Annotated in this window: 55 protein-coding genes, 2 tRNA genes, 2 pseudogenes and 1 riboswitch (2 of these 60 only partly in view); of the genes and pseudogenes, 31 read left to right on the top strand and 28 right to left on the bottom strand. The window is 40.3% G+C overall.

Features of this window, described 5'->3' with window-relative positions; genetic code table 11:
* The 4 genes from MMP72_RS03280 to truA all read left to right on the top strand — a co-directional run.
* Window positions 1–780, top strand: partial view of a FimV domain-containing protein gene (locus MMP72_RS03280; protein ID WP_241314475.1) — the 3' portion only. Its footprint begins 657 nt before the window's first position; the window shows 780 of its 1,437 coding nt (coding positions 658–1,437); its start codon lies off the left edge, out of view; it ends in the stop codon at window positions 778–780.
* A gap of 63 nt (window positions 781–843) precedes the next feature.
* A complete protein-coding gene (locus MMP72_RS03275) occupies window positions 844–2,061 on the top strand; it encodes a FimV domain-containing protein (RefSeq protein WP_241314473.1) in 1,218 nt (405 codons plus the stop codon).
* A 63-nt stretch (window positions 2,062–2,124) separates the two neighbouring features.
* The gene (locus MMP72_RS03270; protein ID WP_241314471.1) at window positions 2,125–3,090 is read left to right on the top strand and encodes an asparaginase domain-containing protein; all 966 of its coding nucleotides are present in this window, start codon (window positions 2,125–2,127) and stop codon (window positions 3,088–3,090) included.
* Window positions 3,091–3,105: 15 nt separating this feature from the next.
* Complete coding sequence (gene truA, locus MMP72_RS03265; protein ID WP_241314468.1) at window positions 3,106–3,903, top strand: tRNA pseudouridine(38-40) synthase TruA; 798 nt, start codon at window positions 3,106–3,108, stop codon at window positions 3,901–3,903.
* A 49-nt stretch (window positions 3,904–3,952) separates the two neighbouring features.
* Here truA and MMP72_RS03260 read toward each other — a convergent pair whose 3' ends face one another.
* Window positions 3,953–4,963 carry an AraC family transcriptional regulator gene (locus tag MMP72_RS03260; protein ID WP_241314466.1) on the bottom strand — a complete coding sequence of 337 codons (1,011 nt, stop codon included), beginning with the start codon at window positions 4,961–4,963 and terminating at the stop codon, window positions 3,953–3,955.
* Between the two features lie 227 nt (window positions 4,964–5,190).
* On the opposite strand from MMP72_RS03260, the gene infA reads away from it, so the two are divergent.
* Window positions 5,191–5,412, top strand: a complete 222-nt coding sequence (infA, locus tag MMP72_RS03255) for a translation initiation factor IF-1 (RefSeq protein WP_001284370.1) — start codon at window positions 5,191–5,193, stop codon at window positions 5,410–5,412.
* Between the two features lie 227 nt (window positions 5,413–5,639).
* On the top strand, window positions 5,640–6,047 hold the full coding sequence (locus MMP72_RS03250; RefSeq protein WP_241314464.1) for a hypothetical protein: 408 nt from the start codon (window positions 5,640–5,642) through the stop codon (window positions 6,045–6,047).
* Between the two features lie 57 nt (window positions 6,048–6,104).
* On the opposite strand, the gene leuB is transcribed toward MMP72_RS03250, so the two are convergent.
* The 4 genes from leuB to leuC form a co-directional block, all read right to left on the bottom strand.
* Window positions 6,105–7,184, bottom strand: a complete 1,080-nt coding sequence (leuB, locus tag MMP72_RS03245; protein WP_241314462.1) for a 3-isopropylmalate dehydrogenase — start codon at window positions 7,182–7,184, stop codon at window positions 6,105–6,107.
* A 43-nt stretch (window positions 7,185–7,227) separates the two neighbouring features.
* Window positions 7,228–7,803: a hypothetical protein gene (locus MMP72_RS03240; protein ID WP_241314460.1), complete on the bottom strand. Its 576-nt coding sequence runs from the start codon at window positions 7,801–7,803 to the stop codon at window positions 7,228–7,230.
* A 115-nt stretch (window positions 7,804–7,918) separates the two neighbouring features.
* On the bottom strand, window positions 7,919–8,566 hold the full coding sequence (gene leuD / locus MMP72_RS03235; RefSeq protein WP_241314458.1) for a 3-isopropylmalate dehydratase small subunit: 648 nt from the start codon (window positions 8,564–8,566) through the stop codon (window positions 7,919–7,921).
* A gap of 12 nt (window positions 8,567–8,578) precedes the next feature.
* Window positions 8,579–9,997, bottom strand: coding sequence for a 3-isopropylmalate dehydratase large subunit (gene leuC, locus MMP72_RS03230; protein ID WP_241314456.1), 1,419 nt, complete (start codon window positions 9,995–9,997; stop codon window positions 8,579–8,581).
* 344 nt (window positions 9,998–10,341) lie between these two features.
* Between leuC and MMP72_RS03225 the strand changes: the two genes are divergently transcribed.
* Window positions 10,342–10,560, top strand: coding sequence for a DUF2061 domain-containing protein (locus MMP72_RS03225; protein ID WP_241314454.1), 219 nt, complete (start codon window positions 10,342–10,344; stop codon window positions 10,558–10,560).
* Window positions 10,561–10,688: 128 nt separating this feature from the next.
* Window positions 10,689–11,558, top strand: coding sequence for a LysR family transcriptional regulator (locus MMP72_RS03220; protein ID WP_241314452.1), 870 nt, complete (start codon window positions 10,689–10,691; stop codon window positions 11,556–11,558).
* Window positions 11,559–11,693: 135 nt separating this feature from the next.
* Here the strand turns inward: MMP72_RS03220 and MMP72_RS03215 are convergent, their stop codons facing one another.
* Complete coding sequence (locus tag MMP72_RS03215; RefSeq protein WP_241314450.1) at window positions 11,694–11,936, bottom strand: DUF2789 domain-containing protein; 243 nt, start codon at window positions 11,934–11,936, stop codon at window positions 11,694–11,696.
* Between the two features lie 81 nt (window positions 11,937–12,017).
* Entirely contained in the window at window positions 12,018–12,668 is a 651-nt protein-coding gene (locus MMP72_RS03210; protein WP_241314448.1) for an HAD family hydrolase, read from the bottom strand.
* Window positions 12,669–12,852: 184 nt separating this feature from the next.
* On the opposite strand from MMP72_RS03210, the gene MMP72_RS03205 reads away from it, so the two are divergent.
* Together MMP72_RS03205 and ptsP are read left to right on the top strand one after the other, a co-directional pair.
* Window positions 12,853–13,329: an RNA pyrophosphohydrolase gene (locus MMP72_RS03205; RefSeq protein ID WP_241314446.1), complete on the top strand. Its 477-nt coding sequence runs from the start codon at window positions 12,853–12,855 to the stop codon at window positions 13,327–13,329.
* A 92-nt stretch (window positions 13,330–13,421) separates the two neighbouring features.
* Window positions 13,422–15,716, top strand: a complete 2,295-nt coding sequence (ptsP, locus tag MMP72_RS03200; protein ID WP_241314444.1) for a phosphoenolpyruvate--protein phosphotransferase — start codon at window positions 13,422–13,424, stop codon at window positions 15,714–15,716.
* A gap of 76 nt (window positions 15,717–15,792) precedes the next feature.
* Here ptsP and MMP72_RS03195 read toward each other — a convergent pair whose 3' ends face one another.
* Window positions 15,793–16,245 carry a hypothetical protein gene (locus tag MMP72_RS03195; protein WP_241314442.1) on the bottom strand — a complete coding sequence of 151 codons (453 nt, stop codon included), beginning with the start codon at window positions 16,243–16,245 and terminating at the stop codon, window positions 15,793–15,795.
* Window positions 16,246–16,785: 540 nt separating this feature from the next.
* On the opposite strand from MMP72_RS03195, the gene MMP72_RS03190 reads away from it, so the two are divergent.
* From MMP72_RS03190 to MMP72_RS03180, 3 genes are all read left to right on the top strand, one after another.
* Window positions 16,786–18,306 (top strand): catalase, encoded by a 1,521-nt coding sequence (locus tag MMP72_RS03190; RefSeq protein WP_241314440.1) that lies wholly within the window; start codon window positions 16,786–16,788, stop codon window positions 18,304–18,306.
* A gap of 92 nt (window positions 18,307–18,398) precedes the next feature.
* On the top strand, window positions 18,399–18,839 hold the full coding sequence (locus tag MMP72_RS03185) for a DCC1-like thiol-disulfide oxidoreductase family protein (protein WP_241314438.1): 441 nt from the start codon (window positions 18,399–18,401) through the stop codon (window positions 18,837–18,839).
* Window positions 18,836–19,252: a DoxX-like family protein gene (locus MMP72_RS03180; protein ID WP_241314436.1), complete on the top strand. Its 417-nt coding sequence runs from the start codon at window positions 18,836–18,838 to the stop codon at window positions 19,250–19,252. Before MMP72_RS03185 ends, MMP72_RS03180 begins: the two co-directional genes overlap by 4 nt.
* A 12-nt stretch (window positions 19,253–19,264) precedes the next feature.
* Here the strand turns inward: MMP72_RS03180 and MMP72_RS03175 are convergent, their stop codons facing one another.
* The 6 genes from MMP72_RS03175 to MMP72_RS03150 all read right to left on the bottom strand — a co-directional run bounded on the left by MMP72_RS03175 (window position 19,265) and on the right by MMP72_RS03150 (window position 24,186).
* The gene (locus tag MMP72_RS03175) at window positions 19,265–19,696 is read right to left on the bottom strand and encodes a GNAT family N-acetyltransferase (RefSeq protein WP_241314434.1); all 432 of its coding nucleotides are present in this window, start codon (window positions 19,694–19,696) and stop codon (window positions 19,265–19,267) included.
* A gap of 46 nt (window positions 19,697–19,742) precedes the next feature.
* The gene (locus MMP72_RS03170; RefSeq protein ID WP_241314432.1) at window positions 19,743–20,795 is read right to left on the bottom strand and encodes an MBL fold metallo-hydrolase; all 1,053 of its coding nucleotides are present in this window, start codon (window positions 20,793–20,795) and stop codon (window positions 19,743–19,745) included.
* A 327-nt stretch (window positions 20,796–21,122) separates the two neighbouring features.
* The gene (locus tag MMP72_RS03165; protein ID WP_241314430.1) at window positions 21,123–21,731 is read right to left on the bottom strand and encodes a glutathione S-transferase family protein; all 609 of its coding nucleotides are present in this window, start codon (window positions 21,729–21,731) and stop codon (window positions 21,123–21,125) included.
* A 51-nt stretch (window positions 21,732–21,782) separates the two neighbouring features.
* On the bottom strand, window positions 21,783–22,481 hold the full coding sequence (locus tag MMP72_RS03160; protein WP_241314428.1) for a YafY family protein: 699 nt from the start codon (window positions 22,479–22,481) through the stop codon (window positions 21,783–21,785).
* 74 nt (window positions 22,482–22,555) lie between these two features.
* Entirely contained in the window at window positions 22,556–23,233 is a 678-nt protein-coding gene (locus MMP72_RS03155) for an HAD-IA family hydrolase (protein WP_241314426.1), read from the bottom strand.
* A 20-nt stretch (window positions 23,234–23,253) separates the two neighbouring features.
* Window positions 23,254–24,186: an RluA family pseudouridine synthase gene (locus tag MMP72_RS03150; protein ID WP_241314424.1), complete on the bottom strand. Its 933-nt coding sequence runs from the start codon at window positions 24,184–24,186 to the stop codon at window positions 23,254–23,256.
* A gap of 474 nt (window positions 24,187–24,660) precedes the next feature.
* Here MMP72_RS03150 and MMP72_RS03145 point away from each other — a divergent pair, with 474 nt between their 5' ends.
* The 5 genes from MMP72_RS03145 (at window position 24,661) to MMP72_RS03125 (ending at window position 30,894) form a co-directional block, all read left to right on the top strand.
* Window positions 24,661–24,882, top strand: a complete 222-nt coding sequence (locus tag MMP72_RS03145; RefSeq protein ID WP_241314422.1) for a hypothetical protein — start codon at window positions 24,661–24,663, stop codon at window positions 24,880–24,882.
* Window positions 24,883–24,974: 92 nt separating this feature from the next.
* Window positions 24,975–28,361, top strand: coding sequence for an Rne/Rng family ribonuclease (locus tag MMP72_RS03140; protein ID WP_241314420.1), 3,387 nt, complete (start codon window positions 24,975–24,977; stop codon window positions 28,359–28,361).
* A 189-nt stretch (window positions 28,362–28,550) separates the two neighbouring features.
* A complete protein-coding gene (locus MMP72_RS03135; protein WP_241314418.1) occupies window positions 28,551–30,392 on the top strand; it encodes a long-chain-acyl-CoA synthetase in 1,842 nt (613 codons plus the stop codon).
* 231 nt (window positions 30,393–30,623) lie between these two features.
* Window positions 30,624–30,699, top strand: a tRNA-Lys gene (locus MMP72_RS03130).
* A gap of 119 nt (window positions 30,700–30,818) precedes the next feature.
* Window positions 30,819–30,894 (top strand) — tRNA-Lys (locus MMP72_RS03125).
* A 132-nt stretch (window positions 30,895–31,026) separates the two neighbouring features.
* Here the strand turns inward: MMP72_RS03125 and hemW are convergent.
* The gene (gene hemW / locus MMP72_RS03120; RefSeq protein WP_241314416.1) at window positions 31,027–32,181 is read right to left on the bottom strand and encodes a radical SAM family heme chaperone HemW; all 1,155 of its coding nucleotides are present in this window, start codon (window positions 32,179–32,181) and stop codon (window positions 31,027–31,029) included.
* A gap of 244 nt (window positions 32,182–32,425) precedes the next feature.
* Between hemW and MMP72_RS03115 the strand changes: the two are divergent.
* From MMP72_RS03115 to MMP72_RS03080, 8 genes and pseudogenes are all read left to right on the top strand, one after another.
* Window positions 32,426–33,029, top strand: a pseudogene (locus tag MMP72_RS03115) (IS1595 family transposase).
* A 615-nt stretch (window positions 33,030–33,644) separates the two neighbouring features.
* A complete protein-coding gene (locus tag MMP72_RS03110) occupies window positions 33,645–36,785 on the top strand; it encodes a hypothetical protein (protein ID WP_241314414.1) in 3,141 nt (1,046 codons plus the stop codon).
* 127 nt (window positions 36,786–36,912) lie between these two features.
* Window positions 36,913–37,413 carry a hypothetical protein gene (locus MMP72_RS03105; RefSeq protein ID WP_241314412.1) on the top strand — a complete coding sequence of 167 codons (501 nt, stop codon included), beginning with the start codon at window positions 36,913–36,915 and terminating at the stop codon, window positions 37,411–37,413.
* A gap of 114 nt (window positions 37,414–37,527) precedes the next feature.
* Window positions 37,528–37,989 (top strand): DMT family transporter, encoded by a 462-nt coding sequence (locus MMP72_RS03100; protein WP_241314410.1) that lies wholly within the window; start codon window positions 37,528–37,530, stop codon window positions 37,987–37,989.
* Window positions 37,990–38,008: 19 nt separating this feature from the next.
* On the top strand, window positions 38,009–39,355 hold the full coding sequence (locus tag MMP72_RS03095; protein WP_241314408.1) for an MATE family efflux transporter: 1,347 nt from the start codon (window positions 38,009–38,011) through the stop codon (window positions 39,353–39,355).
* Window positions 39,356–39,495: 140 nt separating this feature from the next.
* Window positions 39,496–39,648 (top strand): hypothetical protein, encoded by a 153-nt coding sequence (locus tag MMP72_RS03090; RefSeq protein ID WP_241314406.1) that lies wholly within the window; start codon window positions 39,496–39,498, stop codon window positions 39,646–39,648.
* 163 nt (window positions 39,649–39,811) lie between these two features.
* Complete coding sequence (locus tag MMP72_RS03085) at window positions 39,812–41,107, top strand: AarF/ABC1/UbiB kinase family protein (RefSeq protein WP_241314404.1); 1,296 nt, start codon at window positions 39,812–39,814, stop codon at window positions 41,105–41,107.
* Window positions 41,108–41,249: 142 nt separating this feature from the next.
* A complete protein-coding gene (locus MMP72_RS03080; RefSeq protein ID WP_241314402.1) occupies window positions 41,250–41,504 on the top strand; it encodes a type B 50S ribosomal protein L31 in 255 nt (84 codons plus the stop codon).
* A 190-nt stretch (window positions 41,505–41,694) separates the two neighbouring features.
* Here MMP72_RS03080 and crcB read toward each other — a convergent pair whose 3' ends face one another.
* On the bottom strand, window positions 41,695–42,075 hold the full coding sequence (gene crcB, locus MMP72_RS03075) for a fluoride efflux transporter CrcB (protein ID WP_241314400.1): 381 nt from the start codon (window positions 42,073–42,075) through the stop codon (window positions 41,695–41,697).
* Between the two features lie 131 nt (window positions 42,076–42,206).
* A riboswitch (Fluoride riboswitch) is annotated at window positions 42,207–42,273 on the bottom strand.
* Window positions 42,274–42,406: 133 nt separating this feature from the next.
* Here crcB and MMP72_RS03070 point away from each other — a divergent pair.
* The gene (locus MMP72_RS03070; protein WP_241314398.1) at window positions 42,407–42,739 is read left to right on the top strand and encodes a HopJ type III effector protein; all 333 of its coding nucleotides are present in this window, start codon (window positions 42,407–42,409) and stop codon (window positions 42,737–42,739) included.
* 45 nt (window positions 42,740–42,784) lie between these two features.
* On the opposite strand, the gene MMP72_RS03065 is transcribed toward MMP72_RS03070, so the two are convergent.
* Window positions 42,785–43,450 (bottom strand): hypothetical protein, encoded by a 666-nt coding sequence (locus MMP72_RS03065; protein WP_241314396.1) that lies wholly within the window; start codon window positions 43,448–43,450, stop codon window positions 42,785–42,787.
* A gap of 290 nt (window positions 43,451–43,740) precedes the next feature.
* On the opposite strand from MMP72_RS03065, the gene MMP72_RS03060 reads away from it, so the two are divergent.
* Window positions 43,741–44,955, top strand: coding sequence for a crosslink repair DNA glycosylase YcaQ family protein (locus MMP72_RS03060; RefSeq protein ID WP_241314394.1), 1,215 nt, complete (start codon window positions 43,741–43,743; stop codon window positions 44,953–44,955).
* 73 nt (window positions 44,956–45,028) lie between these two features.
* Here the strand turns inward: MMP72_RS03060 and MMP72_RS03055 are convergent, their stop codons facing one another.
* From MMP72_RS03055 to MMP72_RS03035, 5 genes are all read right to left on the bottom strand, one after another.
* A complete protein-coding gene (locus tag MMP72_RS03055; protein WP_241314392.1) occupies window positions 45,029–45,631 on the bottom strand; it encodes a flavin reductase family protein in 603 nt (200 codons plus the stop codon).
* Window positions 45,632–45,645: 14 nt separating this feature from the next.
* The gene (locus tag MMP72_RS03050; protein WP_241314390.1) at window positions 45,646–46,059 is read right to left on the bottom strand and encodes a GFA family protein; all 414 of its coding nucleotides are present in this window, start codon (window positions 46,057–46,059) and stop codon (window positions 45,646–45,648) included.
* An 85-nt stretch (window positions 46,060–46,144) separates the two neighbouring features.
* Complete coding sequence (dctA, locus tag MMP72_RS03045) at window positions 46,145–47,407, bottom strand: C4-dicarboxylate transporter DctA (RefSeq protein WP_241314388.1); 1,263 nt, start codon at window positions 47,405–47,407, stop codon at window positions 46,145–46,147.
* A 119-nt stretch (window positions 47,408–47,526) separates the two neighbouring features.
* A complete protein-coding gene (locus MMP72_RS03040; protein ID WP_241314386.1) occupies window positions 47,527–48,729 on the bottom strand; it encodes a TIGR03862 family flavoprotein in 1,203 nt (400 codons plus the stop codon).
* Complete coding sequence (locus tag MMP72_RS03035; RefSeq protein ID WP_241314384.1) at window positions 48,722–49,366, bottom strand: tRNA (guanine-N(7)-)-methyltransferase; 645 nt, start codon at window positions 49,364–49,366, stop codon at window positions 48,722–48,724. Before MMP72_RS03035 ends, MMP72_RS03040 begins: the two co-directional genes overlap by 8 nt.
* Window positions 49,367–49,742: 376 nt before the next feature.
* Here MMP72_RS03035 and MMP72_RS03030 point away from each other — a divergent pair, with 376 nt between their 5' ends.
* Entirely contained in the window at window positions 49,743–49,934 is a 192-nt protein-coding gene (locus MMP72_RS03030) for a DNA gyrase inhibitor YacG (RefSeq protein WP_241314584.1), read from the top strand.
* A gap of 12 nt (window positions 49,935–49,946) precedes the next feature.
* Here the strand turns inward: MMP72_RS03030 and MMP72_RS03025 are convergent.
* Window positions 49,947–50,083: pseudogene (locus MMP72_RS03025) on the bottom strand (peptidase); the annotation flags it as partial.
* Window positions 50,084–50,421: 338 nt separating this feature from the next.
* Between MMP72_RS03025 and MMP72_RS03020 the strand changes: the two are divergent.
* Window positions 50,422–52,158: a hypothetical protein gene (locus tag MMP72_RS03020; RefSeq protein ID WP_241314382.1), complete on the top strand. Its 1,737-nt coding sequence runs from the start codon at window positions 50,422–50,424 to the stop codon at window positions 52,156–52,158.
* Window positions 52,159–52,231: 73 nt separating this feature from the next.
* Here MMP72_RS03020 and MMP72_RS03015 read toward each other — a convergent pair whose 3' ends face one another.
* The 5 genes from MMP72_RS03015 to MMP72_RS02995 all read right to left on the bottom strand — a co-directional run bounded on the left by MMP72_RS03015 (window position 52,232) and on the right by MMP72_RS02995 (window position 56,617).
* A complete protein-coding gene (locus MMP72_RS03015; RefSeq protein WP_241314380.1) occupies window positions 52,232–52,876 on the bottom strand; it encodes an MBL fold metallo-hydrolase in 645 nt (214 codons plus the stop codon).
* Window positions 52,877–52,905: 29 nt separating this feature from the next.
* Complete coding sequence (hemH, locus tag MMP72_RS03010; RefSeq protein WP_241314582.1) at window positions 52,906–53,922, bottom strand: ferrochelatase; 1,017 nt, start codon at window positions 53,920–53,922, stop codon at window positions 52,906–52,908.
* Between the two features lie 70 nt (window positions 53,923–53,992).
* Window positions 53,993–55,021, bottom strand: coding sequence for a DUF4062 domain-containing protein (locus MMP72_RS03005; protein ID WP_241314378.1), 1,029 nt, complete (start codon window positions 55,019–55,021; stop codon window positions 53,993–53,995).
* 103 nt (window positions 55,022–55,124) lie between these two features.
* A complete protein-coding gene (murI, locus tag MMP72_RS03000) occupies window positions 55,125–56,003 on the bottom strand; it encodes a glutamate racemase (protein ID WP_241314376.1) in 879 nt (292 codons plus the stop codon).
* Window positions 56,004–56,047: 44 nt separating this feature from the next.
* Window positions 56,048–56,617, bottom strand: coding sequence for a DUF1285 domain-containing protein (locus tag MMP72_RS02995; RefSeq protein ID WP_241314374.1), 570 nt, complete (start codon window positions 56,615–56,617; stop codon window positions 56,048–56,050).
* A 242-nt stretch (window positions 56,618–56,859) separates the two neighbouring features.
* On the opposite strand from MMP72_RS02995, the gene MMP72_RS02990 reads away from it, so the two are divergent.
* Window positions 56,860–57,671: the 5' end (the start) of an electron transfer flavoprotein-ubiquinone oxidoreductase gene (locus MMP72_RS02990; protein WP_241314372.1), read on the top strand. Its footprint extends 901 nt past the window's final position; 812 of the gene's 1,713 nt are visible here — the first part of the coding sequence; it begins with the start codon at window positions 56,860–56,862; its stop codon lies off the right edge, out of view.

The raw sequence follows: 57,671 nt of genomic DNA, 5'->3' as shown, positions 1-57,671 counted from the left end.
CATGTTCAAGATCAGAAAACAACCGTCACGAACAATGAAGCGGACAACATCGCGTTATCATCAGAGAACCAAACAACAGGTGCTCTAACGCAAATAAACAATACAACAGTTGAAAGTGAGTCGAAGAACACTGAGATTGAAACTGCGGAACAAAATACCCAGACTCAACATCAAGCAAAAAACACGACTCCGCCAGCAAAGAAAAAAACAGCAGAAAATCATTCAACGCCTACAAATAGCAAACAACATACTGTTCAACGCAATGAGTCATTGTGGAGTATTGCGCAGCGGATTTCGGCTGAAACCCAACAGCCCCTTCCACAGGTGATGAAGCAGATTAAAGTGCAAAATGAACACGCATTTATCGGAGGAAATGCCAGCCGACTGAGACAAGGCTCACATTTAAACTTCGATCTCAATTCAATCCCTGTTCGTAAGAACCAAAATGCCAATCAAATTGCAGCAAAACCGTTAGCTACACCTACCGAAAAAGCAAAATATCGCTTACAACAAGCAGAAATGTCTTTGGTCGCTGAAAGCAATCAAGATTCAAGTACTGGAAGTGCCAAAAAAGACACACTACAACAGAAAACCAGTGCTGACTTATCATTAAAAGTTATGACAGCACGGGAAAAAACCGTTACATTACAAAGAAACGTAACGCAGTTAGAATTGACCTTACGCCAGAAGGATCAACGGATTCAGCTTTTAAATGCTCGACTTGCTGAGCTGCAAGAGCAACTGAAAGCGCAGCAGGAAACTAAAAAACCAACACGCTGAGTGATGACAAAAGATTCTCATAGCTTTGGATAAAACGGTTCTATTTTTTAAGGGGTATAGATCATGTCAACTATAATAATTGTATTGCTCGTCATCGTATTAGTCGTTGCGATCGTTTTAAAGAAACGTGAGAACACTCAAAATCATGCGGCATCAAAGAAAAGTGCAAGTAAAGCAGCAAAAAAAACCGCTACTCGCACAGCACTCGCACGTGAAGAGCTAGCGTCTGCCCCTCCCGCAACCACAGCAATCTCAGAAAACTTGCGTCAAAAACTTACGCAACAAATTCAAAGCGGGAATTATCAATCTGCTGAAGCACAAATCAATCAGGCTTTAAAACAAGATAACTCGCAACATGAGCTTTATCTATTTTTACTCGATATTCATTTAGCACAAAAAGATGACTTTGCAATTGATCAATTGATCAAGCATGTACACGCATTAAAGTTAGAAGATATTGCACAGGCTGCTGAAGCAAAAAACCAAGAACGTATCAAAAACAATCAATCATTTGATAGTATTGACTTCAACTCACATCCAACACCATCGCATGTTGAAGAGGTAGAAGCACAAAATAAAACTGCCGACTTTGACGCATTAGTGCAAGCATCGGCTAAACCTACTTTTGATGATATACAATCTGAATATACCGCTCCTGTTGAGCAAGAAAAACCCGTTGAAGCAGCAGCAAAAGTTCAACCTTTAGATTTCGACTTTTCGTTTGAGCAGAAAGATACTGTCAAACCTACATCTGATGCGCAAGAGCAACCCGCTTTAGAGTTTTCATCTAACTTAGCATCAGCACCTACGGCTGAAGTAATACCAAGCAATGATGTAAAACCCGAATTAGATTTTAATATCTCTAATTTAGAAGCACTCTCTAGCCAAAACAAAATAAATGACGACCTTGTCACTGAGGCGCCTAGCTTAGATTTCAAGATTGAGCAGCCGCAGCATCATACTGAACAGCAAACAACGATCGAGAAAGCCGAGTTTTCTTTTGAGATTACAGAACCTACCACAGCGATAGAGCCAAACCTAGAGTTAGCTGATGATCAAGCCCCACAAACTCCAAGTGTGGAACTTAACGATCCTTTGGCCCAATCATTTCCTGACTTGCAACAGTTAGATGAAGCTCAGCTTAACTTAGAGCTGGCTGAACAATATATTGAGTTAGGGGCTTATGCATCTGCCCGTGAACTATTACAAAATCATCAGTTTCAGCTAAACCAAGAACAACAACAACGTTCAGAAAAATTACTCAATAAAATAGCGTCTTGAAACAGATCGGTCTAATATAAGCAGTCTCTATGACTGCTTTTTTATGATGAAAAACTTTTTATTATGCAAAAGATTGCCTTAATTTATATGGGTGGAACCTTTGGCTGTATTGGTGAACCACTTATGCCGATGCCAGAACAAACTTTTTTACCTACACTCAAAAAAGTGATTCCCCCTCACTTAGATGTAGAGTGTTTTGCTGCACCGAGTATTCAAGATAGTAGCGCATGTACTGCGACGGATTGGTTGCAGTTAATTCAACAAATTCAACAATTACAACTCAAGAATTATCAACATTTCGTAATTATCCACGGCACGGATACCTTAAGCTATGCAGCAGCAACCCTCGCACGTTTTTTGGGACATTCTTGTCATGCGATTATTACAGGTAGCCAATATCCCCTACTCAACATTGAAGGCGATGAGACGAGAGAGTTTACCGATGCATTAAGTAATTTATCTCTTGCACTTGAGCAAGTGTTACAACAGCCTGCTGGGGTCTATCTTGCATTCCATCAGCACGTATTCCACGCACAAACCACCTTAAAGGTACACACCACAGAACTTGATGCTTTTGCAGGTAAAGATGCAAATCAAGTGTGCGAAACAACGGCTGATTATTTTATTATTCAAAATGAACATATTGAGCAAGCAGCACAACTCAGTATGCTCAATCTCATGCTACAACCCATTAGCAAAGAACAACTGCTATTACAGTTAAATAATATCTTAGCTGCACCACCTCATTTTCTAGTCTTACAGGGCTTCGGTACTGGCAATATCGCAGTGAATGATGAAATTTTGGCGTTATTTGACGCGCTTTATCACAAGCAATGCCTTCCAATTATAAGTACCCAAGTAACCTTTGGACAACTTGATCAGCGTTATGCAGTGAGCGCTTGGATTGATTCAGCTAAAATTTTGATCAATGACTGTCACAGCCATGCTGATTTATATGCAAAAGTACTGCAAATGTATTTAAAATACCCGACCCATGATCAATGGTTTGAGCATTGGCAGCAACACTAATCTTGAGGTTAAGACATGCAACGTTATGCAATCGGTATTGAATTTTGCGGTACTCAATACCGTGGTTGGCAAACCCAACAAGCGGGCATTGCAAGTGTTCAGGATACAATTGAAAAAGTACTCAGCAAAGTTGCCAATGAAACCATCATTTTACATGGCGCTGGACGTACCGATGCCGGTGTACATGCGACCAACATGGTGGCACACTTTGATACAGCAGCCATTCGCCCTGAACGTGGCTGGATCATGGGCGCAAATAGTCAACTTCCTAAAGATATTTCGATTCAATGGATCAAATGTATGGATGAAAGCTTCCATGCACGGTTCAAAGCAATTGCGCGACGCTATCGCTATGTGGTTTACAATGCACCAATGCGGCCTGCGCTATTACACAAACAAGTCACCCATCTCTATCAAAATTTAGATGTGAAGAAAATGATCACTGCCGCAGCAAAATTTGAAGGCACGCATAATTTTGAATCTTTCCGCGCAGCAGCATGTCAGTCCAATCAACCTGTACGGCATGTGAAACACTGTCGTCTGTTTGAACATGGTCGCTACCTCGTGCTTGATATTCAAGCCGATGGCTTTTTACATCATATGGTTCGAAATATCATGGGGTGTTTGCTTGAAATCGGACAAGGACTATATGACATTGAACATATTGACACCATGTTTGCCGCTGAAGATCGCAAAGCTGCGGGCATCACTGCACCTGCTGACGGGCTTTATTTTATTCAGGCCTATTATCCAGAACATTTTGATTTACCACAGCCGCCACTGGGACCACAGTGGTTAAATTTAGCTGAATAAAAAAAGCCTTATCTTTCGAGATAAGGCTTCTTCCATGGATCAGTTGAAATCACTGACGCTGTTTGCGTTTACGATATTCTACTGGGGTTTCATTGGTCCAACGTTTAAATGCACGATAGAAAGTACTTGGTTCAGAGAACCCCGTTAAATACACAATACGCTCGACACTTTCAGTAGTATTTGCGAGTAGTTTCTTGGCTAGACGACAACGATAATCTGAAAGAATTTGCTGAAAACTGGTATTTGCTTCACTGAGCTGTGTTCTTAAACGACGCGGTGTAATATTGAGTTGTGCAGCAACAGTTTCCAAGGTGGTCTCACCACTTTCCAAGGTCGAACCAATCGCACGACGAACCTCACCAACCAAATCATAGCGTGCAAGTTCTTGTAATTTTTCAATTGCAAGCTGTTCATGCAGTTGCAGCAACTCTGGCTCAGCTTGCCATAATGGATAATCCAGAACCGATGCATCGAAATAAATGCGGGTCTCTCTTTGACCTAAGCTAACTGGACAGTCATACACTCTAAAATATTCATCATCCTCAGCCCCCTCATTGAAGTTAAAATCAATATAAATCGGCTGAAATTGACCTTCAGTAATAAACTTAAAGAAACGTAAAATACCGGACATCGCACATTCAGAAAAATGACGATTCACGAATTGGTCAGGCCATAGTTGTTCACCATTACTTAAATAACAGCGACCATCTTCAACAATAAGTTTCGCATCAAAAGCATCACTAATCAGACGTTGATACGCCAAGGCACGCTTTAAGCCTTCACCAAAGGTTTCACTACTGATAAATAAATGCTCAATCACTTGACCACGATAGAGTGGTAAATATTCCCCTAAATGCAGCCCAATATCTTGATCATTACTCACATCCCGTGCAGCAATCCAAAAAGCATGCTGTGCACTTAACGGCGTTCTTGCATTGGTATCAACTTGATTGAGTGCAACCCCTGCCTTTGTTAAAATCTCTTCGGTTGGTAATCCTGCTTTACGAATTGCCTGATAACCAAAGCGCAATACAACCGATGCATCTGTTAGCTGACCCACGCAGTGCCCTTCCCTGTTGATACGTTATTGTGACAATGAACAATAATTTTAGATTAACGTTGATTGACCAAACTGACAACACTATTCTGCTTCTTTTGTAAAAAAAATTATAAATTGTCTGACAGTTCTTTTGATTAATAACTGACAGCCTTGCTTAGCTTATATCTTGTAAATTTTAAATAAATTGACTATAATTTGCGCCTTTCCAATTTGATCTCAGGTAGGCTATGGCCAATAAAGAGGAACTCATTGAGTTCGAAGGCGTTGTCACCGAAACGCTTCCTAATACGATGTTCCGTGTACGTTTAGAAAACGGTCACGAAGTTATTGCTCACATTTCTGGTAAAATGCGTAAACACTATATCCGTATTTTGACAGGTGACAGTGTAAAAGTTGAAATGACACCTTATGATTTGACAAAGGGTCGTATCACTTATCGTGCGCGCTAAGAATTAGTGAATGCAAAAAAGCCACATCTCGTGGCTTTTTTTATAAGATATATGTACCTATATCTAATCCCCTGACATTCACTAAATACTTAAGTCATCAGCGGTGATACGCGAGTATTGCCCTCACATAGTCTTGTCTCAAAAACGGATAGATTTATATATTTCTCTCATGTTCATCAATCAAATATATAATAATTATTGATTCCAAATATACGGAAATAGCCACAATGCATTATAAAATTTTTATTACGCTTTTCGCATTATTATTACAAGGCTGTGCAACACCTGGGTGGCAATCGATTCAACTGCAAGATTACCTACAGCCTTATATTGGGCAGTCAGCTAATGACATTCAGCACAAGCTCGACTTGAAGGACTTAGGCTTTCAAACCCTAAAAAAACCTCAAAAAACGGATCATTCTTTGATTTTCACAGTACTCCGCCCCATCAATATTCCAGTGCCAATGCCACAATCATTTGGTGAATCGGGTTCAGGTATGGGAAGTTCTGCACGTATAGGTATGGCCCAGACAGGTCAACAATCCTACGATGTTAATTTTTATTGTCATATTATTTTTGAGTTAGATCAGCAACAGATCGCGCGCTCAATTCGCTATGAAGGCAAAGCTTGCTAAAGCTATATACCAAATAAAAAAACGCAGCCTTTGCTGCGTTTTTTTCAATATAGAGATCTAGCTTAGCGCTGTAACAACCGCGTCACCCATCGCATCTGTACCCACTTTACGCATCCCTTCAGACATAATATCTGCGGTACGTAAACCTTGATCTAATACTTGGCCTACAGCATCTTCAATCGCTTTAGCAGCAGCCTCTTCACGGAAGGTATAGCGCAACATCATCGCAACAGAAAGCACCGTGGCAAGTGGATTTGCGACGTTTTGACCAGCAATATCTGGCGCAGAACCATGACATGGTTCGTACATGCCTTTGCCATTTTCATCTAATGAAGCAGAAGGCAACATACCAATTGAACCAGTGAGCATTGCCGCTTCGTCCGACAAAATATCACCGAATAAGTTACCTGTCACAATGACATCAAACTGTTTCGGTGCACGAACCAATTGCATCGCAGCGTTATCGACATACATATGCGACAACTGAATATTTGAATATTGCGCTTGCTGTAGATCCGTAACGGTTTGCTTCCACAACTCTGTTACTTCAAGTACATTGGCTTTATCGACTGAACACACTTTGCCACCACGTAATCCAGCCAGCTCAAACGCAACCTTAGCAATACGTTTAATTTCGCTTTCTGAATAAACGTCAGTGTTATAGCCTTGTTTTTCACCATTTTCCAGCTCACGAATACCACGAGGCTGACCAAAATAAATACCGCCTGTGAGTTCGCGGACAATCAAAATATCTAAACCTGCAACAATTTCAGGCTTTAAACTAGAAGCATCTGCCAATTGTGGATACAAAATCGCTGGACGTAGATTTGCGAATAAATTCAATTCACTACGGATTTTGAGTAAACCACGTTCTGGACGAATCGAACGCTCAATGCTATCCCATTTTGGACCACCAACGGCACCCAATAAAATCGCATCTGCTTTTTTTGCTTGTTCACTGGTGATTGCTGGATAGGGTTCGCCATGTGCATCAATTGCAGAACCACCGAGCAAACCATGCTCCCATGTCAAATCTAGATTAAATTGATCATTGACCTTGGTTAAAACTTTTTCAGCAGCAGCCACAATTTCAGGGCCAATACCATCACCCGCTAAAATTAAAATATGTTTAGACATCTATTTTTCCACTTTGATAGAAGCAGTTTATACTGCAAGCCGATTAAATCTTTTTCTCAATAAACTCGCCTAAGCCTTTTCGTACATCATAAGACCGGCAAAAACGGCGAATGGTGCGTTGCTCTTGCAGTAAATCAACACATAACGGCTCAGGTGCAGATACATTCAACAAACTCCCTGAACCTTTTGGCCTATTTCTATACATTTTAAAGGTATAGTTTAAATAAGGTTTGAATTCATGAATGACATGGAAAATCTCTGCACGATCTAAGGAGATCGGGTAAAAGCGAATCACAATTTCATATTGTTTAGCAGGAACACTCAAATAAACTTGTTGCTTTCGACTAAAAACCGAACCTTGAAGTCTCACAATACCTCGTTCCATCGCTTCTCTACTAATGCGATGCGAGGTTGCATTAATTACCTCAATATCATCGATTCGCGCAAATTCACAATTTTCCACGCCTGAACAATATAGCGTTGCGTTATTGGCTTTCTGCTCTAAAATGTTTTGAGCAATACGAACCTGATCAACCACATGACGTGTATTTTGACAGGCAGTTAAAGTCGTACCAACACATAAACACAGCAAAATATTGCGTGCTAATAAGCTTCTCATTGTTCAGGCCCAGTCCTCATGTTATATCAGCATGCAAGCAAAAATAATCTCTGTTCGCATGTTAGCAAGAGTTGTATCGCTACGCCATGACTATGTTCAAATTGTATTCAAACAACTAAGCTTTGATTTCATCAAACACCCAAGGACGCACTTGTTTGGCTTTTGCCTCAAAAGCACGAATCTCATCTGCAACTTGTAAGGTTAGACCAATGTCATCTAAACCATTAAGCAAACAATGTTTACGAAATGGGTCAATCTCAAAATTAAAGGACTCGCCTGTTGGTGTCCGCACTTGTTGGGCTTCCAAATCAATAGTCAATTGATAACCTTCTTCAGCACACTCTTTAAATAACTGATCGACGATTTCTTCAGACAAGATCACCGGCAACATGCCATTTTTAAAACAGTTATTAAAGAAAATATCTGCAAAGCTTGGCGCAATCACCGTACGGAAACCATATTCATTTAACGCCCATGGTGCATGCTCACGACTCGAGCCACAGCCAAAATTGGTACGTGCCAACAAAATCGTCGAACCTTGATAGCGAGGCTGGTTTAAAACAAAGTCAGGATTTTGAGGGCGCTTGCTAATATCTTGACCTAAATAACCTTCATCTAAATAACGTAATTCATCAAATAAATTATCACCGAATCCAGTACGTTTAATCGATTTCAAAAATTGCTTTGGAATGATCAAATCGGTATCTACATTGGCACGATCTAAAGGTGCAACAATACCTTGTTCTACAGTGTATTTTTCCATGATTTTGCTCCCTTAGAATGAACGAACATCAACGAAATGACCTGCAATCGCAGCCGCAGCCGCCATCGCTGGGCTGACTAAATGGGTACGCCCACCATTGCCCTGACGACCTTCAAAGTTACGATTCGAGGTAGATGCACAATGTTCACCCGGTTGTAACTTGTCAGCATTCATCGCCAAACACATTGAGCATCCCGGTTCACGCCATTCAAAACCAGCTGCCAAGAAAATTTGATCTAAACCTTCTTTTTCAGCTTGTTGTTTCACTAACCCTGAACCCGGAACAATCATCGCCTGTTTGATGCTTGAAGCAACCTTACGACCTTTCACGACTTCTGCAGCGGCACGAATATCTTCAATACGAGAGTTGGTACATGAACCAATAAAAACGCGGTCTAATTGAATATCCGCCAATGCCTGACCTGCATTCAACCCCATATATTGATAAGCACGGGACCAGTCATTACGTTGCACATCATCTTTGGCTTGTTCTAAAGTTGGCACTGCTTGCGTGACTGGAATGACCATTTCTGGAGAAGTTCCCCAAGATACTTGTGGTTCAATCTCTGCACCATTCAAGACCACGACAGCATCAAATGCCGCATCTTCATCAGAGTGTAATGTATTCCAATACGCAACTGCTTGATCCCACTGTTCACCTTTAGGTGCATAGTTACGGTCTTTCACGTAGGCAATGGTTTTGTCATCAACAGCAACCATACCAACACGAGCACCTGCTTCGATCGCCATATTGCACACGGTCATACGACCTTCAATCGACATATCACGGAACACTTGTCCGCCAAATTCAATCGCGTAGCCTGTACCACCCGCTGTGCCAATTTTACCGATGATCGCCAATACCACATCTTTCGATGTCACGCCCTTGCCTAATACACCATCCACACGCACTAACATGTTCTTCGATTTTTTCTGTACTAAACACTGTGTTGCTAATACATGTTCAACTTCTGATGTGCCAATTCCATGCGCCAAGCACCCAAAGGCACCATGTGTGGCGGTATGTGAGTCACCACAAACCACAGTCATCCCAGGCAAAGTCAAACCCTGCTCTGGTCCAACCACATGTGCAATCCCTTGACGGATATCATTAATTCCGAATTCAACAATATTAAAGGTTTTACAGTTATCATCTAAAGTTTGCACTTGGATACGAGAGGTTTCATCTTCAATCCCTGCAATCCCTTGTTCACGCTCTTTTTTAGACGTTGGAACGTTATGGTCAGGTGTTGCGACATTGGCACTTAAACGCCATGGTTGACGGCCTGCAAGCTGTAAACCTTCAAAAGCTTGGGGGCTGGTCACTTCATGCAATAAATGACGATCGATATAAATTAAGCACGATCCATCATCACGTTGGGTAACTAAATGGTCATCCCATAATTTGTCATACAATGTTTTGCCTGCCATGTCGTCGCTCTCCATCGTGCTTGTCATAGGACTGGGTAATTTTAATCTTAGACTGATTATAACCATCGTTTCACATAAATCTAATTTATCATTTTTATAAATTAACAAACTTTTTGGAATGATAAATTCCAGCTTTAAAACCTTAGCCTTCATATCTGATTAAAAATATTTTAAATCAATCGACTATCTTTTGTTGAGCTTTAAACATTGTTTGCAAATTACACTTTTATACATGAATGAGGCGATTTATAAATCCAATCGTCATTAATCAAAAATTCTTTTTTACTTTACAACTGATAATGATTATTATTTATATAAATCGAAATTCATCATTAGGTATCAACATGGCAAATATCCAGCAGTTCGTGATTAAAAATCAACGGACCTTAAAAAAAACCTTAAGTTATTACTTCATGCATATCACAGTAGCGATGCTTGTTGCTTATATGGTGACGGGAAATCTCATCATGGCTGTCACCTTAAGCTTGCTTGAACCGACCGTACAAGCTTTTGCATACTTCTTTCATGAAAAAATTTGGAATAAAACAGAACAAAAAGCTTAACTTTTAATTATACCTATATCGGTTAAGCTATGTTTGCTCACCTCTTTTCTCTAAAATAAAATGCGATGTAGATTGGGTTATAGCATCACCACACATATATAAATCTAAATGATTTTCGAGTCTAAATTATGAATCTTGCCGCTTTTGAAGCCTTCGTGAAAGTAATGGAAACGGGTTCAATTTCTATCGCAGCAGAACAACTGTTTATTACTCAACCTGCCGTGACCAAACGAATTCATAGTTTAGAAGATTATTTTGATGTCAAACTGTTCGAATCTGCGGGTCGAGGTATTCAGCCAACGCATGCCGCACATTCGCTATTACCCCAAGTAAGAAATTGGCTCAATGCGCTTGGGGTCATTCACCATACCTTGAGTCATGAACAAACACAGGTGCAAGGTCGTTTAAAAATCGGAACCAGTCATCACATTGGATTACATCATCTGGCAGAACCACTCAAAAACTTTGTACAACATTTTCCACAAGTCACCTTAGATGTCCATTTTGTCGACTCTGAACAAGCGCATGAGCATGTTCTCGCTGGAGAGTTAGAGCTTGCATTCTTGACCTTGCCACCCGTGGGAGATGATCGCCTTCGCTATGTGACGATTTGGAATGATCCTTTGGTTTTTGTTGCATCACCCTTTCATCCACTCGTGCAACAAACACAACTAAAGTTAGAAGATTTAATTGCCTATCCAAGCCTACTTCCAGCAGCACATACCTATACCAGTCAAATCACACTTGCTGAATTTGAGAAAAAGGGCTTAAAACCCAAGGTTAGCATGAGCAATAACCCATTAGAATCGATCAGAATGCTGGTATCTATTGGCTTAGGCTGGTCTGTATTACCAAAGACATTGCTCAATCAAGACTTAAAACAGTTAGATTTGAATCTAGATATGAATCGACAATTAGGTATGGTATGGCACCCTGCCCGCATTCAATCTAAGGCTGCGGAAGAGTTGATTCAGATGATGCAACTTGGTCAAAGTTAATCCTCTAGCGACGACTGCAACATTGATTTTTCTTTTTATAATTTCATCTTAAAAGACGAAAAAACGTCAGTCACATAATAAAAAATCTCATGATAAAAGCCTTCCTGTCATTCAGGAAAGGCTCTTTGATCATGATTACTTCACTGAATCTTCATGCAAAGATTCATTTAATTGGTCAACAACAATCGCCCATTCACCATCGGACTTTATTTTTTCTGCTAAAAATTGTCGCTGACCATCCGTCCAATAACTCGCATCAACAATACTAATATCAGCATCAAGTTGGTGACTATCAATAAATTGTGCAATTGCCGTTTCGCTTGAATCCAAGCCAAGTTGTTCAAATAAATTGGTCATTCTTGGTCTAACATTATTCATGACTTATTTTTCCTATTCTTTCATCTTATTGAAAGATCAACATAGCATGTTTGTCGAAAAATTAAAGTCATCAGAAGCAACTCAAATCGACCAATCTTGGATTTCCCACGCTAGTTGTTGTGCAAGCACTTCCAAGCGATTATCAGGGTTCACCGCAATCGCATGCGTTGCGTATTCCAATAAGAAACGGTCATTAATCGAATCGGAATAAGCCCAAGATTCATTGACCTCACGGCCTGCTAACCATTGATCCAAACGCACCAGCTTGCCTTTTTGATAGCATGGTACCCCTGTCACCTTACCCGTATATTTGCCATCAATCACTTCAGCATTGGTGGCAATAATTTCGGTAATGCCAAATTCACGGAAGATCGGCGCAGTAATAAAATCACTGGTTGCGGTAATCCCAACAATCGTGTGACCTAAATCCTGATGTCGCTTAATCGCATCAAAACCTTGAGGACGCATTTGTGGACGAATCACCTTTTGCATAAACAACTGGTGTAACTCTGTTAAATAGTCATTGTCGTGTTGAGTTAAAAATTCAAACACAAATTCATTATAGGCAATTGGGTCAAGTTGCCCTGCTTTATAGTCTGCGTAAAACTTGTCATTCATTTGACGATGATGAACTGGATCGACCAAAGCTTCATTGACCAAAAATTCACCCCAAGAATGGTCAGAATCGGTATTTAACAGGGTGTGATCTAAATCAAACAAAGCCAATTTCATATAAATGCTCATTTAAATGCAAATTAAAGAAAAAAAACGTAAATCTATTTCCGTAAGTCACTAAAAATTCGTTAAGATCATAGCAATTTTAAACATTTTACTTTGATCTTTTTCGTGTTGGACGTGCAAGCGTGACTGTCCCCGATATCAAAGTCAACGATATAGACAAAATTTAGGTAGCCAAATGATCGACTCAGAAGGTTTCCGACCCAACGTCGGGATCATTTTGGCAAACGATGACGGACACGTCTTATGGGCAAAACGCATTGGTCACAATGCTTGGCAATTTCCACAAGGAGGTATCCAGTTTGGAGAAACCCCTGAGCAGGCACTTTATCGTGAACTGAGAGAGGAAGTCGGTTTATTGCCCGAACACGTCCAAATTATAGCGCAAACTAAAGGTTGGCTGCGTTATCGTTTGCCACATCGGTACATTCGGTCAGATTCAGATCCGGTATGTATTGGACAAAAGCAAAAGTGGTTTTTACTGAAGTTAACGGCCTCGCCTCATCATATTCAGTTAAACCTATCAGACCCACCCGAGTTCGATGAATGGCAATGGGTGAGTTACTGGTATCCATTAGGTCAAGTGGTCAACTTCAAGCGTGATGTTTACCGTAAAGCCATGATGGAGTTGTGCATACAATTACCTCAGCGTTAATTGTTATGAAATCATCATTTTAAGCAATGATTTTTGGCAATAAGGCTGTTATATATAGGCATATAACGATTTATAAATTGGAGTAAACATCCATGTCAAACATGCAACTCGACACACTCAGACGCATTGTGCAAGAAATTAATGCGTCCGTCAGTTTGCATGATTCTTTGGACATAATGGTCAATCATGTGGCTGAAGCGATGCATGTGGATGTATGCTCTATTTATCTCTTAGATGAGCGGAATCGTCGCTATGTACTGATGGCCTCAAAAGGTCTAAATCCTGAATCCGTTGGACACGTTTCTTTAAGTGTAGGTACAGGACTCGTCGGTTTAGTGGGCCAACGTGAAGAAATTGTCAACTTAGACAATGCGCCAAAACACGAACGTTTTGCCTATTTGCCTGAAACAGGTGAAGAACTATTTAACTCATTCCTTGGCGTGCCTGTCATGTATCGCCGTAAGGTCATGGGTGTTTTAGTGGTTCAAAATAAAGAATCACAAGACTTTAGTGAAGCGGCTGAATCATTTCTAGTGACGCTATGTGCACAACTGTCTGGTGTTATCGCGCATGCGCATGCCGTAGGTAACATTGACGTTTTCCGCAAACCCAACAGCAGCTCTACGTATAAGACCTTTCAAGGCGTGTCTGGCGCTGGTGGTATCGCCTTAGGCCGTGCGATTGTACTTTACCCCCCTGCTGATTTAGCCGTGATTCCTGATCGTGAAGCAGAAGATATTAGCGATGAGTTAGAGTTACTCGATCAGGCGATTGCCGCAGTCCGTGTCGAAATTCAGTCCTTAGATGAGAAAATGAAAGACTCTCTGATGTCGGAAGAACGTGCTTTATTTAGCGTGTTCTTACGGATGTTGGATGAAAATGCATTACCGAGTGAAATTAAAGACCATATTCGCTCAGGAAGCTGGGCACAAGGTGCTGTCCGTAAAGTCATTGATAAACATGTGGCACTTTTTGCACAAATGGAAGATGACTATCTACGAGAGCGGGTTTCCGACCTTAAAGACTTAGGTCGTCGAATTTTAGCTTGCTTACAAGAAAATGATACCAGTCACCGTGAGCTTAGCCCCGATAGTATCCTCATCGGTGAAGAAATTAGTACCGCTGCGCTGGTTGAACTTCCTGTTGATAATATTGCAGCGATTGTAACCTCTGAAGGTGCTGCCAATTCACATATGGTGATTGTTGCTCGTGCGCTTGGTATTCCAACTGTCGTTGGTGTAACAGAATTGCCAATCACTACGCTTGATGACATTGAGATGATTGTCGATGCTTATCAAGGGCGTATCTTTGTTAACCCACCACGTCGCTTACGTCAACGCTATAAAGAAGTTCAGAAAGAAGAAGAACAAATTGCTAAAGACTTAAAGCAATATGAGACCAAAGATGCGATTACGCCTGATGGTGTTGCGATCCCGTTATTCGTCAATACGGGCTTAATGATTGATGTGGTGCGTGGTGTGCAACGCGGTGCCAAAGGTGTGGGATTATACCGTAGTGAAATTCCATTTATGCTCCGTGAACGCTTCCCCGGTGAAGAAGAACAACGTGCGATTTACCGTCAACAACTCAGTCATTTTGCCAATAAACCTGTGATTATGCGAACACTGGATATTGGTGCGGATAAAGATCTACCCTATTTCAGTATCGAAGAAGAAAATTCAGCTTTGGGATGGCGTGGATTACGCTTTACGCTGGATCATCCTGAGATTTTTTCTGCGCAAATCCGTGCGATGCTAAAAGCCAGTATTGGTTTAAACAATCTTCATATCTTACTGCCCATGGTGACCAGTGTCAGTGAAGTTGAAGAAGTGCTGTATTTATTTGAACGAGATTGGATTGCGGTTCAAGAAGAAGAACAAGTCAAAATTACCAAGCCCAAACTTGGGATTATGGTTGAAGTACCAAGCGTGCTGTTTCAAATTGATGAGTTTTCAGAGCTGGTTGATTTCTTTTCTGTTGGTTCAAATGATTTAACGCAATATTTACTGGCTGTCGATCGGAATAATCCGCATGTTGCCAATGTCTATTCACATCTTCACCCTTCAGTTTTACGAGCACTACGACAACTGGTACAAGACTGCCATAAATATCAAAAACCGATTAGTATTTGTGGTGAGATGGCAGGAGATCCATTGTCTGCAATTCTCTTGATGGCGATGGGCTTCGATACGCTGTCGATGAGCTCAAGTAATATTTTAAGGGTCCGTAAGGCGATTTGTCATATTCCAATGAGTGATGCAAAACGGTTATTAGACGAAGTCCTGCGTATGAATAATCCACTGCTGATTAAGAGCTGGCTAGAGCATTATTTTAGAACACATGGTTTAGCGGATATGGTCAAATCAAATCGCTTAGTGAACGCCTAGATCTGTTTAATCAGTATCAAATAAAAAAGGATGATCCTCTTATGAGCGTCACCCTTTGTTGTGATATCTGTTTATCTTATTGTCGTAAATAAATCTGTTGCTTGCCACTTCCCAAAGTGACACGCGGGAATTTACGGTCATAGTCAATCACAATTGCATCTTTGCCTGTTAAATGCTGAGTATTCGACTGCCATGTCACATAATAAGTGATGTTAGCATCATCTCGTACCTGAGGTTGAATGCTTTTTTTATGGTCAGCCGCTACTGTAAAATTGACTGTAAACGGTATCTGAGAAACCTGAACTTGCTTTTGTTGGATCAAAGTCGCTGGTACATCGGCCATGCTTGTTTCCACAGCATACAAACTGACTACCCCCTGCTGTGGTGCTACGCTATAAGTTGTATTTCCAACAAACTCGACCGTTACGGAGTTTGAGTGATTGGTTTTCATATCACCCGTATGAGGAACTGAGCTACAACCAGCCAGCAAAGTCAGTGATACCCCAAAGCTATATGTTAGTTTTCTCATTTTTTTAATCTCTAGTAAAACTAAACTCAAAAATAGCATAAAACAAAATCAATGCATTTTTACTTACATATTTCTAGCATTTAACCGTAGAAATCCCATAACGATTGAAGCTGCACAATCAGCTTATTTACACAACATCAACATGCATCTGCGATAGGCCATTTAAATACATTCACTTTTCCTACATGCAAGCAACTTCCCATTTTGATCGCTGGCATCCAAGAAAAATGCAAAATAAACATCTATTTTTCAAATATTTTTTAAACTTCTTAACAATTTATATATCAACAACAGCCAAGTTAGAGTTTAAGATTTAAACAGCTTCAATCGAATAAAGCATTTAAGACATCAACTTTAATCCATTGGAAAAAAGAGTTTTATCCACCTAAAGTAAAAATACAAAGGCTGAATCCAATCATTGTAAATATTTAGGCATCTATCACGATACCCAATTGGCCAATGATGAGGTTGTAACGGTCCTACTTTCATAACGGAATAGTCAGGCTGATTTCATGCAGATCATCCTGACGGAGAAGAAACATGAGCCAAGATGACAAAAAATGTCCTTATAGCCAACTGACAACAGACTTTGGTGCGCCCGTCGTTGACAACCAAAATAGTTTAACTGCCGGTGCACGAGGACCACTCCTTGCCCAAGACTTATGGCTAAATGAAAAGCTTGCCAATTTTGTTCGTGAAGTGATTCCTGAGCGTCGTATGCATGCCAAAGGTTCAGGTGCATTTGGTACATTTACGGTCACTCACGATATTACTCAATACACTCGCGCTAAAATTTTTAGTGAGATTGGCAAAAAAACTGAAATGTTCGCCCGTTTTACCACTGTTGCTGGTGAGCGCGGTGCGGCCGATGCTGAACGTGATATTCGAGGCTTTGCCCTCAAGTTTTATACCGAAGAAGGTAACTGGGATATGGTCGGGAATAACACGCCAGTGTTCTTCTTACGTGACCCACGAAAATTCCCTGATTTAAACAAAGCAGTTAAACGTGATCCTAAGACCAACCTGCGTAGTGCCACCAACAACTGGGATTTTTGGACATTACTGCCAGAAGCCTTACACCAAGTGACCATTGTCATGTCAGATCGAGGCATTCCTGCCAGCTATCGTCATATGCATGGTTTCAGTAGTCATACTTATAGTTTTATTAATGCAGCGAATGAGCGCTACTGGGTGAAATTCCACTTTAGAACCCAACAAGGGATTAAAAACCTCACTGATGCAGAAGCAGGTGAATTGGTGGGTGAAGATCGTGAAAGCCATCAACGTGATTTATTCGATGCCATAGAACGTGGCGACTATCCGAAATGGACTTTATGTGTACAAATCATGCCTGAGCAAGATGCAGAAAAAGTACCGTACCATCCATTTGACTTAACCAAAGTTTGGCCTCACGGCGACTATCCATTGATTGAAGTCGGTGAGTTTGAACTAAATCGTAATTCTGAAAACTTTTTCTTGGATGTTGAACAGTCGGCTTTTGCACCAAGCAATCTCGTCCCCGGCATTAGTGTTTCACCAGACAAAATGTTACAAGCACGCTTGTTTAACTATGCCGATGCGCAACGCTATCGTTTAGGGGTGAACTACCAACAAATCCCAGTCAATGCAGCACGCTGCCCTGTTCACAGTAATCACCGTGATGGTCAAGGTCGTACTGATGCCAATTATGGAGGCTTGCCACACTATGAACCTAACAGTTTTGGTCAATGGCAAGAGCAGCCACAGTTCAAAGAACCACCATTAAAAATCAATGGTGATGCTGATTTCTGGAATTATCGTGAAGATGATAATGACTACTTCAGTCAACCTCGTGCACTGTTTGAACTTATGGCACCAGAACAACAACAAGCATTATTTGACAATACGGCAGGTGCAATGGGCGATGCACTAGACTTCATCAAATATCGCCATATTCGTAACTGTTATGCGTGTCACCCTGCATATGGTGAAGGTGTTGCGCAAGCATTAGGCTTAACAGTTGCAGATGCTCAAGCTGCACGTGCAACTGATCCAGCGCGTCATTTACCAAGCTTTCTGTAAGCTTTGAAATGCTAAAATAAAAGCCATCTTCGGGTGGCTTTTTTAATGCAGTTAGGTAACAATTTATTCAATATTCAATTAGAAAAATAACCATGCCAAAATCATTAAAGCAGCTGATTCAAACCAATAACATCATCTTGTTTGATGCAGAGTGTGTGCTGTGCTCAGCATGGGCTGATTTTATGATCAAGCATGATGTTGAGTATCTGTTCAAACTGGTCTCTGTCCAATCCAATATCGGACAGCAACTCCTCGCCTATTGCCATCTTCCTACTGATCATTTTGAAACGATGGTATTACTGGAAAATGGTCAATGCTATACCGAATCGACCGCCTTTCTTCGCATCATTCAACGTCTAGACTCCCCTTATGCCAGTTTAAAATATACGAGTGTTATCCCTAAAGTAATACGTGATTTTGCTTATCGTCGTATTGCGCTCAATCGTTATCGCCTATTTGGTAAAACCGAACAATGCTATCGAGTGGCACCTGAAACTCAGCAGCATTTTCTATTGGATGAAGTCTTAACATGAATAGCCAGAACCAGACTATTCAACAAATCTTAAGATTTTGTCAATTGATTATTGCAAGCCTTTGGATTTATCAGGGGCTGATTCCCAAGTTAATTTTTCAGGTACAAGATGAGCAATATGTTTGGCAGCAACTCAATGTGCCTATGCCTTATATTGCATGGATGATTTCACTGTCGGGCATTGCCGAGATCATTTTTGGTAGTCTGTTTTTATTTTTAACTCACAAGTATTTGCATTGGCTCAGCATTATCAGTCTGATTGGCTTATTTATTTTCGTTTTGTTCATTTATCCTGAAAAAATCTACCAGGCTTTCAATCCCGTTGTCATGAATATTGCACTTGCGAGCCTTTCAGTGATTGCATTATGGTGTATAAGTTCACTACACAATGCCAAAAATACCTTTCAGCAATAAAAAGCATACAATCTACAAGCCCATATGCAAAATCGGGAAAGGTTTTCCCATACCATCCAAAGCTGAACGAGATTCCACTTTAAAGCCCAAATGCTGATAAAAGCCAACAGCCTGTGGATTCTGCTCATTCACATCCACTTGTGTCGCACCGAGTTGCTCCACGGCATAAACTAATAATTGTTTGCCAATTCCCTGCCCTCTTGCTGCATTTTGAATAAACAACATCTCAACTTTATGATCTGCAACTCCAACAAAGCCAAGAATTGTACCTGTATCATCTTTCACACATTTTAGCGTAACGGCAGGAAAAGCCTGTTCCATGATAATCGGTTTAAAGAATTCAATATCTTCCTCAGTAATAAAATCATGTGTGGCTCTAACTGAATCCTCCCAAACAATAAGCAGCTCTGCATAATTTTCAGGATGCACATCATCTAACATCATCGTTTTTCTCTCATTTTCAATGACAAATCAACATTTGGCTTAACCATTATGCTCGAATAAAATGTCCTTCACGAATGCAATAAAAAGGGCTAATCAATTTTGAAGATGATTTCATCGCATGCATCAGTTCATGTTCAGGTGTATCACGGTCTTCATCCGTCAACTGAAAAGTTCGATAATGAATAGCCAAAGAGCGGTGAGCATGGAGGTCTAAATGTGCATGAAATGCATCTTGTGGATTCATATGCACATAACGCATTAATTGACGCGGTTCATACGCACCAATCGGCAGTAATGCAATTCTTGCATCACCATATCGTTCATGAATTTGTTTGAAATGTTCCGCGTAGCCCGAATCACCAGCAAAGAAGCAATGCCCCGTTTTAGCTAAAAGAGAAAAACCGCCCCACAATGCCCTATTTTGATCTCGGACTCCACGGCCAGAAGCATGCTGTGCTGGGGTGTAAGCGATGGTCAGCTCATCATGAAACGGTATCTCCTGCCACCAATCCATCTCAATAACATGAAAATGTTGCGGCATGTAAAAACCATTACCTAAACCCGTATAAATTGGCATTTCAAACTTCTGATGTAACCACTCCAAAGTCGCCAAATCCATATGGTCATAGTGATTATGACTTAACAAGACGCCATGAATATTTGGCAAATGTTCTAAAGCGATGCCTGCGGAACAAACACGTTGAGGTCCTCGCCCTTGCCGTGGACTGGCATATTCACACCAAACAGGATCAGTCAAAAAATTATAAGGACCGATTTGAATCAAAACAGTGGCATGACCAATAAACCACATTTGCCAATCATTGAGATCTGCATGCGGACGGTTTTGTGGCAATTCCAACATTTGATTGCGCAAATTCAACTCATGCGCAGGATCGACACGCCAAGTAAAAGACTTACGTGTCGCAAGCCATTTAAATAAACCTTTACGACCTAAAGATGTTAAGGGTCTTTCCAAATTATAAAAACGATCAATACCACAATGCTCAGAGGCCTCATGTGGAAATGGAGGTTTCTCCCAAGTGTGGCTCAAGCAAGATTGTGTCGGCAATTGATAGGTTAATGTCGGCTTATCTTTCATGTACGTCTTCTTTGGTGGAATCCAATCGCATCAGGTGTCAGCGAGTATGTATTAAATGATAAGGCGTCTTTCAATCTATTTTTTTCAAATCAATAAATTGTATGACTTTTTAGTCGATTTAATTGCATCCAAATGACCGACTTCAATCCTCACATAAGGTTCTTAGTTATGCTGACTTTCTTGATTCGAGTCAATATAATTTTATTGCTTATCCTTATTGTTTACTTAATTTATGTAAGCTGAGGTAATCCCCTATTTTTTCCAATATGCAAAATTGATAAAAAAAACAGCCGAATAATACGGCTGTTTTTTGCTTTATTTTATTGCTTATACATTACTAAAGAATGCAGCGAACTGTTGATAACTTGGTCGTTGACTGACATTTTCTAAATAACGTTCTATTGCAGAATGAGGCTCTATCTCATTCATTTTTAACTGCCAAAATAACATTGCTGCCACCAACACATCCGCAGCAGTGAATTGCTCTCCACACAAATAGGGAGCTGCTTCACTTAACCCAACCACAAAGGCATTATAAGCATCATCATAATCGCCATAGCCGACAGAAGACTTTTGTTCAGGATTAACTCCTACACCTAGCATACGGTCGGTTGCTGCTGCTTCCCAAGGTCCAGAAATAAAGAATAACCATCTGTAATAAATACCACGTTGAGGATCATCCAATGCAGGCGCTAAACCTTGTTCTACACATTTATCGGCTAAATAGGCACAAATTGCGCCCAACTCATAAATCACGATACCATCATCAACTAAAACAGGCACTTTGCCAAAAGGATTGATTTTTAAATATTCAGGTGTTTTCATTTCCGTATCAAATGCAACTTCAATGCGTTCACATTCAATACCAAGCTCGATCAGTAACCAATCGACAACCACACCGCGTGAAAAAGAATTTGTATATAATTTTAGAGCCATTTTGATATTTCCTTGTTTGTTGGTCTCATTTCAATTTAATTGTTTTGATTGTCAGTTTTTGTCAGTAGTCGAACGACAAACTTCTTGTACCCACCATTGTTGAAACAGTTGTTGTTTAAAATGTGGATATAATTCCTGACTTAAACTCAGTTGTTGTATCCGATCAATTCTGAAATGTCGAAATCCATTACGCAGTTCACACCATGCCGCTAAAACGATACGATCATTAAAATAGCCCAATGCAAACGGCCACAACACTCTTGAACTGACTCGCTGCTGCTCATCGGCATAATCGACCAAAATTTTAACTTGTTGACGAATCGCGACTCGGACTTGCTCCACCAATTGCTCATCAACAGGCAACCATGTTTGGATTGATCTGAGGGTTGTTTGTTGCAATAAATGCTGACAATGCTCTGGTAATACGGCATTTAATTTCGCTAGCACAGAGGTCGATGCCGATTTTAAAGCTTGATCTGGAATGTCACTTAACCAATTTAAAGCTAAGAAAATGGCTTCGATTTCTGTTTCATTTAAGGTCATCGGTGGGAGTAAGAAATTTTCTTTAAGTTGGAAACCCAAACCAGCAGCCGCATCAATATTGACACCTTGTTCTCGCAAACTCTCAATATCGCGATAAACACTACGTTGACTGATCCTTAAACGTTCAGCCAACACCTTTGCAGTCACTGGATAGCGATATTCTCTTAAAAGTTGTAAAAGATTGAGTAAACGAATTGAACGACTCATGGTTTTCCTATTTTTATTATGAATGATGAGGAAATGCGTCCCTCATCATTCTCATATTCTTTCAAAAATTTTAATTATTCAACTTCAGTTAAAGCGGATGATTGTAATACGCCGTGTAAAAAGCCATGTAAATCCTGCACGCTATCTACAATGGTGAGCGGCTGATATTGTTGCAAAGTTTCGATGCTATGCACACCATAACTGACACCGATACGGTGCATATTCAGATTTTGTGCCATTTCAAGATCATAACTGGTATCACCCACCATAATCGCACGCGCTGCATCAACCTCCATTTCCGAAAGAATTTCTTGCAGCATCAATGGATCTGGTTTGGACTTGGTTTCACTGGCAGCACGCGTAATATCAAAAATATCATGGCTATTGGTTTGATTCAGTACGCGATCCAAACCTTTACGACTTTTCCCTGTGGCAACCGCAAGTTTAAGCCCTTGTTGTTTTAAATCAGCCAATAATTCAGCAACCCCACTAAACCAAGCATCACCTTTAGAGTTCGCAACATAATGATCTGCATAGCATTGCAAAATATCTTGTTGTAAATGTGGCACTTGAGGAAATAAGGTTTGCATCACTTCGGGCAAGCCTAAACCAATAATACTTTTTGCAGCTTCATCGGTTAACGGTTGCTGGAATTGTTGTGCGGCATATTGCAGGCTTGCCACAATCTGCCCCACTGAATCGAATAAAGTACCATCCCAATCAAAAATCACCAGCTCAATGCGTTGGCTCATTGCTATTTTATCAATTTGGCTCAAGGCTTTTTTCTCAACTCGTTTATGACCTGTTGCATATCTTCAGGCATCGGTGCTTCAATCACTGGATAGTTGGGTATTTCCAAACGCATCGCATGCAAACACAAGCGTCTGGCTTCTGGACCCGCATAAGACGTGTTGTGTCCATATTTATCATCGCCAATCAGTGGATGACCAATACTTAAACCATGTACACGAATTTGATGGGTACGACCAGATAAAGGTGAAGCATTGATCAAAGTTGCTGTTTTAAAGCGCTCTACCACCTTCCATTCGGTTTTACTTGGCTTACCTTCTTTGGTGACTCGAACACGACGTTCACCATTAGAAAGCTCATACCGAAGCAAAGGTGCATCAATCATTTGTTGATCTAAACTGACTTGCCCTTTGACTATCGCGGTATAGGTTTTCTGTATTTTATGTTCGCGTAGTAAATCCTGTAGTAGTTTTAAGGTACTGCGCTTTTTACTGATCATCACCAAACCAGAGGTATCACGGTCAATACGATGAATCAACTCTAAATATTTTTTTCCTGTCGCCGCACGTAAAGCCTCAATCAAGCCATACGCAACGCCACTGCCGCCATGTACTGCGATACCAGATGGCTTATTCACGACTAACAGGCCTTCATCTTCATACACGACACGGCTGAGCAGACTTTGCGCCACACCATCGCTCACAGGCACATCGCTTTCATCTTTTTGTTCATAGCGAATTGGCGCAACACGAATTTGATCTCCAATCGCCAAACGTGTCTCCGCTTTCACACGTTTTTTGTTGATACGAACTTGTCCTTCGCGAATTAAACGATAAATTCGACTTTTTGGCACACCTTTTAATCGGGTAAATAAAAAGTTATCAATTCGCTGCTCTAATTGATGCTCATCCACTTCAAACCAAGTGACAGTTTGCCATTGCTGTGTAGAATTCATACGCTCGATTAATCCAAGATTTGCTAAATACGATTAAAAAATGATCACTTAGCTCAGTTATTTCACAAGAAACCTAAACTTAGCCCATAGGCAGATGCTGCAAGGTTTGGTATATTCATCACACGGATACCCTCGTAAGTGAGCATCAAATCAAAAATTTTATTCAGTTAAAATTTCAAATAGATGAGAAACTCACCAATAGCTCGAATAGGTCCTAAAGAATTATGCCGACGCCGAAGGCTTATTATATCGGCAAAATGACAAACTGTTGCGTTTAATTGTGCATCTGCACATACAGTTTGTTCATAAAAAATATGTCGCCAACAAATTTGTTGGTTATTAAACGTAAACTGATCCACATCAGACAATTTGCTCCCTGATGTCGCATTCAGGCTAAAGCGTTGATGCATTGGAACTGCCAAGCACAGATACGATGATCATTCCGTATCGAGACTTCCAGATGGATCGACTTCAATGCTTAAGACAATGAAAGTCACCATCCAATGCACCGCTCACCCGCCAGTGAAGCGTACAGGACACTTTGATTACATCGGGTCTAGTGGTATTTCACAGATGCATGACATGGATGAAATACCAACAGTCCCAAGATTGAAGCAGGATTGCTTACATCGAAAGAATCGTATCAAAGCCCCAAACTGGATATTACAGTCAGTGGTTTCAGAGCATCATATATAACGTTGCTTCTGAGTCTTGATCGCGCCAACTTGATGTTTGTTCAAAAGTATTGAGCTCGTTGTTTGTGTGCATCACTATTAGGTGTCACACCCATGAAACGTATGTTGATTAATGCAACCCACGCCGAAGAAGTTCGCGTTGCACTTATCACTGATAATCGTCTTTACGATTTCGATTTAGAAAATCGTACTCGTGAACAGAAAAAATCAAATATCTATAAAGGTCATGTCACTCGTGTTGAACCGTCTTTAGAAGCGGTTTTCGTCGAGTACGGCGCACAACGCCAAGGCTTTTTATCAATGCGAGAAATTGCAAACTCGTATTTCAAAGCTGACCCTCGCCAAACCTCAAATATCCGTGAGCTCATCACCGAAGGCACTGAGTTACTGGTACAAGTTGAAAAAGAAGAACGTGGCAACAAAGGTGCTGCACTTTCAACCTTCATCTCACTTGCGGGTCGTTATTTAGTTTTAATGCCAAACAACCCGAAAGGTGGTGGTATTAGCCGTCAAATTTCAGGTTCAGTTCGTGAAGAACTCAAAGAAATTTTAGGATCGTTAAATCTTCCTCGTGGTATGAGTGTGATTGTGCGTACTGCGGGCATCGGACGTACTCAAGAAGAACTACAACTCGACTTGCAACATTTGCTTGATCTTTGGGCTCAAATTCAAAGCACCTCAAGCACTGGCCCATCACCAATGTTGGTTCATCAAGAAGCTGGTGTGGTCACACGTGCGATCCGTGACTACTTACGTGATGATGTTTCAGAAATCTTAATTGATAGCGAACAAGCCTATAACGAAGCCTATAACTTCGTAAAAGCAGTAATGCCACGTCAACTCGACAAGTTAAAAACCTATACATTAAATGAGCCTTTATTCGCTCACTTTGGTATCGAAAGTCAAATCCAAACGGCTTATGAACGTGAAGTAAAACTTCCTTCTGGCGGTTCAATTGTGATTGACCAAACTGAAGCACTGGTTTCAATTGATATCAACTCTGCAAAATCAACACGCGGACATGATGTTGAAGAAACAGCGCTCAATACCAACTTAGAAGCTGCGGAAGAAATCGCGCGTCAATTGCGTTTACGTGATATTGGTGGATTAGTTGTGATCGACTTTATCGACATGACCAAAGACCGCAACCAACGTATGGTTGAAGCGAAACTCCGTGAAGCAACCCAAAGCGACCGTGCACGTATTCAATTCGGTCAGTTATCACGTTTCGGTTTGATGGAAATGAGCCGTCAACGTTTACGCCCATCGCTAGAAGAAGCAACAGGTTATGTCTGCCCACGCTGTCACGGCACAGGTATGGTTCGTGACTTACGTTCTCTTTCACTTTCGATCATGCGTAAAGTTGAAGAAATTGCATTACGTGAACGTCAAGGTGAAGTGCAAGTTGAAGTCCCTGTGGAAATCGCAGCATTCCTATTGAATGAAAAGCGTCACAGCCTTGTTTATCTTGAACAAACCTCAAATGTGCGGGTCACGATCCTTCCTCATCCACACTTAGAAACACCACATTATCAAATCCAGTTCAATCCAGAAGGTTTCGCACCTTCAAGCTACGAACGTACCGAAGCAACTCGCTCAAGTGAAAAAGAACTGGGTTATGAGTCTTCTGAATGGCATATCGAGGATGCTGAACAGCAACATGCTGCACCTGTCAGAAATCAGACAACTGCACCACAGAAAAAAGCCAACCAAACCCAAGCCGCTCAACCATCACCAACGCAAGCGAAGCCACAAGCATCAGCAAGTCCATGTGCATGGTTAGAAAACCTATTTGTTCAAAAACAAGCGCAAACCACTGATCAATCTCGTACTGCACAAAATGCAGCAGCAAGCATTGAACAAATGGTGAACAATGGTGCGGTCAGTCGTGGTCAATTTGGTCAAGTCGCGACACCTCCCCCAGTTGCATCAAAGGCAATAACAGCACCTGCAAGCAACAATGTTTATATGTCACAGCACCCTGTGAAACAAGAAACACGTGAACCTTTTGAGAAAGACGAAAAATCACATCGTCCAAATCAGTCACAAAATCAGAAAAAGCGTAAACACAAAGAGCAGCGTGAACAACACGTGCATGTACATGCACATGAAGCACAGACTCCTGCTCCTGTACATGAAGAAGTGGTGCAATTATCTCGTCAAGAGCAGCGCCACGAACAACGTGAGATGAAGCGTCAGCAAAAACGCCAGCAACCACAAGAGCCTCAAAACCAACAACAGCAGAATGATGCTGCTCATGGAAATGATGCTGCACCGTTGCCACGTCGTGATCGTAATCAACAACGACCAAATCGACCAACCCGTCACCGTGATCAAAGCGTTTTAAATGAAGCGCCTGCTGCTCCAGCAGAGAATCCACAACAAGTTAAAGTGGATGTGATTGATACACCACGCACTGAACCAATGAACACAGCATTGATTGTGAACATTGATCAAGGTCAAAGTGAAATTGTTGCATTGAATCCACAACAGGCATCAACGCCAACGGCTAAAGCAGAAAAGGCAAAACCTGTTGTAGAAAAAGTTGAAACGCCAGCGCCAGCAGAACAACCTACTGCTGAAAAGGCCCCTGTCGAAGAAACTGCTCAAGCACCAGCAAAACGTGCCAGTAATGACCCACGTTCACGCCACCGTCAGCAGCGCAAAGCTCAAACGAACCAAAAAGCTATGCCAAAAATTGCCCCATCGCAAATTCCAAGCTTGGGACAATACACACTTGGCAGCTTGATTCGTCATGTTTATGGTGAAGACTGCACCATTTTAATTGAGCAATTTGGCTTAATCACCACGTTCAATCGCGCTTTACAAAAGTTCGCTGAACAGTATGCAAGCAGCCTCGTGGTTGAAACAACTGAAACTGAGGAAAAACGCCCAGTCACTCGTGATGTGGAGCTTCCTAGTCAAAAAGCAACTGAAGAAGCTGAACCAGCGCCTGTGTTAGCACTCACGCGTCCTGAAGCATCTTCTGTTCGTGTTGCAAATGACCCACGTGAGCGTCGTCGCTTAGCCAAACTTGCTGCGGAACAAGCCAAAGAGGCACATTTAAGCGCAGCCGCGACTCCAGCTCCAGTAGAAGCAGCAACGCCAGTTCCTGCGGAAAGCACTGAAGTGAAAACAGAAGTGAAAGAAACAGACGTTCCTGTTGTTGTCGTTGAGGAAACCGTTGCGGTAACGCCTGAACAACAACCTCTAGAACTGGCAACCGCTGAAGTCGCTCAAGTTGAAGCTGCTCCTGCTAAAACAGTTGAGAAACCACAGTCTGCTGCAAAATCAAAAGCTGCTGCTGTAGAGCAAACGGTAGAACCCGTTCAAGCGACTGAAAAAAATGAGCCAACTTCAGATACTGAAACACCAGAATCGGAAGAAGAGGCTGCGGCTAGAATCGAGAAAGAAAAATCGAACCGCCCTCGTCGCCCACGTGGACGCCCACCGAAAAAGAGTGTTCCTAGCAGTGAATAATTTGCTAAATCGCACTCAATAAACAAGAGCCTAGTCATTTCGGTGACTAGGCTTTTTTGTTATTTTGTCAAATTAGGTTGATTGCTCTAGGAACTTGCGATTAAAAACTACATCACTAACAATGATGTTAATGGTTGTGTTCTCACAGATAGCCACCTTTGGATTGATCGAAAAATAAATAGGATTGATATGAGCCAAACTACGCAGACCGATATTATTACTCTTGGTGATGTCGCAACTCGACTTCCAAACTTTCTCACCAAAGTACCTCATATTTTGAATGGTCTTAAACAAGCATATTTGCGAACGCCAACTTCTCCAACTGGCTTAGGGGTCGCTTTTGAAAAAGCAGTAAAGCGTAACCCGCAAGGTATCGCGTTATTATTTGAAGATCAAAGCTATAGCTACCAAGCACTCAATGAATGGGCAAACCAAATTGCACATTACTATTTATCGCTTGGTGCAAAAAAAGGTGATGTCATCGCAGTGATGGTAGAAAACCGTCCTGAATTGATTGCCACCATCGTTGCTTTAGCAAAAATTGGGGTGACTATTGCACTGGTTAATACCTCCCAAATTGGTAAAGTGCTGGCGCACAGCATCAATCTAGTGAACCCAATTGCTGTGATTGCAGGCGAGGAAGTTCGTGCTGCGATTGATGAAGCGCGTCAAGACCTCAACGTTGCTCAAGATCGCTTTCATTGGTTTGCAGATCAAGGAACACGTAAAGATGTCGGAACAGCACCACAAGGTTATGTCAATCTTGCTCAAGAAATTGATCAGTTCCCGAAATTCAACCCATCTACCACGCGTACCGTCACAGGTAAAGATGGTTTGTTTTATATCTACACCTCAGGCACAACAGGCTTGCCTAAGGCGGTCATCTTTACCCATAGTCGCTGGTCACTGGCTTACGGTACTTATGGACACATCCTCAATCTAGGTAAAGATGATGTAATGTACGTGACATTGCCGCTTTACCATGCCACAGGTGTAGTGGTGTGTTGGTGTGGTGTCATTGCAGGTGGTGCAACCTTGGCAGTACGTCGTAAATACTCAACCAGCGCATTCTGGAAAGATGTACAAAAATTCAATGCATCAGCCATTGGTTATGTCGGCGAACTATGCCGCTATTTGATGGATGCACCTACGACTGAGCTTGATCGCAACCATCGTGTCACCAAAATGATTGGTAATGGCATGCGTCCAAATATTTGGAGCAAGTTCAAAGATCGCTTCGGTGTAGAAGAAGTTCTCGAACTCTATGCATCAAGTGAAGGTAATGTCGGTTTCAGCAACATTTTTAACTTTGACAATACCGTCGGCTTCTCGCCTACACCTTATGCAATTGTCGAGTTTGACAAAGAAAAGAATGAGCTTGTACGTGACCAAAAAGGTTATTGCAAGAAAGTGAAGACAGGTGACGTTGGTTTGCTGATCGGCAAGATCACCAGCCGCTCTCCATTTGATGGTTATACCGATCCTGAGAAGAACAAATCTGTCATCTTGAAAGATGTATTTGCCAAAGGCGATTCATACTTCAATACTGGCGATTTAGTTCGTGACATTGGTTTCCGTCATGCACAGTTTGTCGACCGCTTAGGTGATACTTTCCGCTGGAAAGGTGAAAATGTGTCTACGACTGAAGTTGAAAACATGGTTTGCGAATATGAAAAAATTGTCGAGGCAGTGGTCTATGGGGTAGAAATCCCAAATACCAATGGTCGCGCAGGTATGGCAGCCATTACGCTCACTGAGGGTGCCGAGTTAAACAATGATGATCTAGCCCAAATGGTTGGTGTATTCAAAAAATGCTTACCAGCATACGCAATCCCAGTGTTCCTACGTGTACAAGCCAAAGTTGAAACAACGGGTACCTTTAAATACCAAAAAAACAAGCTCAAAGATGACGGCTTTAATCCGAATAAAACGGATGAACGTTTATTGGTTTTATTACCAGGTGCAACGAGCTATAGTGATGTAAATACTGAAATCTTTGACAATATTCAAAGTTATCAATATCGTTTCTAGGGTGTTTTTTAGCTAAACAAGAGGAAATCGTGCTTTTTATAAACAATCATGCGGCTGTTTTTAAATTTCCTCTTGTGTTAGCTGAATAAGTTGCTAGAATACGCATCATCAAAACGATACAGTGTTTAGAAGTTTTACTTCTCTCTGAGTCAGTTCGAGTTTGAATGCTAAAGAAAATCATAGATCTTCTCTTGCACTCGGGTAAAACGTTGTTTTACTTATCCTCGCTCAGGGTCGTTAGCTCAGCTGGTAGAGCAGCGGACTTTTAATCCGTTGGTCCCGCGTTCGAATCGCGGACGACCCACCACTTCTTGTTTTGATATGTAAAATGTATTTTACAAAAACCTGTTAGAGGTTAAAGCCTAAAGAAAATCATAGATTTTCTCTTGCGCTCGGGTAAAACGTTGTTTTACTTATCCTCACTCAGGGTCGTTAGCTCAGCTGGTAGAGCAGCGGACTTTTAATCCGTTGGTCCCGCGTTCGAATCGCGGACGACCCACCAAATTCTAAAAAGCCTCATCAACAATGATGAGGCTTTTTTATTGGGTATCATATAAATTATATATGTCTAAAAAATGACAAAACCGATTGAATGACTTCAAGCACTCTTGCTCAAAGTCATACTTTGCTTTCATTATAAAAATGCTTCTAATACCGAGTTTAAAAAGATATGCCCTTGTTCAGTACAAGCAATTTTGGTTGGATCAGCAACCAGTAATTTTTTGTCACGTAAATTATTTAAGGTTTCACTTAAATCCTTCAAATCAAGTCCAGTCCGTTGCGTATACAACTCGGCATTTACGCCTTGATTTAAACGCAATGCATTCATCATAAACTCGAACGGCAATTCCTCAGCTTCAATACGTTTCATTTGCACGTGGTCGGCTGGAACTTTGGCTAAATAATCTTTTGGTAAACGGGTTTTTTGAAAACGATAAACCCCATCAGGATAAGTGACTTTGCCATGTGCCCCTGCTCCGATTGCCAAATAGTCACCGAACTGCCAATAATTCAGGTTATGTGTGGAGGGCAATTCTTTACGCCATGCCGAAACTTCATAATTGACATAGCCATTGGCTTTTAAATACACCTCACCTTGTTCTTGGATATACTCTAAAACCTCGTCTTTAGGTAATACAGGCTGAGTACGGAAGAAAACTGTATTGGGTTCAATGGTCAGTTGATACCAGCTAATATGCGTCGCACCTTGCTCTACTGCGAGTCTAAGATCCGTTAATGCTTGTTCTTGTGTTTGCTGTGGCAAACCATGCATCAAATCGACATTGACCCGTTCAAAACCCGCTTGTCGCGCTTGTTGGATGGCATCCAGTGCATTATTTGCTGAATGAATCCGCCCTAAGCGTTGCAAATGTTCCGTATCAAAACTCTGTACACCAATCGACAAACGATTGATTCCCGCAGCTAAATAATCTGCAAATGGATCATGTTCAACCGTGCCTGGATTGGCTTCTAAGGTAATTTCACAACCCGCTTCAAAATTTAAACGTGCTTTTAGCTGTTCAAAAAGCCATGTATAACCTTGGGCAGAAATGAGAGATGGCGTTCCCCCACCAATAAATACACTATGAATTGAACGTCCTTGCACCATTTCCACTTGCGTTTCAAAATCAGCCACCAATGCAGCCAAATATTGCTGCTCTAAATCCATGGATAATTGCCCATCAGGTACGGCATGTGAGTTAAAGTCACAATAAGGACATTTACGCACGCACCATGGCATATGGATATACAGTGAAAGTGGGATATTTGCTGGGTTTAAATGACTCAAAGTACAGGCTCAATAACAGAACCTTGTTATTTTAACACGACTCCCATTCCTACTTGTTATCATCTATTGATTTAAATGCCTTATTTATATTTGTATAACATTTGATTGTACTATTAAAAGCAATTGGAATATCTACTCAATAAAAACAATTAGAATATCTATTCAATCAATACAAACCATTTTAATTGCAAGGAGAAATTAAATTAGGGGCTGTAGTAGATTAGCATTGTGATAATCTACTTTTATGAAGATAACTAGATGTAAATTAAATAGAAAAATTCAAATAAAGCTATTAGAGTTTTTCATTGCTGAAGTTATCGCTAGAACTGCCGCTGATTTATTGGGAATTCAACCTAATTCCGCAGCACTGTTCTATAGGAAAATTCGTCAAATCATTATATTTCACCTTGACCAAGATACCATTGAAGGATTCAAAGGACAGATTGAATTAGATGAAAGCTATTTTGGTGGAGCACGTAAAGGAAAGCTTGGTAGAGGTGCTGCTGGAAAAGTGATTGTTTTTGGTTTACTCAAGCGTAATGATAAAGTCTATACGGTTATAGTTCCTGATACTAAATCAAGTACCTTAATGCCTGTAATATCGAATAAAATCACTCCAGATAGTGTTGTTTATACAGATCACCGGCATAAGTTATAATGCTTTGGATGTTGCAGGATTTAGCCATCATCGGATCAATCATTCAAGTCATTTTGTTGATGGTCAGAATCATATCAATGGGATTGACCGAAATGCCTTTCCGTTGTTTATTAAAGAATGTGAGTTTAGATTCAATTATGTCAGTCCAAAACAACAGCTTAAAATGCTATTAAAATGGACCGAAATTTAACTTTATCTACTACAACCCCTTAAATTATTATCTTAATATAAAGGCATATAATAACAGAAATCCAAGCCCCCTATTTATTAATTAAAAATTATTAACAATCACACATCTTTGTTGAGATAGAATAAATTATTATATACATTGCACCCTGCTAGATTTTGTACTTTTTATGTTAACAATCCAAAATTAAATAGATACTAAATGCTACATTTAGTATTCATTATTATAAAATCTAAAATAATTCTTATTACCCCAGGAGAGAATAAGTGAAATATATACTATTTCTTATCACAACTTTATTTGTTCAACCCACATTACAGGCTCAAAATTATCCAGTATCAGATCATTCATTAAAAGGTTCAAAAATAAAAACTTATCATGTAAAATGTTCAAACCAAAATATTTCACTCATTCGAGTTGATACTACTGAAAATAAGATCTGCCTTGAACGGCAAACCCCATCTAAAACAGCACTCCGAACTTGTATTTTATCTAACACTCAAAAGTTGAACAGTGATACACAGATATTAATAAAGAAAGCATGTCATCAATAAAACTATACAATCTAAAAACAGCACTCCAAACCTACATTTTATCTAATACTCAAAAGTTGAACAGTTGCATGCAGAAATTAATAAAGAAAGCATGTCATCAATAATACATATTATATATCTAAAAGAGAAGAATTTTATTATGAGTAGAAATCTATATATTAGTTCACTGATCATATCAGGTTTTTTATTACCAACTAGCATATCAAATGCCTTTAAACCGAATGAAACACTTCATGGTCATAAAAAAATTACCTTAGGTGTCCTAGATCATGGTTATAGCTATGGTACTTTGGGCGTTGACAAATTCAAGACTAAATTAAGTGATGGTCGAGAGGTTGCATTTACAACTGAAGCCGCTGAACATGTTTTTCAGGGTAATCGTTCCACCGATCAGGCATGGGCAAGTTTTAAAGTAAAAGGAGAAAAAATTGATTTGGTTGGAGAACTCAGCAATCCTGTTGCCCATTGTGATGATGAGCTCATTGACGAATGTAGGCAACGAATTGTAAAACTTAAAGATTCTGTTATACAAAAACTTCAACAATACATTCAGACAGAAAATCCACAGACATTAGGTCATGCACGAGGCGATTTAGGAAAAGCGTTACATACAATTCAAGACTTTTATGCACATAGTAACTATGCTGATCTCAATAACAATAGTCATTTTTATCAGGCTTTAACCCTAACCCAATCCATTCAAAGTTGGGGAAAAACAGCTGATGTCTGCCAACCGAGAATTTACAGCTTACTAAAACCTGTCGGAGGGTTTTCCTCCAATGGTGGAAATTATGTATTAGCAGCCAATGGTCTCAATACATCACGCTATACCACAGGCTATTTTACCCATCGTTCATTCGCTGGAGTTTCAACTGCTGCTGATGAAAATGGTGTCAAATGTGATCATGGTGTAGAAATAGCCCCTATGTGGCTTTCTGGTATTGCAAAAGATGTTCCTTATGCTCCTCTGGACAATGATGAAGATCTGAAAAAACGTCCAGCCCCAACGCCTATACATGCCCGTGCATCTTATCAAGCTGCTTTACACACCAATGAGTTTTTAAAACAGGTGATTCAGGATATCCGTAAAACGGGTACGCTCGCCCAACAAGATGACATGATTAAAGCACTTCTTGGGATTGAAGATGAACCTCTTTATGGTTTTATCATTGATGATACTGGTAGTATGAGTGCTATCATTACAGGAATTAAAAACCAAATTCAAAAGCTAATTGATCGAATTATTGAGAATAGTTCTACAGACACAACGAGTGTGCAAGAGAAACAATTCTTAATGGTGTCTTTTAATGATCCGAATGTAGGTGAAGTCAAAATAGGAAATGCAGAAGCAATCAAAAATGCCGTTGGTGCTTTGTATGCTCATGCAGGCGGCGATTGTCCAGAAAAAGCCAATACTGGTATTTTAAAAGCTGTTCAAAAAGCACCAACTAAAAGTCGCTTATTTGTATTTACGGATGCGTCATCTAATGATGGTGAACTTGCCAGTCAAATTATAAACTTAGCAAAAGATAAGGAAATTACCATTTCTTACGCTGTCTCTGGTTCATGCTCTCCAATTGATCCAAGTTACCATGCAGTTGCAAATGCGACAGGTGGGCAAGTTATTCTTGTCGATCACAATAGTCAATCTGTTGAAGCCGTTTTTACTTCAATCGACATTGATCATTTATCAAACCAGACACAACCTGTACTCATTACATCAGGAGAAACCAACAAAGATATACGCTTTGATCTATATGTTGAAGATAATACCGATCGTTTATCTATTCTCGTGAATGCCAGTGCAGGAAACATTCGTTTTATTTCTCCAAGTGGACAAGTAATCAGTTCCGATAAAGTTCAAATCCATGAATTTATTGGAGGAAAAGGATTAAAAGTTACCAAACCAGAAGTAGGAAAATGGACAATCCAGATTACAACCAACGGAATTAGCCAATATGATATTCGTGCGGATATTTCTAGTCCTAGTTATATTAAATCAATTAAATTCTTAGATCCCATACCTACGGGTAAGTTTGAACATGAAGGCTATCAAGTCTTTGGTCATGAACCAGTCATTGGGGAAAACCGTATTGAAGTCATGTTCTCCAGCCCAATGAAAGAGGCCACTGCCATTTTAATTGATCGTAATGGTGTAATACAAAAGCAAGTTCCTCTCCAGAAAGAAGATTCTGAGAACTTTGCAGCCCATACCTCTATTACAACAGCATTAAGTCATATAACTATTCAGGCAATTGATACTAAAGGCAATCACTATCAACGTGTTTATGGTGCACAATTCACGCCTAAAGAGTTTAAGCTCGAATTAATAGATAGCTCGGAATTAATGCCAAACAATACTGGACAGTTACGTTTTAAAGTCACAAATCTGGCTGAAAAAAATGAATTTACAGTGAACGCAATATCTGATCATGTAAAAATTGATTCTATTGACCATAAAAAAATCGTGTTAGAGCAAAACATTGATCAAATTTTTACTGTTAATCTGAATACTGAAAATACAAGTCTAGGTGACTCGCATAGTGTTCTCATTAGTGTAAAAGATAAACAAGGAGAGGTTCAATATTTTAACTATGTCTTTACATTAGATCAGGATACAGATGGAGACGGTATTTCAGACTATATCGAGCAAGGAGGTTACGGACAGAATCTCGAATTTGATGGTAACAATGACGGTATTCCCGACTGGAAACAAGCCAATGTTGTATCATTATTTTCACGACAAAAACGAGGCTATTTTACTTATGCTGTTCCAAACGGTGTAAACTTCCAAAAAGTAACATCTATTTCCCTAAATGATTTAGAAGCAAAAGACTATCCATATGATCTGACTCGATTTGACCTCGTTAGTACTACTGATAAAGACATCAAAGTTCAATTATTCTTACATTATAATGTTATCGCGGCAGGTTATCATGCATTTGATCAAGACTTAAATAAGAGTCAGGAACTAAACACAAATCATACAGGTCAATATTTAAGTTTTACCTTAACCAACAATTTATCAGATTCAAATGATAAAATATCTCATATTGGAGGTCTAAAAGAAGTACAATTCTCAGAACACAAAGAACATGCTGAACCTAAACCACCAAGCGTAAAGAAAAGTAAATCTGGTAGTTGGTCTTTCACAGCATTACTCGCTTTATGTTCACTCCTCTTATTACGACGAAAAATAAAATAGAATCTATAATCATTAAAAAGTGTTATTGATGATTCATTCAACACAAGATAGGTCTCTTGTCTAAAGAGAGCTATCTTTTAGCTAGATGATCAAAAATATATTTCTGTGTAAGAGTAGCGAGGTAAATATGCAAAATAAAAATAATTTATTGGCTATAATCAGTTTATCAAGTTTCTCTATGGGTATATACGCACAGCAATTACAGAGCTTGGCACAACAACTCAATATAGACGAGATCACTGACGCAAGATGTATTGCAACCTTATACTCATCACAACAGCACAGGTTAGGTATCATCGCAGATGGCCATCAGTTATTCCTCAGTCTACCAAACTCAGGACTACTTAAATTTTCAAATATCGAATATGGAATTCAACCAGAATTGGTCTTTATCAATACTCAGCCAGAATTCATTTATGAAGTAAAGCTGATGAACTTTCAAAGAAGTTCAAACTCTTATACAGCATCGCTTTATTTATATCGTAAAAATCTAGGTAAAATGGCCCAACTTCAACTTAAACAATCCGTTATCTTTTCAGAAAATTGCTCCAAAGGAAAATTTGGCTCTGTCTTTTATCAACGATCTTCATTCTCAAAACTCACTCAATTTTTATTTTTCCGTCATTGATATCTCTGCAATATAACTCAGTTATTGATCTATTTTAATACTTTACTATTGATCCCTTATCATCATCACATGATTCCGTTAGACTATCGACATAACCTATAATGATTTAAAAAAATGATGAAAATTTCTAGCCAATTGCTCCTTTTTCTCCCTCTCGCATTAGGGGTCGGTGTGGCGATGGCTTTTCAAACTGCGATTAATGCGCAACTCAGAGAATATTTAGATTCTCCACTCCAAGCCGCATTTCTGTCATTTTTGGTTGGCACAGTCATCTTGGCATTTTTAGTGTATTTTCAAAGTGCGGCAAAACCAGATTTAAATGAACTTTCACAGATTCCATGGTTTTTATGGATTGGCGGATTGCTAGGGGTTTATGCGATCAGTATGAGCATTTATACTGCGCCCAAACTGGGGTTTCTGACATTTTCAGGTTTGGTCATCTTCGGACAAATGGTTATTTCAATGTTATTAGACCATTTTGGTTGGTTGGGTACAGATAAAACGCCGATCAATTGGCAACGTCTCCTTGGCAGTATCGTGATTTTTATCGGTGTTTTACTCACGCTACAGCGTTAATTCTTTCAGAGTATTTTTAGTGTCCCATATCACCAGCACACGGTTTGAACTTAAACAACTGTTTCATTTAATGTTACCTATCCTAATGACACAGTTTGCTCAGGCAGGCTTTGGCCTTATTGATACCATTATGGCAGGGCACTTATCTGCCGCTGACCTTGCAGCCATCGCGGTGGGTGTCGGTTTATGGATGCCGATTATGCTGCTATTTGCAGGCATCATGATCGCAACCACTCCACTTGTCGCAGAAGCGAGAGGTGCTAAAACCCCTGAAAAAATCCCGACCATTGCCCGTCAGTCACTATGGGTTGCTGCGATCCTCGGCCTGATCGCAATGTTGATTATGCAAGCCATGCCATGGCTATTACCTGTATTTGGGGTCCCTGAAAGTTTAATACCGAAGGCCAGTTTATTTTTACATGCCATTGGTTTTGGTATGCCTGCGGTGATGATGTATGCCGCTCTACGCAGTTATTCTGAAGCTTTAGGTCATCCTCGCCCCGTCACAGTGATTAGCTTAGTCGCACTGGTCGCACTGATTCCATTGAATCTGATCTTTATGCACGGCTTTGGGCCAATTCCCGCTTTAGGCAGTGCAGGCTGTGGCTTTGCTACTGCGATTTTACAATGGTTAATGCTCATCAGTTTAGCCCTTTATATTTCTAAAGCAAAAGCCTACCAACAAGTTCCGATTTTCACAAAATGGGAAAAAATTGATCCAACATGGGCAAAACGAATTTTATTCTTAGGTTTACCGATTGGGTTGGCTATTTTCTTTGAAGTGAGTATTTTTAGCACAGGTGCGTTGGTATTAAGCCCTTTGGGGGAAAATGCGATTGCAGCACATCAGATCGCGATCTCGGTCACCTCGGTTTTGTTTATGATCCCGCTATCTCTCGCGATCGCCTTAACTATTCGTGTCGGGATGTATTATGGTGAGAAAAACTGGCAGGCCATGCGCCAAGTTCAAAAAATTGGACTGATGAGTGCCACCTTCTTTGCAGCATGTACCATGACCCTGATCGCGATCGCTCGACCTTATATTGTGGCAATCTATACCACCGACCTGAATGTGGTTCCTGTGGCAATGTATTTACTCTGGTTTGCAATGGCCTATCAATTGATGGATGCATGGCAAGTCAGTGCTGCTGGTTGTTTACGTGGCATGCAAGATACTCAGGCACCGATGTGGATTACCTTAGTGGCTTACTGGGTGATTGCTTTCCCGATCGGCTTATATCTGGCTCGTTATACCGCTTGGGGCGTGGCAGGCGTTTGGCTAGGGCTAATTATTGGTTTAAGCATTGCCTGTGTATTCTTGATTGGACGTTTATATTTAAATAATAAACGTTTGGCTCATTTATAAAATTCGCACATGATTGATGAGATCACCCCGTACAGCCATAAAGTATAGGAAAAATCAGTTAGAGCTCATCGCGAACGTCTATGATATAAATAAGCGAGAATCAACCGTTCATATCTCCCAACAAAAGGGAAGTTGGCACGATGATGTTTGCTGTCCCTACACTGACTGCCATGCTGAATGGGATGAGTGATACACAAAGATTCAGGTTATCTGATCATGGGAAAATGCTATTGGATATTCAATGGCACAGCGCAGCACCTGTCATTGAGAAACTTAAACAGTGTGCAAAATAATGCGGGGCTATCCATGCCACTTTCACAATAGTAAATTTTAACAAGACTCATTTTTTGATGGATAAGGCTTACATGACTTAACATTTTGTTATAGGCAATTTAAGTTTTGTCACCTATGATCAAGAGATCACTTTGAAACCTGACTAAATAAGGTGCAACCGCCATGGCAAAACATGCAAGCTCTCCCAGTAAACGTTTTTTTAAACTGGCTGGCATGACCGCAAGTATTGCCAGCAAAAGTGTTGCCAATTCGATTCGAAATCTCACCGCAGATGAAGAACAAAAAAATGCCGCGCGTAGTCAATTCTTTCAAGAAATCGGCCTACAAATTGCCGATACGCTTGGAGAAATGAAAGGTGCGGTCATGAAAGTTGGGCAAATCGCTTCACAATACAAAGATATTTTTCCACCTGAAGTCGCCAAAGCAATCGCAAAACTACAACGCCAAGCCCCTGCAATGCCCTTCGCTGAAATTCAACAACAAGTTGAAAAAGAATTGGGCAAACCGTTAAAGCAGATTTTTAGTTCCTTTGAAACTGAACCTTTTGCAGCCGCTTCAATTGGACAAGTACATCGTGCGGTATTGCCCAATGGACAAGCGGTAGTCGTCAAAGTGCAATATCCTGGGGTTGACCAAGCCTGTGAAAGTGATTTAAAGCAAGTTCGCTTAGCTTTACGCTTGATGGGTGTTTTAAAAATAGATAAGAAGCTGCAAGACCAACTGTTTCAAGAGATCCAAGACAGTCTCTCCGCTGAACTGAATTATGAAATCGAAGCACAAAACCTAGAAGTGTTTCGAACCTTCCATGAAAATTTGGATGACCAAATCATCATTCCAAGCGTTTTCAAAGAATATTCTTCTCGCCGAGTGCTGACTTTAAGTCTAGAACAAGGTGAATCTATTGAAACTGCAAGCACATGGTCAGTTGAAACGCGCAATCAAATCGGTCGTCGCTTGATTCGTGCTTTAGGTCAAGAAATGTTTTTCTTAAAACGTTTCCATTGTGATCCCCATCCAGGCAATTTTGCTTTCAAAGAAGATGGCAGTGTCATTATTTATGACTATGGCAGTGTTAAAACACTATCTCCTGAAATCATTCAGCATTTTAAAGCACTGGTCAATGCAGCCCGCCACGAAAATATTGCCCAAGTCGAAGATCTACTGGTTGAACTGCACTCGATCGCTGAAAAGCAAAAATTCCCAAGTGAACTATATGTACAATGGATCGAAATTCTATTACGTCCATTAAGCACACATTATGACTTTGCGGAAAATTCATCGCATCATGATGGCATGCGTCTGGTGAAAAAGTCGTTAAAATATTGGGATGTATTTAAACCGTCTCCCGATACCTTAATGGTGAACCGTACCATTTCTGGGCATTACTGGAACTTAATTCACCTTAAAGTACATGACAATCTAAATGACCTTTTTGAAGAATTAGTCCCGAATTATTAAAATAAATTCCCCTTTGCTGATCCATCGTTCAGGGGAAATCTATTCATCTCAAACCGAATTGAAATGACAGCTTGAAATAGATTTGATTGACGCCATATATTGTTATGTTATAACATCCATATCAATAATAGGAGTATTTCAAATGCGTAAAGATATTCATCCAGCTTATCAACAAGTGCTTTTCCATGACACCAATGCTGATGCTTACTTTTTGATTGGTAGTACACTTCAAACCAAGCAAACGAAAGAGTATCAAGGTAAAGTCTATCCTTATGTCACCCTCGATATCTCAAGTGCATCTCATCCGTTCTATACAGGTGAAGTACGTCAAGCAAGCAATGAGGGTCGCGTTGCAAGCTTTAACAAACGCTTTGCACGTTTTAATCGCAAGGCTTAATCTTATTTTAAGTTTCATTGATTAAACTAAACATATTCGAAGTCTAAGGTTATCTCCTCCTCTTAGGCTTCTTTTTTTATGTCTCAATTTTATGTGTTAACAACAATCAGCAGCGGTTTAGCCAATAGAAGCAAACCCAATTGGTATTTAAGATAAAATTAAAAATACATCGTATTTTCTAAGGCTGAAACTAGGCCGTACTTAACCATTGGTGCAAACTCATACCCAAAATTGTAAACAACAATGATCCGAGCACATGGATCATAATCGCTGCGCCAGCATAGCCTAATTTACCACTTTGCAATAAGGCAAGAATTTCAGCAGAAAAGGTTGAGAAGGTCGTGAGTGCGCCACAAAACCCAGTAATTACAAACAGTTTGTAGTTGGGACTCAAAGAACTTTGAGAAAAATACGAAATCGCAAAACCAATAATAAAGCCACCAACAAAATTAACAGTGACCGTACCCAAGGGAATATTCGGAAAGATAGGATTAAGTTTTAAACTAAGAAACCAACGTAACCATGCGCCGAGTACAGAACCCATTGCAATTGAAATTAAGGAATAATACATGATGACTCCAAAATCAAGTTTGGAGAAGAAAAAGTATTCGGCATGGATTGATCAATATTTTTATGAGAGATTTTCATCTGCGAACTCTAAAATAAGAACAGAGCACGCAAAAGCTACGCCCCTCTGTTCAGGGTCACGTAGGCATCATTAGCCGATATGGCGGTTTGTTACAGGAGGAATACCATCTCCTTTATTTGTCTAAAATAACATAATTTTTAGACAACTCAACCGCTCTTTTGAGTTGTGATGAAACTGTGTATAAGCATTCAGTTATCCACAGTTTCATCATGTTATGATGCTCACATTCATTTTATGCACATGGAATTTTAAAATGGCTCAAACATTATTAGCGCAATTAAAAGAAGGTTCTGCAAAATTTGCAGATGTGTTGGCATTTATTGAAGCACGTTATCAACATAGCCCAACGGCTTTTCAAAATGGCGCGCAATTTAATGCTGCGACAGAAAACCAAGGCAGTGCCAAAGTATTTTCTTTTGCCAAAATCGAAGGTTTAAGTGCTGAAGATACTTTAAACTTATTTGCAGAACACTATGCGTCTGTACTGGCAACACCTGAAGCAACAGATCACCAAAATATCCGTCAGTTTATGCAAAATGGCTGGGATGGCGTAAAGTTTGAAGGCGAAGCCTTAACTGCACGTTAAGATTAAAAAGCAGGAAGGCTATTCCCTTCCTGCTTAGCCATACAATCATCCATTGACAAGTATCGCTGTCAAAATCCCCATCGCCAGCAAATAAAACGTAATCGGTAATGCCAGAAACCAAAACTTTGCCCAAGCATTGGTATTAAACACTGACGTTGCTGCTCTATAACTCACCCAACATGACCAAAACATAAAAGGAATGACCACAAAGTTCAGAATGGATGAGTTTTCATAAGCATCAAGATAACTGCTATAGATCAATGTCTGTACTATTGTGACAATAATAACAGGCAAAGCCGCCACCAAAGATTGTAAAGCCCAAATATGCCGAGCGAGTTGTGGGTCTGCCTCTTTCGCGCCTGAAAATTGTAAACGCTTTTTATACCACCAACCATGTATCAACCAGACCAGTACAGCAGAGATCGTTCCCATCCCTAAAATGAGGAACCAATAACTCCACCAAGCATCTGTAACATCAAGCATGAACGAGGTACGACTTCCAAATTCTGCTTTAAGCAAATTTTGATCGACTCGATCCATTACAGAAAACATGCCAATTAAATAGGCAGCGATCATAATACTGCGATGATGATAAATTGCTGGCAGGGAAAAAAACCTCTTGGGTTGGAAGAACAGCATCCATAAGTTTTTAAATGAAAATGGTAAAATTTCTTTTTGCTCTTGTTTCTCTAAAGATAATTCAGTATTCATAAATACACTTAATAAATTGATTTAAAATATTTTATTTTGCTAATAATAACCAATGTCGCATAGAAAAAGAAGTTGAACTTTATCATCTGATAAAATAGCCTACACATTCTGTCACAAAACATTTATCAATTTATACTCAATGGCTGGGATGGTTTGAAATTTGAGAGTGCAGCGTGAAGAGTGAAATCATTTAATATAATCATCTAAGTCGATTTAACATGTCTTTGAAAGACCACATCGCATAACATGCGAAATAACGATTATTTGAATAAAAATAGCTGAGGGAAATAATGTCCATTCAACAAAATGATCTATCAAAAAAACTACGACATATTACCTTAGAAGCCCAAGGGCTTAATCAAAAAAGACCTTTTGGCTCAGGAAAAGCAGCAGTCCTTTCTACCTTACAACAACTTGGGTATGTACAAATCGACACTTTATCTGTTGTTGCACGGGCACATCATCATACTTTTTGGACACGAATTGCAGATTATCAACCGCAATGGCTTGATCAATTGGTCGCAGAACGTCAGATATTTGAATACTGGTTTCATGCCGCATCCTATTTGCCGATGCAAGACTTTCGATATGCTCTCCCTAAAATGTTAAGCATTAAAAATGGTGAGTCTCGCTATTATAAAGCGGATATTCAAGTCATGCGCAATGTATACGATAAGATCCGTATCGATGGCCCGCAAAAAGCCAGAGATTTTGAGAGCTTAAGTAAAAATAACAGCAGTTGGTGGAATTGGAAGCCGACAAAAATCGCCCTTGAGCAGCTCTTTATGCAAGGTGATTTAATGATTTGCGCCCGAAATGGCATAGAAAAAGTTTATGATCTGAGTGAAAGAGTGCTTCCGAGTACAACCAATACAACGCCACCCACTGCATTAGAATATGCTAAATATCTAGTCAAAACCTATCTTAGAGCGTATGGCTATACCAGTATCAAACAAATAACACATTTGAAAAAGGGACAACTATTACGCCAAAATGTTGAAAAAATTCTAAGTCAAATGCTTGAAGACAAAATCATCCAAAAGTTGCAAATACACGAACTGCAAACGATCTATGTACTCACTGATTTATTCGAAAAAACATATAATACAGATCATCTAAGCCTTTCTTTACTTTCACCTTTTGACAATTCCATTATTCATCGTGAACGCGTAAAAGCGTGTTTTGACTTTGATTTTCGCCTTGAGTGTTATACCCCCCAAGAAAAAAGAAAATATGGTTACTTTTGTTTACCTATTTTGTTTGGCGATGTCTTCGTTGGTCGAGTTGATTGCAAAGCTCACCGTAAAAGTGGTCAGTTTGAGTTAATTCATCTACATATCGAAAATACCCAAATAGATATGGCATTGTGGCTCACCCCCTTTCTCAACACACTACACCGTTTTGCACGTTTTAATCAGTGCGAGTCCATTTATGTCTCGCGAATTAGTCCACTTGAATTATCTAGCACGATCCGCGAGTTTATTGAAATGACTGAGATGACGTAAACGTTGAAGGTAAAACCATAATGGCAAACAATAAAAATAGGAGATGTGCCCCTATTTTATTGATTCATTATTGCTAAGGTCTTGCAAGTTGATGTAAATCCGTCGTTAAACTATAAAAATCCCCGCCCATTCTTCCGACACTATCCGATTGCTGTTGATCAATCATCACACCATCCCATAAACGATCATCTACATATATTGATTTCACATCGAGCAAAGCCACTGTTCCACCTGATGGCAGTGAACTCAATTGAATCACCTCTCTCAGCTGACACTCATAGCGAATCAAGGCATCTTTAACAGATAAAGGCTGTACTTGATGGCTCGGACACGATTCAATCTCAGCAAAATCAAATTCGCTTTGTTCTGATGGAAGTGCCGCACAAGATAAATTCATCTTTTCAAGCAATTGAGAATTCACGATATGCACCACACATTCATTGGTATCGATTAAATTTCTCAAGGTATCTTTATCCTTGCCATTTCTAGGATTTACTTGTGAATACCAAAGAATAGGAGGATTACAACTTGCCACATTGAAAAAGGAATAAGGTGCAAGATTGGCGACCCCATCAGCAGATAAAGTACTGATCCACGCAATCGGTCGAGGCGTAATCCCCCCATTTAACAAACGATAGATTTCATTTGTCTCTAATTTCGCTATCTCAAAAATCATAATCAAACACTTCTTTAAGGACGCTCAGCATATTGTGGTAACGCATCGGCTATGCAGTCCCACTCAGCTTTAGATGCAGTGAAGATATGCATACTTGGTTTTTGCTGTAAAGGCGTATCTAAAGTGCCGATTCTTAAGCGATAATGTTCAGGCGTATCGGTTTTAATACTTATGATTGGAGAACCACATTCAGCACAAAAACAACGTTGTGTGGTTTCAGTGGACTGAAACTTTTTGAGTAAATGCTCACCTTGTGTAATTTTAAAATCAGTGATTTTGATCGGCGCATTGGTCGCAAAGGCTGTTCCATTTGCTTTACGGCAGCGTTGGCAATGACACTGGATGATCTCTCCAATTTCACCATGAATCTCATAATGAATCCCATCACATAAACAACTGCCATGATATACAGGCGAAGTCTGAGACATTTTTCATTCCTTAAATGAATTTTCATGTAAAAATATAGGCGAGATCAGCACACCATGCAAATCGCGAATAGAAATAAATAGCCAGCTAAACCTTTTGATCCAGTACCGCCCGTGCACGCGCATGATCAATATCCTTTTCCCAATGCGCTATCGCAACAGTTGCCACACAGTTCCCGATGAGATTGGTACAAGCACGTACAATCCCGATAAACCAATCGACTGACAGTAACAATACCAAACCAATGGTCGGTAGACTTGGGATAACAGATAACGTTGCCGCTAGAATGACCAATGCAGAGCCAGGAATTCCATGTGCACCTTTTGAAGTCACCAACGAAACCAGTAAAATTGCCATCAGATCATGCATCGATAAATCAATATTGCAGGCCTGCGCAATAAAAATAACCCCCAGTGTTAAATAGATAGAAAATCCATCTAAATTAAAAGAGTAACCTGTTGGAATAACCAAGCCAACCGTCGAGTCCTTAATCCCCAGATTTTTCAGTTTCTTCATGATTTGTGGCAGAACAGAATCAGAAGATGCTGTACCCAATACGATGGACAACTCATCTTTAAAATAATTCAGAAATTTAAAAATATTCAGCCCTGCGAATTTAAGAATCCCACCTAAAACAATCAGCACAAATAAAATACAAGTCACATAAAACAATAAGACCAAATAACCGAGTTGGACCAGTGAATCGACACCAAACTTTGCAGTGGTATAAGCCACTGAACCAAATACCCCAATCGGTGCTAGGCGTATGATCAAGCCCATCATTTTAAAGAACACTTCAGAAAATGCTTCAAGTGCCTGACAGACCAAATCAGCCAAATGTTTTGGAATAAGCAGCAATGCTACCCCAAACAAAATCGCAATCAGTAGAACCTGTAAAATGTCACCACTGGCAAATGCATCGACGAACGTTTTTGGAATAATGTGCAGGAGAAAATCAGATCCCGTACTCATCGTATGTGCACGTTCAGTGTAGACACTTAAGTCCTTTCCATCGAGTTTACTGATGTCAATATTCATGCCGACACCAGGTTTAAACACATAAGCAATGACGATGCCTAAAACCAGCGCGATACTGGTCACAATCTCAAAATACAAAATCGTTTTTGCACCGACCTTTCCCATTTTCTTGATGTCATTGGCACCATAGAGGCCGAGCACCACGACACAGAAAACAATCGGCGCGATCAACATCTTAATCAGGGAAATAAAACCATCGCCTAAAGGCTTCAATGCCAAAGAAAAATCGTGAAAGCTAATCCCAACAATAATGCCCAGAATTAATGCAAGAACCACCTGAAGGAATAGACTGGATTTAAGCTTTTGCCACATTGTAAATTCATCAGTAAAAAGATAAATCTCAACAGTGCAAGAAACCCGCCAACCTATAAAAATAAAGGATATTTAGAACATGAAAAATATACAAAATTAGAGAAGTGCTTTAAAACACATCAGATCGCATGAATATGCTCCAATAGATGATGCACACCTTCACCTGCCGCACGTCCTGTCGCAAAACACGCCGTCAATAAATAGCCACCTGTTGGTGCATCCCAATCCAGCATTTCACCACAACAGAACACATAAGGATTGGATTGCAACTGTAGTTGTGGTGACAAAACGGCTTGCTTGACCCCACCCGCACAGCTAATCGCTTCCTCTATCGGGCGGAATCCGTCTAAACAAATGCTGAGCTGTTTCATATGCTGAGCCATTTGCTTTACATCTGACCACACACTTTTATCGATGACTTCACGCAGTAGATTAATTTTCACATGATCCAAGCCCGCTTTGCGCCAAACATTGGTGAGTGACTGTTTCTTATTGGCCTGTAGTTTTTTTTCTAATTGCTCAAGACTCACATCGGGCAGTAAGTCCAAATAAAGCTGTAAATTTTGCTTCTGAGAAATTTTGGTTCTTAAATCACGCCCCAACTTGTAAATCACACCACTTTCAAAGCCATAATGGGTAATCACAATATCACCATGTGTCTTGTGCTCAGGTGCTACCCACGCATCTACGCGTTTAAGTGGCTGACCAAAACAATCCTGCATAAACGGCGACCATGCTTTCAGGACACCTGCATTGCTGGCTTGGAATGGCTCAACCTCATCATTCAACAACCATTGCTGCCATACCCCATCGCTACCCAATTGCGACCATGACACCGCACCACAGGCCAACACAATCGCATCATAAGCGGTGGTAAAACGTTGGCTTTGATTTTCGATGGTCAATTGATTATTGGATAAATCCACGCAGCGATGCCGATAATGGAACTTGACGCCATCTGCCATTAATCGCTTTAACCATGCCCGAAGTAAGGGTGCAGCTTTCATTTCTACAGGAAACACCCGACCCGAGCTGCCAATATAGGATTCAATACCGAGGCCTTTCATCCAATCTTGAATCCACTGGGCATCCCATTGTTTGACCCAAGCTGCCAACCATTCAGCATGATCATAACGCTGTATAAAGGTCTCAATCGGCTCAGCGTGGGAGATATTCAAGCCTGTTTTGCCTGCCATCAGAAACTTGCGTGCAGCCGAAGGTTTTTGTTCAAACACGTCGATTTCATAGTCATATTGACTGAGAACTTCCGCTGCCATTAAACCTGCTGGTCCCGCACCAATAATGGCAATGCGCTTAGGCATCATGCTTCTCTTGTGTATTTTGTCCTTGTAGAGGTGCGAAATCATCAAAACGAGTTGAGTAGCCTTGGGGCTTGGTAATAACCAACTGTTGGCATAGCTCACCACGTTCTAAATATTTAATTTCAAAATGCGTTCGCGCAGCGTCCGCTGCAATTTTCTGTTTCTGATACGGCAGTTTCCACACCTCAATTAACTGCTGTTCTGCTTCATCAATATATTCAGGAATATTACTCGCCAAGGTAATCGTGCCATTGGTTTGAAGACGAGAAAGGAGAAACTCAAAGAATGGCATATTCAACCAACGTTGTGCTGGATTATGCGGTTCTGGGTTTGGGTATAAAATAAAAAATTGTTCAACCTGCGCTGGAAATAAGGCATGTACCACCCAAGGCAGCGCGTCAGCATGAATAGGATGTAAATGTTCACGCGCTTCAAGCTGATGCTGTTTTTGCATTGCCACAAATTTTTCTTTGGTACGTTCAATGGCGTATAAGGTTTTTTGCGGATTTTCACCTGAAAATAACAAGGCATGTTTGCCTTTACCTGCACCAATTTCAACACAAATCGAAGTGTCTGGAATCGTGATAAAATCACGTGGTGCTTGCATACGTTGTGCTTGAAATTGACGAATCGACATAATCCCATCAAACTATCTATAAATCGGCATAAGTCTATCAACTGACTTTAGTTTTGCCTAATCTATTTAGGGTCTGTTAACATTTCACCTTACGAGCTATAGCTCTCATTGCGACAGAGGGCTTTTTTTAGCTGATGCAAGGCATGACTTATGAAATTTAGCTATTCTAAATGAATAAGGCATAACGCAGTAGCAGCAAAAAATACCCCTGTCCCATAGGGTTATGACTAAAACTTCCCTAAACTTCGTTATGAAACTTGACAAGGGAGTCGCCATTGCCTACGTTTCATGCCTTGTTTATGTCGTTTTAGCTAATAACGCAATGCATGGCTGAAATGTCAACAAACCCTCTTGCTTTTAGGAATTTTCTATGTCTATACCGCGTACCTTTCCCTGCCCTCGTTGTGGAGAAGCCAGCATTTGGGAAGGCAATGCATTTCGTCCCTTTTGCTCTGAACGCTGTAAAATGATTGATTTAGGTGCATGGGCCAGTGATGCATATAAAATCCCGACTCAAGAATCTCCTCAAGCGGATGTAAAACGTGGTGAAGATGAGTATGAAGATTAATCTTCTCTCTCGCTAGACCCAAATTCGATTCAGTACATCAAGCCAGTTAAGCCAACAAAATTTTTCAATCAATTCACTGAATGACGTTGCTGCATTCGTTCAATGAGCTGATGCAGACTGGTGACATCTTTAAGTTTTGTAAACAGGCTTGCGCTAAGATTGTGTTCGATACTTGTGATTTTTGTTCAAATTTTAGAATTGAGTACAGCACAATCTAGCACCCACCGACCACGTATAGAATAATAACGATAAAAATTAAATAGATAATTCAATAAAAATGAAGCAATAAAAACTTACACATTTTAAATGTGTGAATTACATCACAGTAATTTACTTTTCTATGATGCTATGCAAATCTTAATCGCATGTTGTATTGATAACCAAATAGGGTTTAAGCCCAGAAACCTGTACATCATGCTGATGCAATCGCATTTTTTGCGATCAGCTCATTTTTATAAAAAATATTTAAATTTAACAGGATGTGAAAATGAATAATAATATCCCCTATCAACTTAAAGTTTTGGCAACACAAATTGATCCTCATTTAGATCAAGATTGGCAGCTCACATTACAAACATTATTTTCCAACATTTCTCCACAAGATCGTGAGAACATTTGCCAACACATCCTACAACCCAAGAAAATCCACTGGAATAGAAAAGACAATACCTTTTCATCCCTGACAAAACCTGACCTAAATACCCTGAGTGAGAAAATTCGCTATCCCTATATCAAAATATTGCTCAACAAGATTATAGATTCTTTAGAGCGGCTCAAGCATTACAATGACATTTACGAAATATCAGACTATCTTGAGAATATTTTAAGCCAAATTAACAACATAGATACTGAAGATGATTTCGATCTGCAAGCGCAGAAAAACCAGATTCTAAAAGAATTTATCTATGTCGCCGCACAAATAATCTTAGCAAAACCGCATATCGCGCTTCCAAACAACCATCGGCATATTCATAGCGATATGATCAAAATCTTTATTGCCGAGGTCTTTCTCAAACAACAACTGTTAAAATATTCTTTTAATATTCTTCGCTCACCTCAATTAAGAGAAGAAAAGAACCATATCCTTAAATACTTTCTATATAAACAACAAAAAATCAAACAACTCGATATCATCAAAACGTCTAAATACATATTCGCACTTGCGCCAAGCACAGAAGGCATGGTCAGTACCTTTTCGATTCGACGATTTTTACAAGAAGAACAATTTGAAAACTGTGAAAATATCTATGTGAACGCTGCAATTCTACATCTAGATCAAATCGATGATATTTCACACCATGAACAGTTCCAATGGCAGATCAACCACATCGTTACTATTGATAAACAAGTCAACCACTATGTTTCAGATATTGTGCGCAATATCGAACTATATACCCATAAAGAGTTACTTCCCTTTTTAATGCAACCACTCCATCCGAACGGAATATTTATTGAAAAACTGGTAGAACAGCGGTTGATCGATTTTGAGCAAAAATTATGTCGCAATATCCTTGAGCCGATTGCGGATGCCCTAAAACATTCGATTCATCACACAGACGAATGTAATTATCTATATATCAGTATTAAACAAACATTGGATGATGTGATTCGGCATTTTATTACGTTCCAATCACAACCCTCGATCATCTGCAATAAGCAGGTTCAACTTTTCGTTGCACGACTCAAATCCTATGCAACACTGCTACAAAAAAGACATGCCGATATCTTCACGGTATTTTCTTATGATGAATGGAAAAAGCATCATGCAGAAGCACTTGAGCCAACCAACATTCTGAAAGATATTAGTGCGCACTCCTTACAAGAATATAAGGATGCGTTTTCGGAACTAAAAGAAAATCAGCGACAACTCAAACAAAGCGTTACGTTTTTGAACAAGCTATTTAATAAACCACAAAAAATAAAGGACAACATCCTCAAACTAAAAGAGAAAACCTCACAAATTAAAAAACATGCGCATCAAGAAATCATGCGTATGCAACGACGTTTTCCATCACTTATTGTCTATTTAGAGTTTGAATCACTGATCTCGGTGAATCACAAAGAGCGACATTATGCCTTTCCAACAGGCGATAATGGCATTACCCGTTTGCCGATTTTGATTCAAATTCCAGAGGACAAAGCCTCTTTTGATTTACAAAGCATTTGTAATAGTTTGAATTTTGATATGAGTCTAGCCAATCAGAAGTGGCTTGAAACCATTTGATCTGCGTACCAATGTGTTTGGAATATGCTTCTGTATAAATCGCAAACTTTATACAGAAGCAAACATCGACGGCTTAACCCGCTTTACTGGCAACGAATGGATTAAATTGCTTTTCATAGCCAATGCTACTGATTGGGCCATGACCTGAAATAAATTGTGTTTCATCTGGCAGGCTAAAACATTCACGTTGAATTGAATCCAACAATTGCTGATGATTGCCACGTGGAAAATCAGTTCGTCCAATTGAACCCTTAAACAGCACATCGCCTGTCCAAAGCAAACCATGTTGCGCGTTGTAGAACATGACATGGCCGGGGGTATGACCGGGTGCAAAACGTACCTCGAACTCATCATCCCCCAGTTTAAGCACCTCACCACCCTCTAACCATTGATCTACTTTGACAGGTTGTGGAATCGGGAAACCGTAACGTGCTGAAACTTCTTGAATCATGTCTAACCAAAACTGGTCTTCTTTATGCGGACCAATCACAGGGATTTTCCATGTTTCAGCAAGCTCCCCCACTGCTCCAGCATGATCGAGATGCCCATGTGTTAACCACAATGCTTTGACTTTTAAACCTAAAGTTTCTACTTCTTTTTTAAGCACAGCCGCGTCACCACCTGCATCAATCAAAACAGCTTCTTTACTGTCACTATCCCACAGGATAGAACAATTTTGAGCAAATGCAGTAACAGGGACGATTTTGACTTGCAGCATAGAAACCTCTGGCGAAATAAAGAATCGATTTAACGATGGGCTAAGGTATGGGTCAGTGCGTCAAGATTAGCCTGAACCAGACTGGCAAGCAAATCTATATGTACCTGATCGGTATTAAGGGCAGCAATATAAGCATATTCTCCACCGCCTGCATGCTGGAAAATTTCTTTGTTTTGCATCGCCAACTCTTCCAGCGTTTCCAAACAATCGGCTGAAAATGCAGGACTAATCACCTGCACAGACTGAACTTTTTGCTCACCCCATTGTTGTAACAACTGATCCGTATAAGGTTTGACCCATTCTTGCTTACCAAAACGTGACTGGAAACTGATCGCCCACTCATGTTCTTGCAGATGCAACGCCTCTGCTACTAGGCGCGCGGTCATTCGACAACGATCCGCATAAGGATCACCCTTATCTGCATAAGGCTGAGGAATCCCATGGAATGACATGAGTAACTTTTCAGCTTTGCCATGCTGCAATTGATAGTTTAATACGCTATCTACCAATGCCTGAATAAACAGAGGATGCTGATAATAATCTTTAATCAAGGTAATGCCGGGCAAATGACGTTGCTGTGGAATCCATTTGGCAAAAGCATCATATAAAGGTGCGGTTGATGTGGCTGAGTATTGCGGAAACAAAGGCAATAAAATCACATGTTCTTGTGGATCTGTTTCAAGTTGCGCTAAAACATTATAAATACTGGGCTGGCCATAAGTCATCGCTGGAACAACGGTGAGATCAAATTGATGATTTTCTTCTTGTAATCGTTGTTTAATCAATTGCGTTTGCTCAAGCACTATTTCTCGCATCGGCGAGTCATTCGACCAAACGGAAGCATAGGCTTCGGCGACACGCTTAGGGCGAAAGGTCAGCACAAATAAACGTAGAATAATCCACCAAAGCGCCTTAGGAACCTCAATGACACGCGTATCAGATAAAAACTGCTTTAAGAAACGACGTACTGCTGGAGCAGTGGGTTCATCAGGCGTACCTAGATTTGCCAGAACCACAGTCACTTTAGGTTTTGGTGTCGCTGACATAGATCGCATCCGCTTTTCATTGAGTTCATGCAATTACTTTAGCAGTTTTAGCGCCCTTTTATAAATGGGATTAATGCATCGTCTTAAACTGAAAAACCCGATTACTATCCAATACATTACTTTCTAAGAGCTTTTGCCCTTTTGCCGTCAATTGCCACAACATGCGTTGACGATCATCACGCCCTGTTGGAATAATCCATTCATTTTGGCGCATTTGTAACTTAATCTCATGCAAGGCACGAATATTTACTTGCGCACGTGACACTGCATGCGCTCTTGGCATTTCTTTCCGCGCATCATCCAAACCCGTTTCATTTAAATACTCATTCATGCGCTTAGAAAAATATTCTTCAGGGGTGGGGATCACAAACGCAGTCCCCAATACATTGAGCAACTGTGCCCATGTCATTTTCCGGTGGGGTTTAATTTCTTTGAAGTTACCATCTTGATAAGCATGCATACGATATTCAAATGCATATAACTCATACATTGAGACTTTCGGTACACTGGTGAGCGGATCTGCTTCTCGGCTACCCAGCTCTGTTTCAAGTTGTTTGACTTTAGCGCGTAAGCTATCAATTTCGTCGCGTAATACCTGCGTATTTTGTGGACGCACCCAACCCACCACCGGATAACGCTCTAACATTTGCGGCATACTCGAACGCACTGCAAGCTCCAAATCTCTTAAGGTACGATAACAAAAGACTTGATCGACTTCATGTTGTAGTTGTTTTCTAAACTCTTTAAATTTTTCTTTTAATTCAGATTTATGATCATGCAATTTCGCTTCCCTAGATTCAGGGTCTTCATGCATAAACACCACAATCGGTTTTTGTTTGGTCATCGCATAAATATATTCCAGATGCATATAACCTACACCTGAAACCGACTGCTCACCATACTGACTTCCCAATAAGATCACCACATAATCACAATCATCAATCTGACGACGAGCAATAGAGGTGCTAAGTGGCGTCCGTTGCTCTAAACCCCATGAGAAAAAACCCATACCAACCAAAGTTTGGGCTAAAACCGCTCTTTCTGGCTGCATTTCATGACCAGATGTCGAAATAAAGACTTGATAACGAGTATCTTGCATAGGCTAAGCCCCAATTCACTTATCAATAATATCAAGTTCTAATCTTGATTTTTGTTAAAAGATAACCCTGATAAAAGATAAAATATGGTTCGATTTGGCACTTTCATGTGCTCACAACATCCAAATTCTGAATCGTCCATGTTATTTGTTTTGGTATAAGGCGCTGTAGTACGGGTTCTAATACGGCAGCATTGTTACCACTGGCAAAACATTCAATACGTGCAAAACTATGACGCATTTTGTCACATAATAACCTATTTTTTATCAAAATATATGCAGTTTGTCGCGCAACTGCTTGTCCAGAATCAATTAATTTTAACTTTTCATCAAAAACCTGACGAATCGCCTCTTTTAAAAATGGATAATGGGTACAACCCAACACCAAAAAATCTGCCTCTTGGTCAACAACGGGCTGTAAAATCTGCTGTAGTACCGACACACAGGCTTGACTCAGTTGCTGTCCAGCCTCAACAAAAGGCACCAGTTCTAAACTGGTCACGGTTAAAACTTTCACACCTGCAGGTTCAGCAAAGTTAGACATCACATCTTTAATCAATTGCCCACGAAAGGTAGCAGGCGTTGCCAATACAGCAACCACCTTGCTCTGGGTCTGAATCACCGCAGGTTTCAATGCAGGAACTAAACCAATAATTGGAAAGCGGTCACCATAATGATCGCGCAAATAATCCAAACTAAATGCCGATGCGGTATTACAAGCAACAACTGCAACTTTACAACCTTGGCGGTATAACCACTCAATCGCTTGCGCAGTGAGTTGACGAATCTCCTGATCTGAACGAGCACCATAAGGCACATGTTTGGTATCAGCATAATAAAGAATCCGCTCATTGGGTAAATGCTGAGCAATCTCTTGTGCAATAGACAGTCCACCAACCCCTGAATCAAAAATCCCAATCGGTGCATCTGAGGATGCATGAGGCATAGGGTCTAATAAAAGCGGCATCGCTTGAACGGCAGTCATACAAATCATTGGCACTTGTTTATTCGCTCTTTTAAGCTTAAACCTCAGGTGCTTAAATGCAAGACCAAATCACCACTTTTTAATGTTAAAACCGCCTCACCTTGCGCATTTTCAGACAAGTTACCGTAGTTAATCAGATGATAAAAGCTCTGCCTTTGAATCAATGCATTCATACCAAAGCGCACATGTACATAAGGACGTAATTCTCCTGCATATTCACGCATAAAAATGGGATGTTGTTGGTCTACAATCACCACATCTTGGTTGGTCGTAGTGAGTTGTAAATAGGTTTTGCCCTCGATCTCAACCTGATCCGCCTGATTAATCAATAACGGCTCATCTTCGACTTCGATTTCAATCTGTTCTACTGGTGTTTTGAGATAAAACTTCCCGTCTTCTTTCCATAAGACTCTGCTAAACAGATCGAGTAGTGTTTGTCGTTTGATCAATTGACCTTCGTGCCACCATTCACCATTGGCTTTTATCTTCAAATCCATTTTGCCACAATGTTTTGGATGCCATTGCTCTAAAGGTGGAATTGACCTTTTGTGACTTTGCTGTACATCTTTTAAGTATTGTGTAATGTTGATTAAGTTTCTATCATCAGACAACATGATTTTTCCCTTATTTTATAAAGAGCTTTGTGGAGAATCAGTTTTATTTACCATAGTTTATGCCTTGCTGACGTTAAAATAAAACGGCTCAGCCAATTGGCGAGATCAAGGTTTAAAACTATACTATCCCAAACGTTTGCAAGCACAATAGGTTCTTTTTGTGTTTGGCAATTCAGAACACTCATGGCAGCACCGAATCACAATATTACGGTTGCCACCCCTAAAAATATGAGGAGTCCTACATGGAACACATCGAACGTGAAGCGATGGAGTTTGACGTAGTGATCGTAGGTGCAGGACCTGCGGGTTTATCTGCTGCGATTAAAATTCGTCAATTAGCGATTGAAAACAACCTACCTGACCTTTCTGTTTGTGTTGTTGAAAAAGGCTCTGAAGTAGGTGCGCATATCCTTTCTGGTGCTGTACTTGAACCACGTGCCATGAATGAATTGTTCCCAAATTGGAAAGAAGAAGGCGCACCGCTAAATGTTCCTGTGACAGGTGACGAAACGTATTTCTTACTTTCTGATACTAAATCACAAAAGATGCCGTATTGGATGGTCCCTAAATCAATGCATAACGAAGGAAACTATGTGGTTTCTCTCGGCAATGTGGTGCGTTGGTTAGGTCAAAAAGCTGAAGAATTAGAAGTATCAATCTTCCCTGGTTTTGCAGCAAGCGAAATCCTGTACCATGAAGATGGTACGGTAAAAGGCATTCAGACAGGTGATATGGGGATTGGTAAAAATGGTGAACCTACCCATAACTTTACCCCAGGTTATGAATTGCATGCTAAATATACCTTATTCGCTGAAGGCTGCCGTGGTCATCTTGGCAAACGCCTGATTGCAGGTTTTGCACTAGATCGTGATGTTGATCCACAGCACTACGGCATCGGGATTAAAGAACTTTGGGAAATTGACCCAGCTAAACATAAAGAAGGTTTAGTGATGCATGGCGCTGGCTGGCCGCTATCTGAAACTGGCTCTGCTGGTGGTTGGTGGTTATATCACGCTGAAAACAACCAAGTGACCTTGGGTATGATTGTCGATCT

The sequence above is a fragment of the Acinetobacter sp. NIPH 2699 genome (genome assembly GCF_022549355.1).
GTDB lineage: Bacteria > Pseudomonadota > Gammaproteobacteria > Pseudomonadales > Moraxellaceae > Acinetobacter.
The sequence above is the reverse complement of the archived record's forward strand: the minus strand, read 5'-3'. Positions and strand labels throughout refer to the sequence as shown.

Excerpts from the sequence above, each read along its gene's own strand:
- MMP72_RS03275 (WP_241314473.1), top strand. The coding sequence starts at position 844 with ATGTCAACTATAATAATTGTATTGCTCGTCATCGTATTAGTCGTTGCG.
- MMP72_RS03270 (WP_241314471.1), top strand. The coding sequence starts at position 2,125 with ATGCAAAAGATTGCCTTAATTTATATGGGTGGAACCTTTGGCTGTATT.
- truA (WP_241314468.1), top strand. The coding sequence starts at position 3,106 with ATGCAACGTTATGCAATCGGTATTGAATTTTGCGGTACTCAATACCGT.
- infA (WP_001284370.1), top strand. The coding sequence starts at position 5,191 with ATGGCCAATAAAGAGGAACTCATTGAGTTCGAAGGCGTTGTCACCGAA.
- MMP72_RS03250 (WP_241314464.1), top strand. The coding sequence starts at position 5,640 with ATGCATTATAAAATTTTTATTACGCTTTTCGCATTATTATTACAAGGC.
- leuB (WP_241314462.1), bottom strand. The coding sequence starts at position 7,184 with ATGTCTAAACATATTTTAATTTTAGCGGGTGATGGTATTGGCCCTGAA.
- MMP72_RS03240 (WP_241314460.1), bottom strand. The coding sequence starts at position 7,803 with ATGAGAAGCTTATTAGCACGCAATATTTTGCTGTGTTTATGTGTTGGT.
- leuD (WP_241314458.1), bottom strand. The coding sequence starts at position 8,566 with ATGGAAAAATACACTGTAGAACAAGGTATTGTTGCACCTTTAGATCGT.
- leuC (WP_241314456.1), bottom strand. The coding sequence starts at position 9,997 with ATGGCAGGCAAAACATTGTATGACAAATTATGGGATGACCATTTAGTT.
- MMP72_RS03225 (WP_241314454.1), top strand. The coding sequence starts at position 10,342 with ATGGCAAATATCCAGCAGTTCGTGATTAAAAATCAACGGACCTTAAAA.
- MMP72_RS03220 (WP_241314452.1), top strand. The coding sequence starts at position 10,689 with ATGAATCTTGCCGCTTTTGAAGCCTTCGTGAAAGTAATGGAAACGGGT.
- MMP72_RS03215 (WP_241314450.1), bottom strand. The coding sequence starts at position 11,936 with ATGAATAATGTTAGACCAAGAATGACCAATTTATTTGAACAACTTGGC.
- MMP72_RS03210 (WP_241314448.1), bottom strand. The coding sequence starts at position 12,668 with ATGAAATTGGCTTTGTTTGATTTAGATCACACCCTGTTAAATACCGAT.
- MMP72_RS03205 (WP_241314446.1), top strand. The coding sequence starts at position 12,853 with ATGATCGACTCAGAAGGTTTCCGACCCAACGTCGGGATCATTTTGGCA.
- ptsP (WP_241314444.1), top strand. The coding sequence starts at position 13,422 with ATGTCAAACATGCAACTCGACACACTCAGACGCATTGTGCAAGAAATT.
- MMP72_RS03195 (WP_241314442.1), bottom strand. The coding sequence starts at position 16,245 with ATGAGAAAACTAACATATAGCTTTGGGGTATCACTGACTTTGCTGGCT.
- MMP72_RS03190 (WP_241314440.1), top strand. The coding sequence starts at position 16,786 with ATGAGCCAAGATGACAAAAAATGTCCTTATAGCCAACTGACAACAGAC.
- MMP72_RS03185 (WP_241314438.1), top strand. The coding sequence starts at position 18,399 with ATGCCAAAATCATTAAAGCAGCTGATTCAAACCAATAACATCATCTTG.
- MMP72_RS03180 (WP_241314436.1), top strand. The coding sequence starts at position 18,836 with ATGAATAGCCAGAACCAGACTATTCAACAAATCTTAAGATTTTGTCAA.
- MMP72_RS03175 (WP_241314434.1), bottom strand. The coding sequence starts at position 19,696 with ATGATGTTAGATGATGTGCATCCTGAAAATTATGCAGAGCTGCTTATT.
- MMP72_RS03170 (WP_241314432.1), bottom strand. The coding sequence starts at position 20,795 with ATGAAAGATAAGCCGACATTAACCTATCAATTGCCGACACAATCTTGC.
- MMP72_RS03165 (WP_241314430.1), bottom strand. The coding sequence starts at position 21,731 with ATGGCTCTAAAATTATATACAAATTCTTTTTCACGCGGTGTGGTTGTC.
- MMP72_RS03160 (WP_241314428.1), bottom strand. The coding sequence starts at position 22,481 with ATGAGTCGTTCAATTCGTTTACTCAATCTTTTACAACTTTTAAGAGAA.
- MMP72_RS03155 (WP_241314426.1), bottom strand. The coding sequence starts at position 23,233 with ATGAGCCAACGCATTGAGCTGGTGATTTTTGATTGGGATGGTACTTTA.
- MMP72_RS03150 (WP_241314424.1), bottom strand. The coding sequence starts at position 24,186 with ATGAATTCTACACAGCAATGGCAAACTGTCACTTGGTTTGAAGTGGAT.
- MMP72_RS03145 (WP_241314422.1), top strand. The coding sequence starts at position 24,661 with ATGCTTAAGACAATGAAAGTCACCATCCAATGCACCGCTCACCCGCCA.
- MMP72_RS03140 (WP_241314420.1), top strand. The coding sequence starts at position 24,975 with ATGAAACGTATGTTGATTAATGCAACCCACGCCGAAGAAGTTCGCGTT.
- MMP72_RS03135 (WP_241314418.1), top strand. The coding sequence starts at position 28,551 with ATGAGCCAAACTACGCAGACCGATATTATTACTCTTGGTGATGTCGCA.
- MMP72_RS03105 (WP_241314412.1), top strand. The coding sequence starts at position 36,913 with ATGCAAAATAAAAATAATTTATTGGCTATAATCAGTTTATCAAGTTTC.
- MMP72_RS03100 (WP_241314410.1), top strand. The coding sequence starts at position 37,528 with ATGATGAAAATTTCTAGCCAATTGCTCCTTTTTCTCCCTCTCGCATTA.
- MMP72_RS03090 (WP_241314406.1), top strand. The coding sequence starts at position 39,496 with ATGATGTTTGCTGTCCCTACACTGACTGCCATGCTGAATGGGATGAGT.
- MMP72_RS03085 (WP_241314404.1), top strand. The coding sequence starts at position 39,812 with ATGGCAAAACATGCAAGCTCTCCCAGTAAACGTTTTTTTAAACTGGCT.
- MMP72_RS03080 (WP_241314402.1), top strand. The coding sequence starts at position 41,250 with ATGCGTAAAGATATTCATCCAGCTTATCAACAAGTGCTTTTCCATGAC.
- crcB (WP_241314400.1), bottom strand. The coding sequence starts at position 42,075 with ATGTATTATTCCTTAATTTCAATTGCAATGGGTTCTGTACTCGGCGCA.
- MMP72_RS03070 (WP_241314398.1), top strand. The coding sequence starts at position 42,407 with ATGGCTCAAACATTATTAGCGCAATTAAAAGAAGGTTCTGCAAAATTT.
- MMP72_RS03065 (WP_241314396.1), bottom strand. The coding sequence starts at position 43,450 with ATGAATACTGAATTATCTTTAGAGAAACAAGAGCAAAAAGAAATTTTA.
- MMP72_RS03060 (WP_241314394.1), top strand. The coding sequence starts at position 43,741 with ATGTCCATTCAACAAAATGATCTATCAAAAAAACTACGACATATTACC.
- MMP72_RS03055 (WP_241314392.1), bottom strand. The coding sequence starts at position 45,631 with ATGATTTTTGAGATAGCGAAATTAGAGACAAATGAAATCTATCGTTTG.
- MMP72_RS03050 (WP_241314390.1), bottom strand. The coding sequence starts at position 46,059 with ATGTCTCAGACTTCGCCTGTATATCATGGCAGTTGTTTATGTGATGGG.
- dctA (WP_241314388.1), bottom strand. The coding sequence starts at position 47,407 with ATGTGGCAAAAGCTTAAATCCAGTCTATTCCTTCAGGTGGTTCTTGCA.
- MMP72_RS03040 (WP_241314386.1), bottom strand. The coding sequence starts at position 48,729 with ATGCCTAAGCGCATTGCCATTATTGGTGCGGGACCAGCAGGTTTAATG.
- MMP72_RS03035 (WP_241314384.1), bottom strand. The coding sequence starts at position 49,366 with ATGTCGATTCGTCAATTTCAAGCACAACGTATGCAAGCACCACGTGAT.
- MMP72_RS03020 (WP_241314382.1), top strand. The coding sequence starts at position 50,422 with ATGAATAATAATATCCCCTATCAACTTAAAGTTTTGGCAACACAAATT.
- MMP72_RS03015 (WP_241314380.1), bottom strand. The coding sequence starts at position 52,876 with ATGCTGCAAGTCAAAATCGTCCCTGTTACTGCATTTGCTCAAAATTGT.
- hemH (WP_241314582.1), bottom strand. The coding sequence starts at position 53,922 with ATGTCAGCGACACCAAAACCTAAAGTGACTGTGGTTCTGGCAAATCTA.
- MMP72_RS03005 (WP_241314378.1), bottom strand. The coding sequence starts at position 55,021 with ATGCAAGATACTCGTTATCAAGTCTTTATTTCGACATCTGGTCATGAA.
- murI (WP_241314376.1), bottom strand. The coding sequence starts at position 56,003 with ATGACTGCCGTTCAAGCGATGCCGCTTTTATTAGACCCTATGCCTCAT.
- MMP72_RS02995 (WP_241314374.1), bottom strand. The coding sequence starts at position 56,617 with ATGTTGTCTGATGATAGAAACTTAATCAACATTACACAATACTTAAAA.